Below are 56,132 nucleotides of genomic sequence, written 5' to 3' on the forward strand. Positions count from 1 at the left end.
TTTCAGGCTACTAAGCGATGCGTCAGTTTCCTGTTATCCTCATTCCTCCAGAAGTGCAGCGCATTGCCCAATCTAAGCCCGTTGCGCCCGAACTTAATATTCCCTTACCAAGCCCTCCGCCCAATCAACTACCTGCACCAATTCAGATCCAAGAAGCGATCGCCTTAAGTTTCGGGCTAATTGCGATCGTCGCGATCGTCACTCTTGTGGCAAAGGAGCTGGGAATCATTCTGCTGATCTTGGGTACAGTGGTAATCGTCCTCAGGATCAGATATCAATTTCTCACCTATAAGAGAAGATATCAAAGCCATCAAAATGTGCTGCAAAATTATTTTACAAAGCTAGAAGCCTATTCGCGGGAGGAGGTGAGCTATCAGCAAAAATTAGCGATCGCCCATGCCCCAGAACGTGTCCTTGAGTTTCGCCACCATCAATTTCAAAAGTTCTTTGCCAAACTGCCCCCCCTCGAAAATTTGCGCGTCCTTACCAATCCCGCAGGGCTAGAGCTACCGACTGGTCAAGATCAACAAGCGATCGCGGAGACAATTTACAATTTTGGCGTTACGCTGCAAAAACACCTATCGGGAACCCTTTATCAAGGATGTCAACAATATATACCTAGCATTGATTATCATTGGGCTCCTGCCCTCACCTATGTCAATCCCGAACTAAATGCGCGGATAGCGATCGAAATCGCGAATTCCTCAGAAAGTGCCGCTAGTCTCACGCAAAACGATCTCGCTGATCGCTCTTTAGTCGGTTCAGGGTGGATCATTATCAAATTTGCACAGGAGCAAATCCGCCAAAGTCCAGCATCTTGCGGTAAGGAATTTGCGAAGCTTCTCGATCGCTTAAGTTTTGAGCCCTCTGTCTTAGAAGATTTTAGGGATATTCCCGATTTAGTACCCCTCAAAAGGTAGATTACGGCGTAATCTACCTTTTTTATAACAACTGCTACAGCGATCGCTAGTTAATTCGATTTATGGTGAGCAGATGCTAGAATCGGCTACTAAAAGCTGATTAGGCTATGTTTTATCAGTAATTTTTTATTTACCTTTATAGGTTTTAGCGTGAGGGTCTTGCCAGTGAATGCTGCCGAACAAGCTAAAAATGTCGAAGTCGCAACCAAAATCGCGACTATTGTCAATTTGTTTAAGGCTATTTATCCTGCTGCGCGATCGGATCTCAAACCTTGGCTAAATAATTCGGATACGCGGAAACTTCTCGATCCCGATTCGATTGATGTGGGCTTTCATTTTCCAGGGGTAAGTTGGCGGCTCAAGGTTCGTTGTATTCTCTTCCAAATTCGTCTATATGAAGATCCTGTCGATGGCGATCTGCGTGCGATCGGTATTGAGGCGAGCGGACATGACTATAAGGGAGAAAGGTGGCGCTTTTCTACGGTGGACAATTGGCAATTTTTAGGCGATAACATCCCCATGGAAGACGGGATCGCTAACTTGCGCGATTTTAGCCGTCAAACCTTAGAAGTTTTCAATCGCAAGTAAAAGACAAGTTAAGAAATGGCTACGCCATTTCTTAACTTGAAAACCCTTACTAGGTTTAGTTTTTACAGCAATTACCGATCAAACGAACCACAAGGAAATTCATGAAAGCGTTGCAAAGCAACGCTTTCATGAATTTCCTTGGTTTGGGTTTGAGCGCAAAGTGCTGCAATTTCCAAAAGTGTAGCCACACTTTTGGAAATTGGTATTACCAGCTATTACTAATCAGCACAAAAGACGACCAAAAATAGGGATGACTATAATTAACACCTCCCTTAGCACTTGGCTTAACCATGCTCAACTGTGCTTCCCGCAAAGCTATAGATGTATCACTGTTTGCCCTTCGCAAATTATTATAAAAAGCAGACATCAGTATTTGCGTACCACCATCCGAGACCTTCCACAGCGAAGCGATCGATGCTCTTGCGCCTGCTCGATGGACTTGATAGCCAAAGCCTAAAATCTCCGTACCAGTTCCCAAACTACCCAATCCTGTCTGACAAGCACTCAAAACAACGAGCTGGGTATCTTGCAGCTTTAAATCATTCACTTCGGCTAAGGTGAGCTTACTACCATCACCAAACAACAGATAGGATTCAAAAGGACTGCCATTTTTAAATTCCGCATGGGTTGCCAAATGAATGATGGCATTACCAGCCGCTTTATCCCGAATCATCTGACTCGTAAAATTCTGTTCAATGTATTTATTCGCTTTAGGAAAAGTTGAGGCAATGTTCTCTACTTCGGTAATAGAAGATGGCAGCCCACTTAATCCAAATTTGCTCTCTCCCGCTTTACCGCCAAATGCTCCCGCTAAGATCGTTAAGTCAGGCAATGATTGGCGATCGCGATCCAGCAAACTGTAGGAAATGAGATTATTGATGCGATATCGTTCCACTAACCAATGCTTGCCATCGTAGAGGGTGGCGAGGGGAATATAACGCAAGATCCCATCAGGGGCATAGAGAATGGTCTTAGCCTTTGCTTGCTTGAGATCGGATTCAATCGGTTTGATGAGGATCTCGTATAGCTTCTTTGCCGAGGTCTTGATGTCGTAGGAGCTAGGATCTTGCAAGTCATTACGAAAATCGGCGATCATCTCTTCTAGTTGAGGTTTAGCGATCGCCACCGTACGCGCCGTAGGAATAGAATTAGCCGCAAAAATTACTATTTCCAGACGATCTAGCAGCACTAATGGATAGATGAGCACCACCCCTTGCGGTAGTTTTTGTAAGTATGCTGGAGCCTTATTAAGTTCCGATGGCGCAATCTGCTGGATCTGTTGAGCTAGTTCGCGGTTCAGCAAGGGAATTTGGGCAAAGCTCACCGTGGATAGGCGACTAATTTTTGACTCAGGCTCTAAAATTCGCATTCCCTGAGCTGTACGCTCATTCCCTTTGACATTTTGGAGGTAGTCTTCCAGTTCTTGGATTTTTAATAGATCGATGATTTGCAGCGCTTCCATCACCCGTCCTTGTTTGAGCAATAGATCCGCAAGGCTACGGTATGTGCCTGCCACCGTTCCCAAAAAAGATCGCTGTTCCTCTTTGCTCAATCCGCGAATATCTCTGCGAATCGATTCTTGAATGTTGACCGATTGTTTGTAATAAAGGATCGCCAGTTCGGGCTGTTTTAATTCCCCAAGCAATACGCCCAAATTATTTAGCGCTCTCCCTTCACCATTACGATCCTTAAGTTGACGGGCGATCGCTAAATCTTGTTGATAAAAGTCCAAGGCTTTTTCATACTTTCTTAACCGATTGTAGGCAATGCCCAGCCCAGCCGCAGCTTTGCCTTCTGCGGCGGTGTCGTTAATGTTACGGGCGATGGTTAATTGTTGCTCCAGAAAAGCGATCGCCTGCTCGTATTGTCCTAACTGCCGATAACCATTGCCGATATTGCCGAGGGTTCTACCTTCTCCACTGCGATCCTTCAGACTGCGCGATATTTCTAAGCCTTGTTTATACAAAACAATTGCTTGGGGATATTGCTCCAAGTCGCTATAGACCGTGCCCAGATTATTGAGCGCCCTAGCCTGTCCGCTCAGATCTTTCAATTCGCGGGCGATCGCTAAATCCTGTCGATTGAGATCGATCGCCTTTTCATATCGCCCCAATTCACGATAAACAATGGCAAGTCCCCCTAGGGCTCTTCCTTCCCCTGCGCGATCGCTAATCTCGCGGGTAATTGCCAATTGTTGCTGATGGCAAGCGATCGCTTTGGCATATTGCCCCAATTCACGATAGGCAATGCCCAGATTTCCGAGCGCATTACCTGCATTTTTACGGTCATTGAGTTGGCTCAAAATTTCTATAGCAGGCTGATACATAGCGATCGCTTGCTCGTACTGCCCTAACTGAATATAGTTCAGCCCCAAACTATCAAGGGCATAGGCTTCAGCCCGCCGATCGTTTAATTCCCGCGAGAGGGTCAACCGTTGCTGAAAGAAAGGAACTGCCTTCGCAAATTGTCCAAGACTATAGTAAGCAAGCCCCAAATTATTCCATACCTTGCTTTCCCCAACGCGGTCTTTGATTTCTTGGTAAATCTGTAAAGCGCTTTGCCATGACTGAAAGGCGGACTCGTACTGACGTGCGCGATATTGCTGAAGCCCTTGGTTTAGTAATTGCCCTGATTGGATCTGGCGATCGCTCTGCTCTTGTGCGCCCAGATCACAGACCAAGGCTTGCATAGGCAGCCCCGACAACATCGTGATTAAGGCGATCGTGACTAACTTTTTATCCATAGCCTTTTATGCATAGCCTTATACCAAATTACAAAATGGCTACGCCATTTTGTAATTTTAAAACCCTTATACTAATTCACTGAAGTGAGCCAACACTTCAATGAATTAAAAAGCAAACCCTGTAAAGTTTTGAGATTCCCAAAAGTGTTGCCACACTTTCGTGAATTGGTATTACCCCTAACGAAAAAGCACTGTCTTGAGGCAGTGCTTTTTCCGATTGAACGATTTAAGAAATACGTAGTAACTCGACATCAAAGATCAGAGTGGCATTAGGAGGAATGACTCCACCTGCCCCACGAACGCCATAACCGAGTTCGGGAGGAATAATCAAGTTATAGCGATCGCCAACGCGCATAAGAGATAAGCCTTCGTCCCAGCCCTTAATTACTTGACCAACGCCCAGCTTGAACGAAAAAGGACTATTGCGATCGCGAGAACTATCGAACTTAGTGCCATCTTCTAACCTCCCCGTGTAATGTACAGTTACGGTATCTCCTTGCTTAGGGGTTGCACCTGTGCCTGCATTGAGCACTTGGTATTTTAGCCCAGTGCCAGTTGCTTTGATTTCGGGATCGCTCATATTTATTAAAGGTGCGTCTGCTATTTTTACTGTTGTTTGATTTGGTACACCTGTAGAGGGTGCACCAGTACTAGCAACTGCTGTCTGTCCGCCTGTAATTTGCGCAACTACAATGACCAGCACAGCAACCGCCATAATGCCAAAGCTAATCAAAATTCCTTTCAAGGTTCTACTCTCCAATCAATTACGTGATGACTTAGCTTTTGGAATCTTATACCAATTAAGTAAAGTGTGACTACACCTCAATCAAAAACAAAAAAAGAGTTCGCTGAGCGAACTCTTTTTTTATAAATATGCCAGGAACGAGATTTGAACTCGTGACACGTGGATTTTCAGTCCACTGCTCTACCAACTGAGCTATCCCGGCTTGTTGCGTTTTTTAGCGCTTTATTAAGATAACACCGAAAGTGAATTTCGATCAATATTATTGAAAAAATATTTCTAGAAATTGCAATCCAAGTGCTTTTAATACCAATTCCAAAAAGTGTGGCTACACTTTTTGGAATTGAAAACCAAACCCAGTAAGGGTTTTAAAAACACAAAATGGCTACGCCATTTTGTGTTTTGGTATAAGTAGCTAAGCATAAGTAAACTTAAAACCTAGAAGAGCGTACCGCCCGCTAAGCGGGCGGTACGCTCTCTGGTTTTGTTTTTTAATTTGGGATAAAACCCAAAATGCTAAGAGCCCGTTACTAACCAAAAAACCGAACGCAGACCGTCACGTAGCGACTTAGTGGGATTTTCAGATTTTATTTGCGACGGAATTGCCACAGGATGCATCTCGATGCCGCGACTACCTAAAACGATTTTGCCAATCACAAGGGCACGGGGCATATGAAACTCCGAGGTAATTACATATACATCAGTAATTTTGCGCTGCTGAAACTCCGTCACCATCACCGTGAAATTGGTAACCGTATCTACAGCCCGATAGTCTAAGTGGATGCGATCGCGTTTCACCCCAGCTTGATCGAATACATACTGAGCATATTCCTCTGGACTGCCAGAGGATACAAAGATCGGCAGTTGAGGGTGTTCTAAAGCAAATTGAGCAGCAAATTTTTCACGGGTAGGCGAGCCTCCTAATACTAGGATTGCCTGAGGCTCTCTAGCCGTAGGGCTGGCACTGATAGTTGGTAAACATGGAACGCCAAAGATCATGCACCCAGAACCAATTAACCCTGATAAAGCTGTCATAGAACTCATTTTAGGGAACGGGTCAATCATGGTCATTATCATGGTCATTATTGAGTTGCAAACCAGCAAAATATTATCTGCATGATGGAACAATATGCAACATGATATTTCTAGCAGTTGGAAATATTTCCAACTAATTTCAAACTAATTCAAAACTAAAAATCTAATTCGCGTCTGCCCTCGATCGCTTTGGCAAGTGTTACCTCATCTGCATATTCTAAGTCACCGCCCATCGGAATACCAAAGGCAATTCGCGTAACTTTGGTAAAAGGTTTCAATAAACCACCTACGTATAGGGTAGTAGTCTCTCCTTCGACACTAGGAGCGATCGCCATGATCACCTCCGAGACTCGGTTCCCACTGACGCGCCGTACTAGGCTCTGAATATTTAATTGATCGGGACTGATCCCATCCATCGGCGAAATCAAACCGCCCAAAACGTGATATTTCCCGCGATATTCACGGGTTTTTTCGAGGGCAATTAGATCGCGGGAGTCAGCAACAACACAAATCACTGAATTATCGCGACTGGGATGGGCACAAATTTCACAGATTGGTTCCGCCGATAGATGTCCGCATAGGGTGCAGCTACCGACCTGCTGCTTTGCCTGAACTAATGCTTGAGCGAGGGCTTCTACCTCTTCGGTGGGACGCTTGAGGATATGGAGAGATAAGCGTTGTGCAGTTTTAGCGCCCACCCCAGGGAGACGCTGCAACTGTTCGATGAGATTAGCGAGAGGGCGAGTATACAAGACAGGCAAGGCATGAGTTAACGTTAACAATCTTAACGCTAACTCATGCCTTTGCAGTTTTACAAAATTTTTAAAATATGTATAGCAGTCCTAAATCATTTGTAGATTTTTTGGTTTGTGGAAGCGCCCCCCGAAAGGGGGGCGCTTCCACAAACCATTTAGGATTGCTATAGCTGTAATACCAATTCCCAAAATGGCGTTGCCATTTTGGGAATCTCAAAACCTTAACTGTGTTTGGTGTTTAATTCACAAAAGTGTTGTCACACTTTCGTGAATTGGTATAAACCCAAGAATTAATTGGCGGCGCGAAGCGCCGCCAATTAATTCTTGGGTTTTGATTTGTCCTAATTCAAGTGACTGTAGCTATAGCAACGTTAGGTAAGAGCAAAGGATGAGTGGCGGCGCTTCGCGCCGCCACTCATCCTTTGCTCTTTAGTTATTGATTAGTTTGCACAAAACGATTTTGCAAGTCGTAAGCTTCCCGCTCCATGAGGTTGTTCTCGTACTTTTGCTTAGCTCGTTTATATTCAACAAAATATTGGTAGCCAAACTGGTCTAAGCCACCGTTTTTAGAGCATTGACGGACATGCACCATCTCATGGGCAATTACCGATAACTGTTTGAGATCTTCAGGTTTGTAATCGTCGCGGAGATAAATCCGATCGCAATAGGTTTGGGCGATCGTCTCAACCCTACCAAAATGCACGGCGACATTACCCAGTACCCAACGATCCATCATTTGGGCATTATAAATAACCTGCACATGATCGATATAGTCAATGAAATAACGCCTGAGGTAGCGTTTTTGGACATTATCTAGCGGTACTCCTTCACCATTCTTAGAATGCATCGTTTTTGAGGCTGCTTGATAGGCGATCGAGCCCGCTTGCCCCCAAGCCTCCTCAGCGAAGCTAGACTTTGTTTCCGAGTCAGCCCAAAAGCCTACATCAGACATCCCAATGGCGGTAACCAGTGAGAGGGTCAACAGAATTAAAAAAATGATTCTCCGAATGCTATTCATAGGCTTTACAGAGATGGCTTGACCAATGGCTAGGAGAAGATCTCAAACATCAGCTCAATTGCCTTTTGATTGCTGCTTAATTTTTAGCTGTTGGCATTTAATTCGTTAGAAACAATTACCACGGTGATATTATCTCGCCCACCACGCAATTTCGCCGACTCGATCAAGGCTTGAGCAGCCTGCTGACAGTTGCGAATACTCTTGAGATGATGGGCGATGCGATCGTCAGTTAGTTCCTCTGTTAACCCATCACTACAGATCAAAAAGCGATCGCCAGGTTGCCATTCAATTTCACGGGCAGAAATCGACTTTACATCTTCACGCCCCAAACATTGCAAAAGCATATGCCGCCAAGGATGGCTTTTGGCATCTTCAGGATTGACTACCCCCGTCTGAATGGCTCGCGCAATCCATGTATGATCGTCGCTGATCTGCTCTAGTTTTGGCCCGCGCAAACGATACAACCGCGAATCACCAATATGACAATACCAAGGCTGTTCGTCCCGAAATAGCAATATCACGATGGTGGTTCCCATATCCGATCGCACGGGATGATCTGCTTGATCATTGATAATTGCTTGATTTGCCTTAGAGATTGCATCCTGCATCAACTGCTGTGGTGTCGTTTCGTCATCCCAAAGAGCTTCTAAACATGCACGAATAGAATCGACGGCAATTTGACTTGCCACTTCTCCGCCTGCGTGCCCTCCCATCCCATCGGCAACTACAAAGAATCGTCCCTCAGGATCGATATAGTAAGAATCTTGGTTGGCTGATCTGACGCAGCCAGTATCGGTTGCTCCCGCAAATAGACGCTTCATGTTAGGTGGTTCGGCTCGACGTATTTATTGACCAGTTCTGCTATAGCAATCTTTAGTTTAGCGCTCACAGGCAAAAACTATAGCAATATCTACAAACTGTCAGTCATTATCAATAAGTGCTTGTGCAAAATAAATTGCTAAAACCAGTGAAGTTGCGCCCGGTAGGGGCACAACTTCACTGGTTTTGGTTTGTAATTAATTATGCCTAGCTACTTATTGCTGTTTGAGTAATGCTATCCAATCATCGTTCAGGGCGGTCAATTTTTGATAACAATCGCAATAGTATTAGGACAAAAATTCCCGCAAGGATGGCTGTAATCAGGGCAGGGATCTGGAGCCCATTAATAAATAAGAGGGTGGCACATAAAAAACAGGTCGCACCGAGTAGTGCGTAAATTGCGCCGATACCAACATTACTCAGTCTTCGTAAGAGGCGATCGGTTTCTTGCGATTTGACCCGCACACGGATATCGCCACGATCTAGTTTCGAGAGGGTTTCATCGATACGCCGAGGTAAAGCGATCGCGGTGCTACTCACCTGAGTAGCCTGCCTACCTAGTTCCCCGAAAAAAGCCGTGGATAAATTTCCCGATTCTTTAGCGCTACCATTTTCCATAAGATTAGTTGCGTAGGGTTTTGCGACTTCCATAAAGTTAAAGCTGGGATCAAGTCCTTTGCCCAGTCCCTCTAATGTAGAGAGAGCCCGCATGACAAAGGTAAATGTGGCGGGGAATCGAAATGGTTGGTCATAGGCAATGTCGTACAGATCGTCACTAATAGCCGCAACGGATTGCTTATCCATGGACTGTCCCATGAAGTTATCAAGCATATATTGCACCGATCGCCGCAAGGGACCTGTATCGCCAGTAACCTCTAATGCACCGAGATCGATCAAAGAATTAATTACGACTTCGGCATCTTTTTGAGCAATCCCAAAGAAGGTTCGCAATAATTTCTCGCGAGTGATCGATTGGATCTGTCCCATCATGCCGAAATCGTAGAAAATCAATTCGCCTTTTGCCGTAACCGCTAAGTTGCCAGGATGGGGATCGGCATGAAAAAATCCGTGATTGAGTAACTGCTCTAAATAAGACTCTGCCCCAATGCGGGCGATCGCCTTGCGATCGATTCCTGCGGCTTCTAGGGCTTCATAGTTACTAACTTTAATCCCTGGCATATACTCAAGGGTCAGTACCCGTTTTGAGGCATAGCGCCAATACACTCTTGGAACCATAATGCGGCGATCGCCTCGAAAATTACGGCGAAAAATGTCAGCATTCCTACCTTCGTTTAAATAATCTGCTTCCTGATAGAGGATCTTGCTGCATTCTTCATAAATACCAACCCAATCGCGCCCCCTGCCGTACTTGGGATGATTTTGAAAATATTGGGCAATCCGCTTGAGAATACCTAAATCGATCGCAAATAGCTTCAATAGCCCTGGACGTTGCACCTTAACAACAATTTCTTCGCCCGTATGCAATTGAGCCTTATGGACTTGCCCGAGACTCGCCGCTGCAAGAGGAATGGGATCGAAATATCCAAACATGTGATCAATCGGCTTAGCCAAATCAGACTCAATGATTTGCTTTGCCTTCGCCACCGTAAAAGCAGGGACTTTATCCTGTAATTTTGATAGTTCCTCTACGGATTCCGCAGGCAAAATATCGGCACGGGTTGATAAAAGTTGTCCCACCTTAATAAAGGTTGGACCAAGTTGCAGCATGGACTCGCGCAACCAAATCGCTCTTTTTCGAGTACGTTTTTTAACCTTGGCTTCAGTCTTGCCCCCGACATAGCTCCATTTTTTGTTGTCAAGCCAAATCATCCAAGAGAATGTGAGGACTGTGCGCCAAATATCAATGGTGCGGGCAAGTTCAGAGTAGTTGTCACGACTCCAACGATAATTGGGTTCAGAGGATAAAACTGACACGATTCACTAACGGCAGAAGGACTATCAAGAAATCTGTAACAAACCTTTACATCTTAGCGTGAATATTTATAGTTGTTAATATTTGGGAGGTTGCTTTACTACTGCATTTAGAATTTCAAACTAAAGCCGCTCCATAATTCCCCTTCAGCATGTTGGATTATTGGGTAAGTAGCTGGGCATAATTAAAATCCAGAATCAAAAACTGTAGCGCACGCAGCGTGTGCGCTACAGTTTTTGGGGTTTTATATTTAATTTCGCCTAGCTACTTAATGTGGAAAAAGACGCTTTCCCGATCATAAAGATGCGTCAGGTCGTGATTTACCTGAAAGAGACAAGTTCAGATTCTGTCTTTCAGCACTATTTTTGGCAATTCCCTTGGCATCATAGACATTACTATTTGCTGTTATTATGCTTTGCATAAGTAGCTAGGCATAATTAAAAGCCAGAGTCAAAAACCAGAGTCAAAAGCTGTAGCGCACGCGGCGCGTGCGCTACAGCTTTTGGGATTTTAGTTTTATATTTAATTGCGCCTAGATACTTAAGAATAGACCCAGAATAATTTTCCTTCTAATTTTATGGAAGCTTTCAATCCAATTCCTCCAGAGTGGGTCGAAAAGGCAACACATGCAGATGGTTTTTGCTGCCCTCGTTGCGGACAAGCCCCAAGCAGTGCTAAGGCTGTGTGGGTTAACCGTCGATCGCCTGTTTACACCGAAAATCATCAACGCAAGTGGCAGGAATTTTATCAATGTGAATGCCAATCGGTATGGTGGGCTTGGAGTAACGATCGCCCCCCATCAGAATTTAGCGATCGGGCGATTCGGAATAGTTATGGCGATGATTTAAGTTGAGCCAATGAAGTCGCAAGTTGCCCTAGTTCTGTCCTTATTCTTTATTGCAGGAGCCTACGCCAGTTTCTTACCAGATTGGACGGGGTTTTATGTAGTTTTTGGTATTGGCTTTGGTTTATCGATGCTAGTTCCCGCGATTTGGCGCTTGGGACCTAAGCGATGGGTTTATCTCTTAGCAACAATCGTGGCAATTTTTGCTTGTTTTTATTTAAAAATTCGCACGCCGCAGCCATCGGCTGATGATATCTCTAAGTATGCCCCACTCTCCAATGCGATCGTGCGGGGAAAGGTCATTGAATCGCCTAGCTTAACCCGTAGTGAGAGAGCCAAGTTTTTGTTAGCCGTGCAGGAGGTTAACCTTTCTGGCAAAGTCAATATTAAAGATCTCAAGGATCGCACTTCTAATGATCCGAGCAGTAATGCGGCTAATACGGATAATGACAAGAAGTTTATGGCAACATCGGGCAAGCTATATGTAACAGTGCCCCTAATCGAAGTAACGGGTTTGCGGGTCGGTCAAGAGATCGAGCTATCGGGCAGGCTTTATTTGCCGAGTCGTGCGGATAATTTTGGAGCCTTTGATTTTAAGTCCTATCTGGCGCGTCAGGGAGTATTTGCGGGGTTAAGCGGGCGATCGCTAGTCATGCAGGGCAATCCTGTGAGTTTTGGGGAATGGTGGTTTATCAGTCGTATCGTTCGCGCCCATGTAATGGGCGCAGGCGTGCCAGAGGGTTCTTTACTTAGCTCTTTGGTATTAGGCAGTCGCGCTGTGGACTTACCCAGCGATCTGAAGGATGCTTTTATTCAAGCAGGATTGGCAGCGGTGCTAGCGGCTTCGGGCTTTCAGGTTACTTTGGTACTCGGAGCGGCGATCGCTTTAACCAACAATAGTTCGCTCAAGATCAAGTTTGCGGTTGGCTGTTGTTGCTTGGGTGGATATTTACTGCTAACAGGTGCTAGTCCATCGATCCTGCGAGCCGTACTGATGGGTTTTGGGAGTTTGATCGGTTTAGTGGTGCAGCGCCGTAGCCGTCCTGTGATCGGTTTACTAATTACGGCAGTATTACTATTGCTCTATCAGCCCCAATGGATCTGGGATTTAGGCTTCCAGTTTAGTTTTTTGGCAACCTTTGGGTTACTGACTACCGCACGATCGATCGCCGAACGTCTGGAATGGCTACCCCCTGCGATCGCCGAATTGCTATCCGTCCCCATTGCCGCCTATATCTGGACTTTGCCCCTGCAACTATTGGTATTTGGCAAGCTCTCTCCCTATAGCTTAATTGCGAATGTATTGACCACACCTTTAGTCTCGATCGCAACCTATGGGGGCATCATTAGCGGACTGTTGGCAATTATTTTTGTACCCCTAGGGGCGGCGATCGCTTGGCTACTATACCCCCTATTACATTGGACAATCGATATCGCCCAATGGATTAATAATTTACCGAATACCAGCATCAGCGTGGGCGCGATTAGTATCTGGCAGATGTTAATCGCCTATATGTTATTTGTGGCGATCTGGCTCTTGCCTTGGTTTGCCAAGATGCAGCGTTGGACGATCGCCTTTGTTCTGGCCTGTGTGGTCTTATTTGTCCCCAATACGCTTGCTCAGCAAAATTCTTTTCAAGTCACCATCCCAGCCTTTAATGATGTGCCGATTATGCTAATTAGAAATCAAAATCAAACGGTTTTGATTAATAGCGGCGATCGTCAATTTGCCAACTTTACCTTAATTCCATTCTTACAAAAACTAGGCATTAATCGCCTCGATTGGGGCGTTTCTACGGATACACAGCCCGATGTCAGCGATGGCTGGAATGCGCTGACTAGTTCCGTAGCGATCAGCCAATTTCGCGATATCAGTCTTGGGGTCACCCCAAAGCCCTACCAAGATCTCCAACAGACCCTTGCTAATGCCAAAACTCCTCTAGCCTCGCTCAAGGTTGGCGAAAGCTTAACTATTAACAATCAAGTCCAGATTCAATTACTCAATCAATCACCTGACATTTTAAAGCTGAAAACGGGCGACCTATCATGGTTGTTGCTTGCTAATACCGATCCCAAATCCCAACAAGCGATCGCTGCTAAAAAAGAATTACTGCCCCAGCTAACGGCTAATGTGCTTTGGTGGACAGGCATTCAGATCGATCCCGTGATTTTACAGGCGATCAAACCGACAATTGCGATCGCTTCAGCAACTAGTGTTGTCGAAGAGATGGTTAATCAACTTTACGATGCCAAAGTTAGAGTGTTTTGGACAGGGCGCGATGGCTCCATTCAATGGAATCCTGAAAAAGACTTTCATACTCTACGCGATCAGCAAGATTCGCAATCACCTATTTAATGCCAAAGCTCAAAATGGCGTAGCCATTTTTTTCGTGAATTGGTTAAAGCCTCAAAGAGGGTTGTCGCGCTCCGCGCGGTAATCCTCTTTGGGGCTAGTTATATCAATTTCCAAAAGTGTGGCTACACTTTTGGAAATTGAAAACCAAACCCAGTGAGGGTTTTCAATTCCCAAAATGGCATAGCCATTTTGTGATTTGGTATTAACGGCAGCTATATAGCCGTAGCCAATGATTTGAGGACAAAATCAAACCCCAAGAAGAGAAGGTTGGCGCTTCGCGCCAACCTTCTCTTCTTGGGGTTTGATGCTTATAGCAATGCCTTCATTGCTCTGATTTCTGAGATTTTTGTCTGCGGCTAATTTCTTTTTTAGCCAAGAAAGCACCAGCCAAACCAATACCTATAAAAGCCGCAGGAACGGGAACGGATTGAGGATCGGAAGGATCGATCACAGAAATTGCACTGTCTGTATCGGCAATGAAACTCAGGTTACTCCCCGTGGAGAAGCCACTATCCCAATTAATGGTTAGAGCCGCATAAAGATCACCAACCGCAGGCTGACCGACAAGGTTAACAATATTGCTATAGGTAAAGGAGGTCGGCGACGATCCAATTACTGGCGTGAAATCCCATCCTGCGGCAGAACCAGTCGTACCAGGATTGGGATTAGTTTGGTCAAATAAGGTAGAACCAGCGATCGCATTAATAAATAAGGAGGAAATAGTTTTGGACGAGTTGTTGCTAAAAGTCCAAGGATTTCCAAAGGTATCGCCCGACTGAAACAAAGTCCAGCCATCAGCCGAAGCTACACCGCTGTAGAAATTAATTGCAGACCATACCCCCGTACTGGTTGTATTATCGGCAAAGGTAACCCTTACTTGCATACCCGTAGAGGCTCCGCCCATAGTTGAGTAACCTGTCAAAGCAGAAATAGTTGCTGCTTGGGCATTCCCCACCATCCCCAGAAGCGATGCAGCAGTCAAAAATGCAGAAGCAGTCAATAACTTTTTCATAGGTTTTACTCGCTAAAATTCTTAAATTAACCAACGTTTAGTAGATTTCTATCCCTTTACCCTAGTATTCCCCTATCGAACTTGCGTTTTATCACAAGTCTAAAACTTAGTTGAGACTTACAATCCTACAAATTTATCTAAAATAAGTTTTTCCTAAATGACAGAAAGGCACAAAAATCACGATAATATCATTAAACAATGATAAAACTAATGAAAAAAAGTTTTTTAGTCAGTTGCATTCTGCTTTTAAATGTCCTCTCAGCGCCTGTTTCTGTCCAAGCTCAATATTCAGGCTTAGGAAAGGATAGTCTCGATCCTGCCACAATCAAACGTTATGCCCCAACCGCTTTACCCGCCAATGTCACTCGCCCGATCGAGGCTATCCTCGATGTGCGATCGCCAGGGCTCGGAATGGTAACTCCCGATGGCAAGCAGATGTTTTTTAATTGGAGCATTACGGGTACGGTTCAGGTTTGGAGACTGGATGGGGCGCAAAGATTTCCGATACAGGTAACGGGCGGACAGGATGCCACGACGATCGCAGGGATGACTCCCGATGGCAAATACCTACTGCTATCACGCGATCGCCAAGGGGAGGAAAATCCCGGGCTTTATTTACAATCAACTAACGGCGGAGCATTAGAGTTAATTCAGCACCAAGCAGGTGTACGCACTTTACTGCAATATGTCGGTAATGACTCCCGCACGATTTATTTCAGTGCCAATGACATCAAGCCTGACGCATCGGTCATATATCGCTACGATTTGCAAACCAAAAAAAAGGTGCAAATTTCTGGCGGTGAGGGGATTTGGTGGATTGCCGATGTCTACGTAAACCCTCAAACTGGCGATCGCGAAAAATTTCTCTTTGCTAAAGCCACAGGTAGCCAATCCCGCGAATATTACGAATATGATGTCAAGACTCGTCAGACAACACCTCTGATCGGTCAGAACGAAGAGCAAGAATACAGCATCAAGTATGGAGCCAATAAAGGCGAATATTTAGTCTTAACTCCCAAGTTTGGCGAGTTTCGTCGTCTTTATCGCTACCAAAATCAACAATTCACCCCGATTACGCCCGAAATTAAAGCGGATATCGCCAGCTTTAATATTGATGACCAACGCCAACGTATTCTCTACTCAATTAATGATGGTGGCTACAACCGCTTGCAGGCGATCGCAGCGACAACCTTTGAGGCGATCACCCTTCCCAAATTTCCTAACGCCGATCATGTTTACGCAGGACAAACGACAAGGAACGGAAGGTTTACGACTCTGGGCGTGGAAACGGCAAAATCCCCAAGGCTTAGCTATATTTATGATTGGCAAACCGAGCAACTCACCCAATGGCTATTACCGAGTACGCCCGAAATCGACACAAACAAGTTCGCGGTAGCTAAGCTAGAAAGCTATCCCACAAGAGATGGCACAACAATTCCCATGTTTGTCTATCGATCGCCGCAATGCGAAAATTCGCCTCAAAATCCTCTGCCAAAGCCCTGCCCCGTAATTGTGCATTTTCATGGAGGGCCTGAAGGACAAAGTATCCCTGGATTTAATCGTTACGCTCAAATATTTGTCAATGCAGGATTTGTATTCGTCGAGCCCAATGTGCGCGGTAGCGAGGGCTATGGCAAAGCTTGGCTCAATGCCGACAATGGAAGCGATCGCCTCAAGGTAATCACCGATATCGAAGATGCATCGATTTACCTTCGCAAAAATTGGCAAATCAATGGCATCATCCCCAAAATCGGTATTCTCGGTGGGAGCTATGGAGGCTACGCTGCCCTCATGGGCATGTCCAAATTTGCAGGTAGCTATGATGCAGGCGTATCGATCGTGGGCATTAGTAATCTGATTACATTTTTAAATAACACCGCTCCCTATCGCCGCATCCTGCGGATCAGTAAATATGGCGATCCCGTCAAAGACCGTCAAGCTCTGATCGATTTATCGCCTGTCACCTATAGCGATCGCATCAAATCGCCCCTACTGATCATTCAAGGAGCAAACGATCCCCGCGTCCCCGTTGGGGAAGCTGTCCAAATTCAAAAAATCCTCGAACAGAAAAAAATCCCCTCACAACTGGTCATCTTTCCCGACGAAGGTCACGGCTCCAGCAAACGCAGCAATCAAGTCTTAGAGATTGGTTACACTCTAGACTTCTTTAAAAAACATTTGCAAAATTAATCATACCAAAACCCAAAATGGCTACGCCATTTTGGGTTTTTAAAAACCTTACTAGGTTTGGTTTTTAATTTCCGAAAGTGTAGCCACACTTTTGGAAATTGGTATCAAACGTGAATTCGGGATCATTTGAAAAGGCTTTGAGAGAGGGTTTGCGTGGCAAACTCTCTCTCAAAGCCCAAAAGTAAAAGCCTTGCTAAGCAAGGCTTTTACTTTTGGGCTTTAAAAATTTACCAGCTTCACCCGAACTGACGTTAATCAATGCCCCCGCCTGTGGCGGGATCATTGATTAATTCTTCAATACTTCTTTATGCGAATTATAGGCTTGCACGATTCGCGTTTCGGGATCGATTCCCTCAAAGGTGGGGGGGATCCAGACCCTCACCAACAGCAGCACGGCTAAAACCAATAGAAATCCCCCCGTCGCCAAGATCTGAATCCAAGGGGTTTCTAAGACACCGCGCACAATTACTTCCCTCAATACGGAAACAATGGAAACCTCTACCGCTACGCCGATCGAAACCCGATGTTCTTGCAAGTAAATAATCAACAATCGAAACAACTCAACCAAAATCAAGACAAATAAAATATCCGCAGTTATGGCATGAAAGTTGAAATTTGATGGTGACAATAGCGAAGTAAACATAGCCTTGAGCTGAAATACCATCACCCCAAACAATCCGAGACATAAGGAGATCACGATCAAGTCTTGAATGGATTCTAAAGCCCGAACGATAAAATTGCGTTCGATCCATGTAATTGATTGACTTGATAGCTGACTAGGTGACTTTTGCATCAATTTCTCCTATTTTGCTTATTTTGGCGAAGCCCAATTCCTAAGTTCGTAAGTAATTCAGTATAGGCAAATCCTAAAGTAAGAACCTAAGCTGCTTACTAAATGAGCGATACAGGCTTTTAGGCTTTAAATTTATCTATGCTTAGCTACTCAATTAAGTTTATATTATATTTACAAGAAATATATATCAGAATTTCCTATATAAGTGATTACTTAAATGGTTTCAGTCTCAAAACCTAAGGTTTGCTTAGGGCATAAACCCCAAGAATTGACTGGTGGCGCTTCGCGCCGCCAGTCAATTCTTGGGGTTTGATCTGTCCTAAGTCATACCAATTCACGAAAGTGCGACAACACTTTTGTGAATTAAAAATCAAATCCAGTAAGGGTTTGAGATTCACAAAATGGCATTGCCATTTTGTGAATTGGTATGACTTGGATAGCGATCGCTACAAAATCCGAGAAAGAAAGAAACAGCAAGAAAAAAGAAGACATGACTAAGCAATGTCTTCTTTTTTCTTGCTGTTTAAAAATTAAGGCAAGGATTTATAAGTAGCTAGGCTTAATTAATTAAAGATCCAAACCTATAAAGTTGCGCCCCTGCGGGGCGCAACTTTATAGGTTTCCGATAGACATCCTTAACTATTTAGCACTACCAAAATTAAGAGTTAACTTTTCCGTAAAATACGCCGCGAATGAGGACTTCTTTAGGTTCAACACCACCAAGGTCATTGTCAGAGGTTTGCTCGGTCTCAAAAGTACCAGCGATTTCGCCAGTATCAGCATTGAGCTTAGCGATTTGTAAAGACATCGTACCTTTGGAGGTGGAGTCATCCTTAACACTTCTGTTATCAAAGGAGTTACGCTTTGCAGGTAATGCTTCCGCAGAGTCATATCCGATCGCTAAACCACGTCCCTTAGGATCGATAAAGCCCGAACCGCGATAGGTGGGAACATCAGTAGATCCAATGAAATCAACCGATGTCGTGATGCCATTGACTCCAGGCGCAGTGGTAGCCTTGAAACCTTTGATAGTGAATAGAATCGCTACCAGTTCGCCACCAGGCATTTTAACGGTGATGGGCTGATAGTCTAGACCATCGGTTTCGATTAAGTTAAGACTGCCATCGGCATTACCTGTAACCTTTGCCTTTACAAAGTCGAGACTCGAAGTCGAGCGTGTCATCAACTTGCTAGCTACAAACTCAGGTTTTTTCCGCTTGTTAGAGGATTCCTCTTTAACAAAAAATGAGGTTGGTTCTAAGCAAAGGTCGGTAATTTCTACAGATTGACCAACTCCAACAGGGATAAAGTTACGACCACCGCGAGAAGAACCCAGAATGTCCGAACATTTATTGGCTAAGCCAGTATTTACAATTTGGTCGTAGGTCAAGCCTGGCTCAACTGCGGCGATCGCATTGATTGCAAACAGACCGCTTGCCGCTAACATACATAAACTGATACACAATGTAAAAATTGCTTTCGTAAAACTACGAAATTTCATAAATAACCTCTTCTTAATTTAACGGGATTTAACAGGATTTAACGGGTAGTATCTTAGAGTTAGGACAGATAGCGCAAAGCACAGACTATGATAACTCTGTTAAAAATACGATCTAGTTTGGGATTTTAAATTGAGATCGTTAAGGAGTTGGTGGTGCTTTAGACTAGCCATAGAAATAAGCTCGCCAAAGACACTTACATTTGTAAAATTCCAATCATCATATTATCGCGCACGAGGGTACTTAGCTTGGCACAAACTGAAATCCAATCACAGAAACAATCACAACAGGGGCAAACTGATGATTTGTCTGAACTGGAGCAGCTTACCGATCGCCTATGGCAGACTGCTCAAGCACAGGAGAGTAGTTCAGCCAATCTTTTGCAAATTTTGCGAGTCCTCGAAGCGCTCCATAAGCGGATTCGTGACGATTTGTTTCAACCATCTCTGCCAACTAGTCGGCATGAGCTTTTTAATCTTCTACGCGATATCGAGACAAATGGTGGCTGGCCGCATATCTATCGGATGAAAATCAATGAGATCTGTCGATATTTAGAGCAACCCGAAGAGACTGAAGAAGAAACCAAGAGTGATGACTAAAAGAAATTTTTGAGCTATTTTTAAGGTGATTTTCGAGGCAAATTCCAAGTTTGTACCAAAAAACAGAAGAGGTTTTTTACACCTCTTCTGTTTTTTATTTTTGAGATAAGTAATACCAATTCCCAAAAGTGTGGCTACACTTTTGAGAATTGAAAACCAAACCCAGTAAGGTTTTTAAAATCACAAAATGGCATAGCCATTTTGTGAATTGGTATAATACCAATTCACGAAAGTGTGACAACACTTTCGTGAATTAAAAAGCAAACCCAGTAAGGTTTTGAGATTCCCAAAATGGCGTTGCCATTTTGGGAATTGGTATAAGTGGGCTTAATTAAATATAAAACCCTAAAGCCTGCGGCGCACGCTGCGCGTGCGCCGCAGGCTTTACTGAGGTACTTATTCGGACTAGACGCGACGGTATTGCTGATAAGCAGCAAAAAATAGTCCGCCAAGGGTAATGAAAATAAGACCGAGGCAAATGCCCGACAAAATTGGTTCTACCATAAATATTTATTAAACTCACTAATCCTATTTAGTTTAACGTCAGTTCGGGTTAAGCGATCTACAATTTTCCAATGTGAGCAAATCTCGCATCGCCATGCCAAAATCATACCAAAGCTCAAAATGGCGTAGCCATTTTGAGCTTGGAAAACCCTTACTGGGTTTGGTTTCTAATCCACAAAAGTGTTGTCACACTTTCGTGAATTGGTATTACAGTCCTTTAAGGTTTTTTAGGCTCTCAGGTAAAATATTAGTCCTATTGATCGGCGTAGTGGGCGCTTCTGGGACTACCACTGGTGGCTTTGGCGTATCTCCTTCTCCAGTTGGTGTATTGGATTGAGGCTGCACTAGAAATAGTTGCTCAGTACTTTCATAGAGTTTTTGGGCCAACAGATCGTTTGCCGCTTCAGTTAAATGGATCGGATCGATGAAAGCCTGTTGATTTGTATCTTGAAAGACCTGATAGAAATTAACAAATTTGGGCTTTAGCGAACTACTGTTAAGGGTTTGTTCTGCCAGTTTGTAAGCATTAGCAGCGCGATCGCTATATTCTTTGCCCAAGGATTTGAGAATGCCTTCTTCCTCCTTAGTTAAAGATTTTTGCTTGCCAGTGATCTCGGGCTGAAGCACGATCAAAGAAGGGATACCATTAGCCAGCTTGATCATTTGCTGCGTATTGTAAAGATAGCGGTCAATCCTTTTTTGGAGTTCCTTGGGATCTTTAGCCAGTTGTTCGGCATTAAAGGTTTGGTATTCAGAACTAAATACGGTGATATCGGCAGGAGCGACCCATTTTTGCCAAGCCTTGACTAGATACAGCGAATTTAACCAATTATTAAATTGCTGGGTTTGATGCTGTCGATATTGAGCGATCGGATCGCGTAACATTTGCTCGACGTTCCCGATTTCGCGAGCAGGTTGATTGCTAGGCGATCGCATGTCTTCGTAACCATCCAAAATCAGCAATGCGTTGGGATTATAGGCAAGCGCTCGATGGGCTAGTAAGGCAAGTTCATTGCCAGAACTATATCCAGGAGCGGCGGCAGCAATCACACGGTAACTACCATCACGGATCCTTGGGGGCAAAGCTCGCATTGCCTCAATTTGATCGGCAAAGTAGGGTATTTCCTTAGGTTTAAACTTTTCAGGGCTGCTATTTTGAGCGCGAACGCGATCGTTCAGTAATTTCTCAATTTTAAATGCCAAAGCCTTTTGATTCTTTTCCGCCATGTTTGTAAAGGCGGTAGAGCCACCCACTAGAAATATGCGGATTTCATTAGCAGGCTTTTCGATCGGAACGGATGAATCTTGGCGAAAGCCCTGATCGTTGATTTGCCAATAGTCGCTACTCTGACTGGGTAATATTTCGTAGCCCAACAGAGGACTACGTTTTATATGCAACAACCCTGCATCGGGCAGCCCAGGATAGTTATTACCATTGGAATCTTGCAACTTAAATGCATAGGACTGGGCGATCGCTACAGTTTTATTGGGGACGAGTTGGTTAGTACTGCCAGTTGCTAAAACGGCTCCTCGTGCGATCAGTTCCGCCAATATCAACAGTAAAGGCAAACCAATAAAAATAAGGAGTAGGGTGTTCCGCAACCAAGATTTGCGCTTGGATTGCCAAGAGGAAGTATATCGGGGTCTACGCATGACTAGGCTACTGGTGTGCAGCTTTAAAGCTTATAACAATTTTTATATCAATCTTCAGAAACTTACATAGCCAATTGCCAAGAAAGGCAAAACAAGTTTTTTTATTGATGTAAGTAGCTAAACCTAGAAGAGCGTACCGCCCGCGTAGCAGGCGGTACGCTCTCTGGTTTTGGTTTTGAATTATGCCTAGCTGCTTACATTATTTCAATTGAATTAGTTCGATCTTATAGCCATCGGGATCTTCAACAAAGGCTATTACGGTAGTCCCATGCTTCATCGGTCCTGGTTCCCGCGTGATCTTGCCACCTTTTTCCCGAATTGCATCGCAGGCTGTATAGATATTTTCCATACCCAAAGCAATATGCCCGTAGCCCGTACCAATGTCATAGGCATTGGTATCCCAATTGTGGGTTAGCTCGATTACGGCATTGCTAGATTCATCGCCATAGCCAACAAAAGCGAGGGTAAACCGCCCATCGGGATAATCTTTGCGGCGTAAGATCTTCATGCCGAGGATATTGCTATAGAAATCCAGCGATCGCTCTAAATCACCAACCCGAATCATCGTATGTAAAACACGCATTTTGGTTTTCCTCTAAACTTAAGTAGTTATACCAATCTTATAGCGACAGTCCCTTGACTTAGGACAAATCAACCCGCAAGAATTGAGTGGCGGTGTGAAGCGCCGCCACTCAATTCTTGCGGGTTGATTTGTCCTGCTCCAGCAATTTTCGATCAAAAAACCATCAGAAGATTTTTACCATTGTTGCGAAGCAACAATGGTAAAAATCTTCTGGGTTTGGATTTGGTCGCAAAGCGCTGTAATTTAGCGATAATTTAGCGATAATTTAGCGATAATTTAGCGATCGTAGTCTTCGTCGTCTAAGCTTTTAGGCTCGACCAACCAGTCAGAATTTTGACCGCCAATAATAACTTCCTCGATCGCTACATATTCCTTGTCAAACTGGCGCAAGGCATTAACTAAGATATCGATCGCGATCGCATCGGTTGTTCCTAGGTCAACCCAACAACGCGCCCATTCATTTTCGTATTCGAGATCGGTCATATTATGCATGACTGACATCATCTCGTCCTCGGCAGCTTGGTTGTCATAGTCGAAGTAACTGACATCCACACCCGTTTCCTGTACCTGCATATTACAAGCATTGAAACCACCTAATTTGCCCAGTAAAAACCAAGAATTAAATACTTCGTCTAAGAGTTGCTTCTCTGACTGAGAAGGAACCTCATTAAATTTTATCCAGATCCATAAATCAAACCAGTCGCATTCTCGAAATCTAACTTCCATAATCAACTTGCAGCCCTTGCAACAATCTCAATACAAACAAAAAGGACATACCCAACTTATACTAATTCGCTTGCCAAGTAGCTGGGTGCAATTAAATATAAAACCCCAAAAGCTGTAGCGCACGCTGCGCGTGCGCTACAGCTTTTGGGGTTTTATTTATGCCCAACCACTTATTGTCACACTTTCGTGAATTGGTATAACTCAGTTAATTTTAGGTTCACTTCACAATTTTTGCCCCGATTGGATAATCCCTAAATTGGCAAATATGTAGTATTATCCGACCAAATATCCTGCATAATCTGTCAAATTAATTTGATTCCGCACAATAGACTACATTGCCGTTTGTAATAATAATTTACGTTACAATGCTAAAGTTGGATGAAAATTAGTCTGCGAAGCTTAAGAACCCTGTGGCAAACTCTTAAGTGAGAATTAATAAGTGAAAGTTAAGTAAGAGTTAAGTGAAAGGGGCAAATCACCAAAAGCCCTAAAATCACAACTCTTGTTGAGTACCATCCCCGCTCATGGATGGGCGATCGCTGAAGTCAACGTTCAGTCGTGAGGAGTATTCCCTACCTGTGGCAACAAATCCCATCAATTTAGGTAAATCTGATTTGTCAAACAAGTCACCGAAGCCCAAAGTGGCTTCAATCAAACATAAATGGACACTTTTTGTAGTGTTATTTGTGGCGCTGTTGTCAGGGGGACTAGGTGCAGGCTTAGCATTTGTCTTAAGTAGCAGACCTTTTCAGCAGCACCAACTATCCGCAGATGAAGCCGCAGTATTTAATCGTAACTCCGAAGGCATGACCTCGGCGATCGCAGGAGTACCAACGCTAAACCGTCCAGTTAACATCTTGGTGTTAGGGACGATCATGCTTACCTCTGACCTACCTGATGCCCAATCTCGACCTAAAGGTAAATATTTAGCCGAGCTAGACGACAATCTCAACGGCATGAGTGACGCAATGTTACTGATCCGTTTCGACCCCTCTACCAAAAAGGTTGCCGTTCTATCAATTCCCCGCGACAGTCGTGTGAATATTCAAGGAGTCGGCAAAACAAAGATTAATTTTGCCAACTATGCAGGTGGGGCAGCTCTATCAGCCCAAACCGTCAGCCAAGTACTTGGTGATATTCCGATCGATCGCTACATTCGTTTTAACGTCAATGGCTTTGGCAAATTAATTGATGCCCTAGATGGGATTGATGTGTATGTGCCGAAAAAGATGAAATATCAAGATGACAGCCAGCATCTATATATTAATCTCAATCCAGGACAGCAAAAATTAAACGGGAATAAAGCGATTCAGTATATGCGCTATCGCCATGACGATCTGGGCGATATTGGGCGCGTCCAGCGTCAACAGGCTTTTTTCCGTGCCTTTATCGATCAAAAGCTTAAGCCTGAAACCATCACTAAATTACCCGAAGTACTAGCGATCGTAAAGGACAATATTGACACCAATCTATCGGTAGAAGAATTTCTAGCGATCGCAGGCTATACCTCGAAAATCGATCGCAAAAACATTCAAATGCATATGGCTCCAGGGAGATTTAGTAATCCTGGAGAATTTGATAATCTGAGCTACTGGATTTTAGATAATCGCCTGCTTGCCAAGATCATGAACCAGAGTTTTGGAGTCATGAAACAAGCTGATGTGAGTGCATCCGATGATTCTCCCCAAAGTCTGCGGGTGGCGATCCAAGATAGTATGTCCCAGCCTGAAGGCTCCAAGAAGGCAACCACGGTTTTATCCAAAGCGGGCTATGCCCAAGTATTTCCTGCCAGCGATCGCTGGACAAAATCCATCGCTAAAACTCAGATTATTGCTCAAAATGGCGATCGCGAAACTGCCGAGAAACTTCGCGATGCCTTGGGTATTGGGGAAGTAGTTGTTGAGTCAACGGGTGATATTGAGTCAGACATTACGGTGAGGATTGGCAAAGACTGGTTACTGTCCAATAATATTCCTCTCAAACCAGTTTCCACCGCCAAACCAAAACCAATAACTTCAGGAAATTAAGCATAAATAAGTAGTGGGCGGTGCTCCGCACCGCCCACTACTTATACCAAATCACAAAATGGCGTAGCCATTTTGTGATTTGGTATTATCTAGACTTTTGTTGACTGGCGCACGATTTTAGTAAATAGAAAATCAGGCAAAATCTTCCGTAAAAATAATAACTGCTTAGCTAGGGGATCGGCTGGATAACGCAGCTTCCATGATTTATCCGTACTTGCTAGATAGATCGTTTTAGCAACCACTTCAGGAGGGGCTCCTGTTGTACCAATGCGATCAAGGTTGCTTAACACCCGATCGCTAAAGGGCTGATATTCTGGAAAACCAGCATTGCTAGTGCGATCGGACGATCGCTCGTAGAAATCCGTTTTGATCGGACCAGGCTCAATGATTTTGACACGAATATTAAAGGATAGGAGTTCATGCTGCAAAGACTCAGAGAATCCTTCCACAGCCCATTTCGTAGCATGATAGAGACTATAAAGGGGAAAGGCGACGCGTCCACCAATAGAAGCCACATTAACGATTACTCCTTGCTGGCGATCGCGAAAATGGGGAAGGATAGCCCGCGTAACCGCCATTAAGCCAAAAACATTCGTATCGAACTGACGCTGGATTTGCTCAGGCGTAGAAGCTTCAAAAACTCCTAACGTGGCATAGCCTGCATTATTTACCAACACATCGATCGTGCCAAACCTAGCGATCGCCGCCGCAATTGCCTCAGCAATCGAAGTCTGGTTAGTTACATCTAGCGGAATACAAACTATCCGATCAAGCTTGGCTAAGCTATCGGTTCTATTTATTTCTCGGTCAGGCGATCGCATGGTGGCAGCGACATTCCAGCCTTGTTTCTGGAAATACAAAGCCGTTGCCCGGCCAATTCCCGATGAGGCTCCAGTAATCAATACAGTTTTAGCCATTTTTGCTTGGTTTGATTGTACGGTTTGCGTGCGTGGCTCTTATCAATTCCGAAAACAATTCCGAAAACAATTCCGAAAATTCAGACTGATTCCATCCTATAACCGTTATACCAAGTTAAGAAATGGCTACGCCATTTCTGATAGCTGCCGCCAATCTTGTTACGACAAAAGTAAAGCCCAAAATAGTGTTGCCGCGCTCCGCGCGGCAACACTATTTTGGGCTTTATGTCCTGATTCAGTTGACGAGTGTGAGAACACTTTCACGAATTGGTATTAAACCATCGCAAACAATTCTGCGATCGGACGCTCTTGGATTGCCTCCTGAGTAACAATTTCGACAATCTTATTCTGGGCTGCTTCTACCCATAAAGCATCCACGGCAACCTGCGCTACCTTAGTACGCGAGATACTCCCCTCAAATAAAGTATCCGCACCAGACAAGACCAACCCACCCTGCTTCTCATAGTTAAGCAATCCCCCAGGACGGACGATCGTATATTTCAAACCACTATCTTGTAAATATTGCTCCCCTTGCCTTTTCCAAAATAGAACTAACCAGAAGAGGTTTAAAGGATGCAAAAATTTCGATACGCAAAGGGAAGAAATTAGCACAAAACATTTGATATCCTTTGACTTCGCAGCCTTCACTAAATTTTTGGTGCCGATATAATCCACCAAATAGGGCTCCATGAAGTTAAGACTCGGCTTTGCCCCCGTCGCACAAATCAGCAGATCACAATCAGCGATCGCTTCAATCAAGCCTTCGGCAAACATAACATTTCCTAACACTATTTCCGTCTCTGGGGGCAGAAGTTTTTTCGCCAGTTCTACATCGCGAACTAGGGCTCTTACAGGAATATGCCGCCTTACTAATTCAGCTACGATATGTCGTCCTGTTTGCCCTGTGGCTCCAGCTACAAATACTTTCATTATCATCCTTCCAATTTTTAGGGCAGTGCTAAGCATACATAAACTTACAGCAATTATCGATCAAACGAACCACAAGAAAAATTTTGAAAGCGTTGCTTCGCAACGCTTTCAAAATTTTTCTTGGTTTGGGTTTGAGCGCAAAGCGCTGTGTGTTTGCCAATCTGGTATAATTGCAGTTTAAAAACAAGCGTTTTAAGCATTTTGATTTGATATCTTTGCGCCAAATCTATTAAGAAAAATTAAGAAACATCAATGCAACTCACTCACCGCCCTCGTCGCCTCCGCCGCAATCCTTCTATTCGCAGTCTCGTGAGAGAGAACCATCTCTCCGTTGATGATTTTATTTATCCAATGTTTGTAATGGAAGGAGAGAATAATCGCGTTGAAATTCCTTCCATGCCCGAAGCCTATCGCTTTACCCTCGATTTACTAGTTAAGGAAGTAGAAGAGATTTTCGCTCTGGGAATTAAGGCGATCGCTCTTTTTCCTGCGGTTCCTGAAGAGAAAAAGGATCTCACGGGTACAGAAAGTTTTAATCCTGAAGGTTTGGCGCAGCGGTCAGTCAGAGCGATTAAAGCAGCGGTTCCCGAAGTTATTATCTTCACTGATGTTGCCCTCGACCCTTTCACTACCCACGGGCATGATGGCATCATTGATGAAAATGGCGTAATCCTCAATGATGAGACGGTAGAAGTTCTCGTCAAAATGTCTATTTCTCAAGCAGCCGCTGGTGCTGACTTTGTTTCTCCCTCCGATATGATGGATGGACGCATTGGCGCAATTCGGCAAGGACTAGATGCCAATGGCTTTGAGAATGTGGGTATTCTCGCCTATGCTGCCAAATATGCTTCCGCCTACTATGGTCCTTTCCGCGATGCCCTCGGATCTGCTCCCAAATCTGGGGACAAGAAGACCTATCAAATGGATCCAGCCAATTCTCGCGAAGCAATTAAGGAGGTATATCTGGATATTGCGGAAGGAGCAGATATCGTCATGGTCAAGCCTGCCCTCGCCTATTTAGATATCATCGCTAAGGTAAAAGATGCGACTAATGTACCTGTAGCTGCCTACAATGTGAGCGGTGAATATGCCATGGTCAAAGCTGCTGCCCAGCTTGGCTGGATCGACGAAAAGAAGGTCATGTTTGAGACTCTGCTGAGCATGAAGCGGGCGGGGGCAGATATTATCTTGTCGTATCATGCCAAATCGGTTGCACAATTGATTGCTTCGGGTTACCGTCCCTAATCATCTCCCCACCAACCATGAATGCCAAAGAACTTCTTGACAGCTACGCTTCAGGCGATCGCGATTTTAGCAAGCGATCGCTTGTGGGATTAATTCTAACTGGAGCCAATTTATCTGGAGCAAATTTTATCGAGGCAGATCTCGAAGAGATCACCCTCGATATAGCGAATTTAGAAGATGTAGAATTGAATCTTGCCAATTTGAACCGCGCTAATTTGAGTGGCTCGATTTTAATTCAAGCCAACTTGAACGGCACGATTCTGGAACAAGCTTCATTAATTGGGGCGAACCTATCGGAAGCCTTTCTCATCGAAGCCGATCTCAGCGATGCCATTTTAGTTGAGACTAACTTTAGTAATTCGTTTTTGACCAGTGCCAATCTCACGCGATCGCGCCTATGTCGCGCCAATCTATCCAATGCCTTTTTGACTGGGGCTTGCTTAAATGGAGCCGATCTGCGGGGTGCAAATCTCACGGAAGCCGATCTGACGCGGGCAAATTTAACGGGAGCAAATCTGGCTGGAGCCGATCTCAGTCGGGCGAATCTGACTAATGCCAAGCTAAATTGGGCGAATCTTGCGAATGCCAAATTAATCGGGGCGGACTTGACAGGAACCTATCTGTCAACCCTAAGGAGCATTGAGGGAACCGACTTTACTGATGCACGTAACGCACCGAATTCTGTCGATCTGGTTAATCTTGTTAATATAGAAGAGTTAAAACCAGAAGAATAGAATTTTTATCGGCAAAGGTTCTATACCTAAGGATAAAATTCGTTAACGCAAATTAAAAGCTTATGCGCTTGTTTCGTTCATTCCCCAGACTAACTCTCGCTCTAGCCATCGCCTGCGCAGGAGCAATCTCTCTCCCAACTAATGATCGCGCTGATCGCGCCTATGCCCAATCCCCAAAGGATGCGACGGAATGGATCAAGCAAGGAAAGCTCCTTTGGCAAAGAAATGACATATCAGGAGCTGCCGCCGCCTATCAACAAGCAGCCAACCTCGAACCCAAAAACTCTAAAATTCTGACGAGTTTGGGCTTTTTATTAACCCAACAAAATAACTACTCGGCGGCGATCGCAGCTTTGGAAAAAGCGACAAAACTGGACGCAACCAATGCTAAAGCCTTTAATGCACTCGGTTTTGTCTATGTCCGCATCAAGGATTATCCCAATGCTTTGACCGCCTATCGTCGCGCCATCAATTTAGATCGGCAAAATATTGATGCCTATAACAGTGTGGGTTTTCTGCTGACCGAGCAAAAAAACTACCCTGAAGCGATCAAGATTTATCGCCAAGCGATCGCCGCCGTTCCCAATGAAACCAAGAGCTACCTGAACTTAGGCTATGTTTTGCAGCTTAAGGGCGATCGCAAGGGTGCTTTTGATATTTACAACCAAGCGGATAAAATTGCCCCTTTCAATGCCGATGTTTTAGTGGCGATCGGGGGATTGTTCGCCGACCAAAATCAAACGGAAGAAGCGATCGCAAAATACAAACGCGCCTTAGAAATCAATCCTCGCCATTTCTCGGCAAATCTCGCTATTTCTAGAGTATTCCAGAGTCAAGGTAATTACGTTGACGCGATCACGGCGCTGCGGACTGCTGCCGCCGCCAAGAATATTACTTCTAGCAATGCCATCGAATTACAAAAGGCGATCGCTGCTCTCTATATTCAGCAGGGTTCGCTATCGGGGGCGATCGTTGCCTATCGTCAAATTCTCGACATCGATACGGAAGATGCGCCGACTTACTTAGCCCTAGGTCAGTTACTAGCATCACAACAACGAACGAGTGAGGCGCGGCAGATGCTCGAAAATGCGGAGCGTTTCTTTAATCGACAGGGGAATATCGAGGGCTTAGCCCAAGCGCGTAAAGCCCTATCGGAACTCAAGTAATTTTGATAATGGTCGGCGTGCTGCCGACCATTATAAGAAACGATTTTGGAGAAAGGGTTTGCTACGCAAACCCTTTCTCCAAAATCAATTAGGTATAGTCGCTGGCTCTAGTCCCGTTGCCTTGCCAGCTTTACGCAGGCGATCGCTTTCGGGTTCAAACCATGCGTAGACAAAGTGACTGAAGCAACTAATTTTTGGCTCGATGGCAAGAATAGCTTGCATTTGCTTTTCAAAGCTGGGATGCCCGTCAAAACCTTGCCCCCAAGTGCCCGCTAAGACTGGACAGACGAGGGTTTCAGGAGGACTTTGGCGCACGACTTCGGCAACTTGCTCGGCAACGCATTTACCATCGCTACAAAGCGCGTAGGTCATCGGATGACGTTCCATATAGGCAGGAAAACGATCCCAAGGCTGCATCCTTGCCTCATATTTACCATCCTCCACCCGATTGCCATTGGGAAAAAAGACCGTACCGATCGGAATATTATTTTGCTTGAGCGGAGCCGAAATTGTAGAGACAAAATTAATTACTCCCTGATAGGCATGGTTCGTAGCGATATTCCACAGTAAACCTTCAGCGATCGCGGCTGTTTCCGCAGGATTTTTGATATTAGTGGGCTTGACCTTGAGGGATTCCGTCAGCTTCTTCTCGGTCTGCACGACATCATCCGCTGTCAAATCCCCTTTTTTGAGATAGATTGCCATCAATTCCCGCACGTTGCGATTATCGATGCTATTGAGCAAAGCCGATCGCGAAGCTGCCCCATGAATCCATAATTGCTTGACGTTATCGATTAAATTCCCCGTGGTATTGGTGGGATAGCGCACATAGTCAAATACCATGCCATCGGGCTGCCGCAGCATCAGCGCCTTAACCGCCGCAGTCAGATCGGCTTTAGCGATCGGGTTATAGGGATCGATAAACAGGTGATCGGCTTCATAGGCATCTTCATAAAAAGCTCGACCATTACTCACCAGCTTGCGATCAAAATTAGTATTGGCAATACTGTTATCCCCATCGCCATTAATTGCCACAACCCCCGATCGCCCCTTAATTTCGCTATAGCCATAGCCAAAGTTCATCGTAAATGACCAACCATAGACCTTAATGCCTCGCTCCTTGCCGATCGCGATCGCTTTTTTCCAGAGATCGTAATCCGCAGGCACTTCACCCGCATTTACCGCCTCTTCCATCACCGATCGCCAAGGGGTCGGATTGTCGGCGACGGGTAGCAAGACCCGTCCATCATAAAAAACTTCGACGAATACTTGGTTATAACCGCGATTCGCCATTCTATCAAATACATCCTCTAACACCCCTGCTTTCGCATCATTAGGATAGAGTCGGATCCAAGTCGCTTGGGTTTGCGGTGCGGTGCGATCGCGACAGGCTTGGAGGTCGGCTTTATGTTTTTGAATAATTCCTTGATATTGGGCTTGATATTGGGCTTGAGCATTCGGATTATTGGTGTTAGCAATTAAAGCCGATTTTCGTAATTCATGTTTTCGCAAAACTTCCGCCCTACTCACATCACAAGTCGGTTTACCCCATAAAATTTGTTCAGGTAAAGCCCCTGCCATCGCTTTGCCCCCAAAACTATTACTTAAACCCAGACTCGCCAAAACAGCGATCGATAGAAAATTAAACCGATCTAGTTTTAGGCTTTTGCGGACTATTTGACATTTCATAAACTTCAGAAAAAATATAAAAAGATGCTGGTGTTGCAAAGTGTTGTGATTCCCACATTTTTATAGACGGACTAGACTTAACAATGTGGCACACTGACAAGTGTATTTCATGACTCGCTTAACCATGCTTCATAACCCCACCAGATTTAAGCCCAGTCCCATTGAAGATGATTCTGATAATGATGATGAATTGGAGTTTTATGACTTTAACGAGCCAGAACCAGGAAGTCCGCCAGGAACGTTAATCATTGATGCGGATGCTAGCATTCCCAATATTTTCTTGATTGATTACAATGCGGCGGAAGCTTTGGGGGTTCAGCTTGCCACACCCGAAGATTGTATTCCCTATCTCGATAGTCATTCAGTGTCATGGGTTGATGTCCAAGGTTTAGGCTCCGAAGATGTATTACAGCGTCTAGGTAAAGTATTTAGTCTCCACGATCTCGTACTGGAAGATATCGTCAATATTCCCCAACGTCCCAAAGTAGAAAGTTTTGACGATCAAGAACTAATCATTTTGCACATGGTCACTAGTCGCGAAGATGGTAGGGGCTTTTACGACGAGCAAGTCAGCTTAATTTTAGGTAAAAACTACGTCCTAACGGTGCAGGAGGAGCCCGAAAATGACGTATTTGAACCAATCCGCCAACGCATTCATCGTAATCGCGGCGTAATCCGATCGCAAAGGTCAGACTATCTCACCTATGCCCTAATCGATGCGATCGTCGATGGCTTCTTTCCCGTACTTGAGGACTATGGCGAAAGACTTGAAGATTTGCAAGATGAAGTGGTGGAGAAACCCACTCGCCAAACCCTCGATAAAATCCATAAAATCAAGCGCGAACTCTTACTGCTCAGACGGGCGATCTGGCCGCAGCGCGATGCCATTAATGCGTTGATTCGGGAAGAAAGCCCCTTAATCGATCGCGAAGTACGAGTTTTTCTGCGCGACTGCTATGACCACACAGTACAGGTCATCGATATGGTCGAAACCTACCGCGAATTAGCCGCCAACCTCATGGATATTTACCTATCCTCCCTGAGTAATAGCACCAACGAGGTTATGCGTTTTTTAACCGTAATTTCTACGGTATTTATCCCTTTAACATTTGTGGCGGGGGTATATGGCATGAATTTCGATACTGAAATTGGCAATATGCCTGAATTAAAACTGCCCTATGGCTATGCTCTATGCTGGCTGGGAATGTTGGGCATGTCGGGAGGGCTGTTGTTTTACTTTTGGAAAAAAGGATGGTTATTTAGCCCCAAATAATCGTCAAAATATGCTGAAGTACCTCAGCACAATTAAAATCCTGAGCTAAAACCTGCGGCGCAAGCTGCGCGTGCGTCACAGGTTTTATATCGGGATTCTTGAATTAGGACAAATCAAACCCCAAGAATTGACTGGCGGCGCTTCGCGCCGCCAGTCAATTCTTGGGGTTTATGTCCTAGTACAATTGGCGACAGCTATATTATTCACATTTTGCCAATTTAATTTTAATAATTACTCTAAAAAATCCTGTGTTATTGCCTCAACCTCAAAAACGGAGATTGCAAAGGGTGACCTTGCAACCCCATCAAGTCTCGTCAGATTTACAAATCGATAGCCAGATCTCGCTCACATCCGAACAAAGACATTATTTAAGTAATGTCCTCCGCTTAGAAGTTAACGCCGAATTTATTGCTCTGGATCGCCTCGGTGGATGGTGGTTAGCCCAATTAGGCAAAGATTTTAGCAAAGCCGATATTATTGCAAAACTAGAAAATAATTCGGAATTAGCGATTCCCATCAGTCTGGGGGTCGCCATGCCCAAGGGTAGTAATCTGGAATCAATCATTCGCCAAACGACGGAATTAGGCGTGCAACAAATTAGTCCATTATTTAGCGATCGCACTATTATCAAATCAGGGACTGAGATCGGCAACCAAAAGCGCGATCGCTGGCAGCGCATCGCCGAGGAAGCCGCCGAGCTATCCCTACGGAGCCATATACCTGAAATTAAGCCCCCACTAGCATTCTTGACATGGCTCGAATATTGCGCGACATTACCACCAACTCATGGCAAGTATATTTGTGTAACTACTGCCAATGGGCCGCACTTGCTTACTAGTTTACAAAATACTAATAGTATCGAGCAGGTGATCGTCGCCACTGGCTGTGAAGGTGGCTGGACAACTAGGGAAGAAGAAATGGCGATCGCCGCAGGATTTAGCCCCGTATCATTAGGCGATCGGGTATTGTCCGCCGTCACAGCCCCAGTGGTAGCATTATCCATAGTTGGCGCATTTTTCGATACCCAAACCCATCACAGATAAACGCCATGAACGCCATGAACGCAAATTCCCCAGAGACTCTGCAAATGCCGCTACGTATGGTACAGCAGACCATTAGCCTACGTACTAATGGCAAAAAATTACACAATATCACCCGTCAAGTGGAAGCAGTTTTAGCCCATTCAGGGATAAGGATGGGATTATGCAATGTCTTCTTGCGCCATACATCGGCAAGTCTGATCGTTCAAGAAAACGCTGATCCTGATGTACTAGCGGATTTAGAAACTTTTTTTAGCAAGTTAATCCCTGAAGATGAAAGTCAATATCGTCATATTTCTGAGGGAGTTGATGATATGCCATCCCATATTCGTAGCACCCTTACCAAAACCTCTGAGACAATCCCGATCGCTAATGCTAAACTTGCCCTCGGTACTTGGCAGGGAATCTTTGTTTGGGAACATCGCAATTTGGGACATACTCGCGAAGTGCTGGTACATATTACAGGATGCTAGATGAAGCCCATAAAAAAGCCTCCAGCTAATCGATATCGTCCAACCGCTAAAACTAGCAAGTGGCTGAGGGGATTTCAGTGGTTTTTACCAGGACTATTGGTTAAACGGTGGCTACTAGTTAGCATCCTCGGAATCTTATTAATCGTGCTGGGAATTGCCATTTCCGCCAGATTAACCCCAATATTATTTCTGTCGCGCCTAATCGGTAATACCCTTGACACCTTGGTCGCGATCCTGCCCCGACATATGAGTGGTCCCCTCGCCCTAGTCCTTGGGCTCGGGCTATTGTGGCTAGGGCAAAAACGCGCTCTCGGCTCGATCACCCAAGTTTTGATGCCCAACCAAGACAAAGAGCTTTTAGAGTTACTAGTCTCCCACCGCAAACTTCATCGAGGGCCCAAAATCGTTACCGTGGGGGGTGGTACGGGTTTATCAAATTTGTTGCGCGGGCTGAAACAATATAGCGCCAACATTACCGCGATCGTCACCGTTGCCGATGATGGGGGCTCCTCAGGGAGATTGCGCAGGGAATATGGAGTCTTGCCACCTGGAGATATTCGCAACTGTCTCGCCGCCCTTGCCGATGAAGAAAAGTTAGTTACCGAATTATTCCAATATCGCTTTCAAACAGGAGAAGGGCTCACAGGGCATAGCTTTGGCAATTTATTTCTGACGGCAATGAGTGAGGTTACGGGCGATCTCGAAAAGGCGATCGCCGCTAGTTCGCAGGTTTTAGCGGTGCGCGGTCGTGTCCTGCCCGCCACCCTCGATCACATGGTTCTTTGGGCGGAGTTTGAAGATGGACGCTATGTCGAGGGAGAATCCCATATCCCCGAAGCCAAGGGCAAAATCAAACATATTGGCTGTAAGCCAGATAATCCCAAGGGTTTGCCCCAAGCGATCGAAGATATTCGGGAAGCCGATCTGATCGTAATTGGTCCTGGAAGTTTATATACAAGCATCATTCCGAATCTACTGGTTCCAGAGATTCTCCAAGCATTAATCGATCGCAATGTGCCATCGATCTACCTTTGTAATATCATGAGTCAGGTGGGCGAAACCGACGGCTATGCTGTATCTGATTATGTGCGAGTTTTAGACGAATTAGCTGGGGTACGACTGTTTGATGTGGTTTTAGCTCAAAGACATCCCCCCTCTGAGCGATCGCTACAACACTATGCTTCCTGTGGTTCCCACTTTACGGAGCTAGATCGCGATAATCTTGCAAGTATGCGTTGTCCTGTCTTACTTGCGAATATCATGCGAGAAAAGAACAACGGTACCGTATGCCATGACTCAGACAAACTTGCAGGGGTATTAATGCGTTGGTATAACCGTCAGTAGCAATTTGCAGATTAATAGCCACTAATGCCAAAATTAAATAGTGGCATCTCATCTTAAAAACATCAGATAAAATCATCAGTGTTACAACAGTTTCATATACAAGTTAACAGTGATATTTATGCTCTTGCTAAACTGCAAGAGTGGTTTCAGTTGTTACAAAATTTACTGCCAAAACCAACTTGGATGCAATGCAATCTCGTCTTGGTTGAAGTATTTACCAATGTAGTTTCATACGCCCATGAGGGGCTGTCTGAGGAAACCCCCATTGATATCGAACTTACCCTTGACGAAACCGAAAAATTTTTAGAAATGCGAATTTGGGATTACGGGGAACCCTTTGATCTTCAGGCTGAAATTGAACGCGCTGCTAAGCAAGCCGAAAAGAACAAGGACTTTGAAAGCGTTGATGATATTCCTACGGGAGGAAGAGGCTTAATCATCGCGAAAACTGTCGCTGACAATCTTCGCTATGAAACGACCAACGATGGTCGCAATTGTTTTGTAATGCTCAAGCATTTCTAAATTTAATTTCTAAATTTCAATAACGTTGATTCGGGTTAAGCTGCCAAATTTTAAAATCCCAAAAGTAAAAGCCTTGCTAAGCAAGGCTTTTACTTTTGGCCCACATTCCGCTCTTATTTTACTGAAAAAATATTTAGAAAACAAATCCTTATACAGTAAGTGTTTTGGGCTTTTATTAGAAAGATATCGTTATCTTAATATTGTTAATAATGGCATACTAATAGAAATTATTATCATTAATTTTCTAGAAAATCGCTGAAACCCTCATTGTCTCGTTGTAAATATTTTTAGGCTTCCATTACGAGCGGAATGTGGGTTTTGGGATTTGAGAAAGGGTTTGCTAATACCAAAGCTCAAAATGGCGTAGCCATTTTGAGCTTTGAAAACCCTTACTGGATTTGTTTTTTAATTCACAAAAGTGTTGTCACACTTTCGTGAATTGGTATAACGTATAGAATTTCTCATAGAATTTCTCAAAACTAACGCTTTAACCACAAAACAAAGGCGAATAGCCCTACAGGTAAAGTAATCAATCCTAAGGACAACAAATTCATCACCTCTACATCTAAGCCGCTCAGTAATGACCAATCGGGTAAGGCATACTTAATTACCACAGAGATCATTGTCGAGTAGAACAACAACTGAATAACAAATAACGTCTGTGCCATAGCTTGTGAAAAATTCTGTAGAGGCATAATCAGAGGCATAATCTAAGCGAGAATCGAAAATAAACTAGCTAACTTAGTTTTTTTGTGGGGGCTTCTTGCTCCCTTCTTTATCTTGAATTTCGCTTGGCACGGGGAATTGCTCGATCGGTTGACCTGCTAGAGCCCTTTCCATAAATTTGCGCCAAATTGGAGTTACGTATACACCACCAGTGACACCATTTGCCATAGGCGTGTAATCATCATTACCGATCCAAATTGCTACAGCCAACTGCGGTACATAACCAACAAACCATGCATCGCGGAAATCTGAAGTAGTACCCGTTTTACCTGCAATGGGTCTGCCGTCGCTCATTTGCGCCTCAGTTGCCGTGCCATTGGTGACTACTCCGCGTAACGCATCGGTCAGATAGGAAACGGCGATCGGATCGAGGATTAATTCAGGCTTGGGAGTATTATCTAAAACTAGGTTGCCATTGCGATCGGTCACACGGGCTATCAATGTGGTTTTCGACTTGTAGCCACCACTGGCAAAGACGGCATAGGCTCCTGCAACCTCTAGAGGCGTGACATCAGCCGCACCAAGGGGCAAGGAGACAACTGGTTTGAGAGGGCTGGTAATACCTAATTTTCGACAAATAGCAATCACATTTTCAGCACCAACCTCGATTCCCAACTTCAGAGCGGGAATATTCCGAGAAACGGCGATCGCCTGACGAATCGTAATAGGTCCAGAGAACTTATTATCGTAGTTGCGGGGGATATAGGGTTCGTCACCATCGGGAATAGTCATGGGACTATCATCAATCACCGAGTCGGGAGTGTAGTTACCCGTAGCAAAGGCCGCGTAGTACACAAAAGGCTTGAAGGAAGAACCTAGCTGTCTTCTAGCGAGCACGGCTCGGTTAAATTGATTTTTGTCGAAGTCCCCAACCCCACCCACAAGAGCTTTGACAAAGCCCGTGCGCGGATCGACTGCCACTAGTGCCAATTGATCGGCATAGGCTCCGCGATCGACTAAATCTTTATGTCCCTCCGCCGCAACCTCTTCGGCGATGCGTTGAAGTTTTAGGTCAATCGTCGTCTGGACGCGCAGTCCACCTTGCAAGACCACGTCTTTACCGAATTTCTCTTCTAATTCCGCCGTTACCGCCTGTGAAACATAGGGAACACGACTGGCTTCATAGGAAATTCCTTGCTTACGGATGACAATTTTTTGTGCTTTTGCCGCTTTAACTTCCGCAGGAGTTGACCATCCCAATTCTAAAAGCCGATCTAATACTAATCCTTGGCGTTTCTTGGCTTCAGCAAAATTATCAACGGGATTAAATACTGAGGGGGCTTGGATCGTACCTGCGAGCATCGCAGCTTCCCCAAGGGTCAAGTCCGCCGCTGATTTGCCAAAATAATTTTGCGATGCGGTTTCTGCGCCATTCGTATTTTTTCCCCAAAATACTTGGTTGAGGTACATTTCAAGGATTTGTTCCTTAGTAAACACCTGTTCGACCCGCATTGCTAAAACAGCTTCAGCGACTTTTCGGTTCAGACTGCGTTCGTTCGATAGAAATAAATTTTTAACTAATTGCTGGGTTAGAGTGGATCCACCTTCCACGGTTCCACCTGCATTAAAGTTAGCTAAGATCGCGCGACCAATGCCGCTGGGATCGACACCCTTGTGGGTATAGAAATAGGCATCTTCCATTGCTAAAACCGATCGCTTTAGGTGTGGAGATATGCGATCAAGGGTAACAACTTCGCGGTTAACATCGCCATGTAGCCTAGCAATTAATCCACCATTAATATCGTAAATATAGGTGGTTTCGACGGGTACGTAACCTTTCAGAACTCTGACATCGGGCAGATCGCGGAAACTGAGAGCCAATCCCACTAGTCCACCAGCCACCGCCGCACCACCAATCATGATGATGCCTAGTAAAGTGCCACCAACTGCTTTGAGAGTGCCTTTTAAAATACTGCCCGTAAGAGACTGAGAACGCTCTACACTATTTGATGCCACAGCAATCTACCCTTCGATCAATTCATAGGTAATCTTACTTCATTAATAAGTATTTCGGGCAGTAGCATTAAAAAACTACCTCGTATTTTTTTAATGCTACTTTTGCAGTCATGCTTTCAGACTCTTTAGCGCCGCTGAGCCAGCTTATCGTATACCAATTGCAGATCGACATGGTGGTGGGCGATCGCCACAAGGGTGTGATAAAACAAATCGGCAACTTCCGAAGCGATCGCATCAGGATCGTCATCTTTACAAGCCATAACTACTTCGGCAGACTCTTCGCCAATTTTTTTTAAAATCTTGTTATCGCCACCCGCAAATAATTTGCAGGTATAAGAACTTTCTTGCGGATGCTCGCGGCGATCGACAATCACCGCAAATAATTCTGAGAGGGGATCGTTCATAAAACCCAAATACCTATACAAAATAATTGTGAGATGTCAAGCATCCCCCAACCTTAATAATAAAGGCACGCATAGCGTGCCTTTATTATTATTTTTTATGTTCCACAAAGCAGAACATTAGCAAAGTGAGCCCCAACAATTACTTGATGGAAACCTTACCACCAGCTTCTTCGATTTGCTTCTTAGCAGCTTCAGCATCAGCCTTAGGCAGACCTTCTTTAACGGTCTTAGGTGCAGATTCAACAAGATCCTTAGCATCCTTAAGCCCTAAGCCAGTGATTTCGCGAACGATCTTCAGAACGGCGATCTTCTTGTCAGCGGGAACTTCGTCAAGTACCAAGTCGAAGGAGGTCTTTTCTTCAACTTCTTCAACCGCAGCGCCACCACCAGCAGCAGCAACAACTACGCCACCAACAGGAGCAGCAGCCGAAACGCCGAAGGTTTCTTCGATCGCTTTAACCAATTCAGCAGCTTCAAGAAGGGTCAAAGTCTTTAGTTCTTCAATGATGCTATCGATTTTTGCAGACATAGTTTTTCTCTTTAGTTAATTAGATTGGGTTTTAGGTTTGGTTGCTTTTAGCTTTTGGCTTTTAGCTGTTAGCTGTTAGCTTTTGGCTTTTAGCCTTTAGCTTTTGGAGAGGTTGAGCTAATAGCTAAGCGCTAATAGCCAAGTGACTCCTTAAGCAGCTTCTTTTTCGGAAACAGCTTTGATGGCTCTGCCCAGAGATTGAGGAACCTCTTTGATGCCGATCGCGATCTTGGCAGTAACTGCGTTGATTGCCCCAGCAATTTGCGAGATAAGCACTTCCTTAGAAGGTAGATCGGCGATCGCTTGCAAATCCTTTGCAGTTAGCGCACGACCTTCTAATACACCGCCCCGAAGTTCGGTCTTCTTAGATTCCTTTTGGAAAGCTTGATAAGCCTTAACAGCACCACCAATGTCTTCTTTGACAAATAAACAAGCTGAAGGACCAACAAGAAAGCCTTCTAAGGACTTCCATTGAGGAGTTTCAGAAATAGCCTGTTTGAGCAAAGTATTTTTGGTAGTTCTGCACACCGTACCCGTGGGACGGAGTGAGCGGCGGAGTTTGGTAATTTCAGCTACTGTCAAAGTTGAATAATCGATCACCATAACCATCTGAGTTCCTTCAAACTCTTTGGTCATTTCTCCGACTAAAACTTTTTTTTGGTCTAGGGTCTTACCCATATGGTTCTCACCTCCTTATATTTGGAGTCACTTTAATGGTGTGATGAGCCGTTAAAGTGACTATGTGGATCTTTTAAGCCATTTAAAAAGCCTCGTCTTTTCACAGACCGAGGCTCAAAAAAGCATTCTTTGAAGAATCTTTTTAAAACACCTCGGCAGGAAATTAAGCCATTAGCACCTGCTGTCTATGGATATATTCAGTTAAAGAAATTTCTTTCTAGGCTTATGAACAAATTAAGAGTTGGCTTTAATTACTCTAAGAGATTTTTTCTACAAGGATTCTATGCGGATAGAAATCTCTTAGACAATGACTTTAAAAGGCTTTAGGCTTCTGCCAATTTGAGATCGCGTAGAGCAGCGACATCGACTTCGATCGCTGGCCCCATAGTTGCAGATACATAAAGCGATCTCCAGTATCTACCCTTTGCGCCAGAAGGACGATTGCGATCAATCGTTTCTTGCAAAGCTTTGAGATTAGTTAGCAAGTCTTCGGCGGGAAAAGCTGCCTTGCCAAACAGGATATGGACGATACCTGTACGATCGGCACGGAATTCTAGCTTACCAGCTTTGAACTCATTAATTGCACCACCGAGATCAGTAGTTACCGTACCACCTTTAGGTGAAGGCATCAATCCTCTTGGACCAAGCAATTTACCAAGCTTAGCCACTTGAGGCATCATATCAGGTGTAGCAATCAGCAGGTCAAAATCCATGCGTCCCTTGCTGATTTCATCAATTAGTTCCTCAGAACCAGCGATATCCGCACCTGCGGCAGTAGCCTCAGCGACCTTTTCACCGCGAGCGATAACTGCTACTCGAATTGTCTGTCCAGTTCCCTTAGGTAGGGTTACCGTCGTCCGCAATTGTTGGTCGGCGTACTTCGGATCGATACCCAATCTTACATGAGCTTCGACGGACTCAGGAAACTTAGCAGTTGCAGTGACCTTAACTAGTTCTAGAGCGTCGATAGGTGCGTAAGCCCGATCTTCGACTTTACTTTGCGCTTCTCTTAAGCGCTTTGATACTTTCTTTGCCATGGTTGATCCTTAGGGGTGCGATCGGAAAATTTAATTTCCTCCCCCGACTAAAATTTTTATTTTTGAATGGATGGGCGAGAAGACTGGTAAAACTTAAATAATTAAGCGTTTAAACAATTAAGCGTTAATGGTAACGCCCATGTTCTTAGCAGTGCCTTCAATAATCTTCATTGCCGCATCGATATCATTTGCATTGATATCAGGCATCTTGGTTTCAGCGATCTGACGCAATTGATCTCTAGTAATGGAACCAACTTTCTTACGGTTAGGCTCAGCAGAACCAGAGGAAATGCCAGCGGCTTTTTGAATGAGAACAGATGCTGGAGGAGTCTTCAGAACGAAGGTAAAGCTTCGGTCTTCATATACAGATATTTCTACAGGAATGACCATGCCTGCTTGATCGGCAGTACGGGCGTTATATTCCTTACAAAACATCATGATGTTGACACCATGCTGACCTAAAGCAGGACCAACTGGTGGAGTTGGGCTAGCCTTACCAGCATTAAGTGCTAACTTGATAATTGCTGTAACTTTCTTAGCCATTGATTTTAGCCGTTAAAAAATCTACAAACCTGCGTTTGAGTGAGTTAGTTTTGCTTTTGTACCTGATTGAACTCTAGTTCTACAGGGGTGTCTCTACCAAAGATTGAGAGAAGGGCTTTGAGTTTACTCCGCTCTGGGCTAACTTCCACCACTTCGCCTTCAAAGTCTTTGAAAGGTCCGTTAAGCACTTTAATCTTGTCGCCTTGAGCCATGTTGATTTTGAGAACTGGCTCTTGCTCGACGGTGACACGGAAGATTCTTTCGACTTCTTTCTCGGTCAATGGCCGAGGCTTAACATGTCCGCGACCGCGACCGTAGTGTCTTTTTTGTTCTGTGCCGACGAAGTTAATGACATGGGGGGTGCTTTTGACAGCAAGCCATGCATCATCATCAACTTCTAACTGCCCAATCTCATTTCTGACAGTTTTAATCTGAATCAGAACATACCCAGGAAAAATCTTTTCCTCAGAGGTCAATCGACTACCATCTTTTCTAAGTTTGACGGTCGGCGTTTGCGGAATTTCAATCTGCTTAATCCGATCCTCTACATCAAGGGTTTTGATGCGTTGTTCTAGGCTTGACTTGACCTTTTTTTCACAGCCCGAAGCAATCTGAACGGCGTACCATTGAAACAGTACGTCTCCATTGTCGAAGCTAGATGGGGGGTCGATGTCCTCGGTAAACATTATTGAAACACCTTCAATGCGATCGCCTTAAACAAGGCATCAACCAGATAAACAAAGGTTGCTACTGCAACGATCATCAAAAGAACGGATGCAGATTCACTAATTAACTGCTGGCGAGTCGGCCAAACAATCTTACCGAATTCGGCTTTAGATTCTGCAAAAAGATTAAATATGCCAGAAGAGCCAGATGGTACATCTGATTCATTCTTGGATACTTCTCTTGGTTGCTCTTTCAGTTCGTTTTTCGTCATAGCGGCAACTCTTGCGATTCCTTTGCAATCTTTGTAAATGCGATAGGTTTAAGTACTATCTTGAAAAAACTTGAGTAATTTAAAACTTGTGAAATTGGTGAAGCGCGCCCTGAGGGACTCGAACCCCCGACATCAGGTTTTGGAGACCTGCGTTCTACCAACTGAACTAAGGACGCACGTAATGTAAACAGGATTTTGACGCGCAACTAGCTATATCTAATGTATCGATTGCTATATCAAAATAGTGTTCGATAACTAGTATAACCATAGATGGTTCTATAGTGGGCGATCAAATCTTTGTTTAAGACGAGTTGCTTTACCAACAAGGTCGCGTAAGTAGTAGAGTTTAGCACGACGCACTTTACCACGACGAATCACTTTGATGCTTTCAATTTGAGGAGAATGCAGCAAGAAGGCTCGCTCGACTCCTACTCCTTGAAATACACGACGAACAGTAATGACAGAGTTAATGCCAGAACCACGCCTTGCAATGATCACGCCTTCGTATGGCTGAGTACGTTCTTTGCCGCCCTCTTTGATCCTAACTCCAACCTTGACAGTATCTCCCACATAAATTTTGGGGAGATCCGTTTTGATATATTCCGCTTCAATTGAGCGTATGATTTCAACAGCGTTCATGAGGAATGCCAAAAAAGTCGCGATCATCTATGTTAGAGCATGATCGATCCTATGTCTATATGTTTTGCAAGTTATTTTTGTTTTACTGTGATTGAGTTTGCCTATAGCTGCTTATTCCTTCCTTATAAACAGCTTTAATCGACAAAGTGATGCGTCATTCCAACGAAAATTTCACAATATTTTTAACTAACCCAAGGATTTACAATTGTAACTCCCGATCCTGAAAAGTCTTTTTCATTACGAGTAACGAGGGATTAGGTCTTTTTTGCGTTGAGATGCAGGGAGCTTAGTAATCCCTTTAGTAATTTCACCAATCGTGATCACACTTAGATAAAGCGAATTAGAGTCTTGAGCATCAAGCCAATCCATCACTCTTTGATTAGGTTGCTTGGAAACTAGTTCAGAAACTAAGCAGGTGTCGAGTAGGTAATTCATAAGATAAATCGATCAGGCGATAGACTGCGATCGCGGCTAAGATCTAACTCCCCATTAGCAGCAACTTCAGCAAGTGGTGATTGACGAAAGAAATCAGATAATTTAGCTTCACTGCTGTAATTAGAGGGCTGCTTGGCAAACTGCCAAACCTGCATAAATTTTATGACGTATGCTTCAGGTGCTTGCTCAATTTCGCGAATCAACTGCTCTTTGATGGTCATAATCTGCCCTCTTTTCCTTTTAATTCTAGTTTAGCTTTTCAAAGTTATGATTCTCCCAAGTAATACCAATTCACGAAAGTGTGACAACACTTTTGTGAATTAAACACCAAACCCAGTAAAGTTTTGAAATTTCTAAAATGGCGTTGCCATTTTGGAAATTGGTATTAATTGCTTATTTTTTATTGCGAAGACTGGAGCTAGGAGGAAGGTTACTATTTTTTTGTTCGTTTTGGCGGAGCGCAATAATTTCTGAGGCTGTGCCTTGTAAAGTCCGATCGCGATAGGGGATCGCGGCACGAGTTGTGAGAAATGCGGCTTCGGTGTCGGAGATAGGTGGTAGTGCTGTGGGGGCAAAGGCGGCGATCGTGCTGGGGGATTTGCGTCCGATGGGGGCGATCGCGCCAATTTGTAATCCTGCGGCAAGCATGGCAGCACGAACGGCGGCGGATGAAGAGTAGGTGACGAGATAGCCGTCGGGTTTGAGGCAGTTGGCTAAAAGTTGGATAAATTCGACTGTCCAAAGTTGGGGACAATGGGGCGGTGAGAAGGGATCGAGAAAAATGGCATCAGCCCATTTTGTAGGCACTTGACCGATGGTTTGACGGGCATCACCGATGAGGAGTTGTAAGGTGACATCTTTGGTTTCGACCGATCTCCGTTCGACAGCAATCTTGAGAATTTGCGCGATCGCTGGTTGCCAGATATTTACTAAGCCTGCGGCGATCGCCTGTTGGGGAACTTCGAGATTATTTTCGAGGGCGATGATATGTAGATGGGCAGAGGGTTTTGGTAAGGCGGAGACACTGGCGATCGCGGCTGCCGAGTTATAACCTAAGCCATAGCAAACATCGAGAATGTTGAGTTGCGTTTGAGATTTGGCTTTTTCGGCAATTTTGGCAGGAATGACAAACTTAGCTTCGGCTTCGTTCTTTGCGCCGTGGGAACTATGAAAGGTTTCTTGAAAGGTTTCTGACCAGAAGGTAACAGACCCATCTTCTGTGGGGAAAAGTGAGAGTTTATCCATAGTCTAAAAGCATACCCAATAGGCGATCGCCTTTCTAATCTCTGGTCAAGTAAGGGGCGATAGTAAGTAAAGATAGCCAAATCACCACTTGCGATCTCAAAGATTTCCCTAGAATTTGATAAATTTACATAAAGTCATATAACACCAACGAATCAGGGGTAGCCAATTCCTGTGCAAAGAGAAAGAAATCTGTTGGCTGCAATTAGTTCACGCGCATTGAAATGTTCGTTGATATTAGCTCCCTTCGAGTTTATGAAAGCTGATTTAAGAATTTTTCTATACTTGGACTCAACTATGTTGTACATATAATCGAGATGGAACACAGGGATTTTATAGCCATTCGGGAGTTCACCAGCCTCAAATAATTTATTCACCGCCAAATATTTTGCACGCCCTGATTCTATTAGTATTGCCGAGACAGGAGAATTTTCAACTCGATAAATATAACGGAAAGTAGTCAAGGGAAAACCCTGCCAACCTCTAAGGAGAATAAGTTCTTTATATAACTCAACAATAATGTCATCATCAGGAAAGGGATCGTCCCACACCCCAAAAGTCTCAAAAAAACTAGCAGGCTCTATCCAAAAAGATTTGGACATCATTTGTTGAATAGTCCATGATGCAAGTAAACCTTCTTCCCCCAAGCGGTTTTCAGATTTGCTTGATATACCTCCCCCTCGAAGAATTTCTGAGTCAAAAGTGAGCCAATCAAATGTACTTAGGCACTTACCGCTATCAAGTATTTTTTCCTCTATCCGTTTGCCGAGAAATTTCTCAATCACATGCTTAATCATTTATCTCTATCCTCTAAAAAATAGATAACTATAGATATTCCAAGGAAGTGTTTTAAGATTTTTGTCCTGTACTTAGGATGATTTTATTTACAGTAATACCATGCTCTAGCTAGCACTTTACCGTCTGCTGCTGTTAAATCACATTCTCTGAGAACGTTTAATGGTTCATATAAAGAACCAAAACTTGGATAAGTGTAAGTAGTTGGAATTGTTGAATCGCCTTCTTTTGTTCCTGCTCTGCCCGTGTAAGGGTTAATATTGCCGATAGTTGACCAATTATCATTTCTTGTCTGATTAGGAGCAGTCCGAATATATGGAGACACATAAGTACCATTTTGTCTGTAATAACTACCAACAGACACTTCTCTGGAATTAACAAAATTTATTGTCTTTTGCCCAGCCCAAGCAGTATCAAAACAAAATGTAGATAAAACTAAACTTGCAAATGCTGCGGCAGTAATATTCATGTGGGTTGCACTAAAAACATTATTAATTTTGATTTTACTTATCATAATTACATATTTGACGGTTTATATCGTCATTAGGAAACAATCAATTTTTGTATATAACCCAAGTTGCTACCTATCAAAAACCACCTCCAAACGGGTTGACAACAGCCTAGCTAAGTCCTAAATATTGCCATTGTCATATAAATATCTAGTTTTTTTTGCTTTAAATTATGTTTTGAGCGAATAGGTAGCAACTGGGGTTATATAGTATTTCTAAAATCTCATAAACCAAACATCTGTTTAACATCATTTAAAGCGATCATCATTGATCGTTTATGGCATACAGCTTGGATAGGCGATCTCTAAATTTAATAAACCTCATCATGAGAGCCAATATTTAACAATAAAATCGCATCCAGCTCGGATTCAGCTTTTTGCACAAACTCAAACAAAATGCGATGGTTATAGTCTACAGAACAAGCCCAAATATCTGAGAGATCTCCAACCAGTTTATGAGTTCTCAAACTTGGATGATAAGGATCTTCCGCTAGTTGCCGCAACGTCTTTTCAATTAAAGGGCGTAGTTGTGGACTTTTGCGAATTAGACGTTTAAAAGCTCGCTGAGATTTAGCAGTCCAATCAATATTTCTCAACTATCCAACTCCGCCAAAAAATCATCAACAGAACCAGATTTGAATTTACCTTCTCGATACTCCTGCTGAACCTCTCGAACTTCTCTAATAACTTGCTGACGTTGACGCAACTTCAAACGATTATTCAACACGTCAATTAAAGCAGCTTGATCGTCTAAAGACAAAGCATCTATGGCAGTGAGAGCATCTTGAAATAGGGACGTTTTTAAGGCTTGACTCATAGGATTATTTATGAAAATTTACTCTGTAACCTCAGTTGTCATTATACTTCAGAAAAAAGCGATCGCCTTTACTGCACTTATTCAAATAGTAATTAGCTAAAATCTCATAAACCGAGCATTTGTTTAACATTATTTAAAGCGATCGTCTTTAACTCAAATCCAATAAATCCACCTGTAACAACAACTATATAACCTCTATAATAGGTAGATAGTCTTAGACTGAAAACCTATGCTAAAAGAACTTTTTGGTGGTAAAACACCTGAACAGGTTTTGCTATATCTCGAAAATTATGAAGAAGGCTACGGCAAAGCGATCGCCGATACCTTTGAGATATCCTTGAGTTCAGTACAAAAACAACTGCAAAAATTTGAAGACTCAGGATTATTAGTTAGTCGCTTAGTCGGCAAAACTCGCCTCTATACATGGAACCCGCGATCGCCCTTTGTAGCGACCGTTAGAAATCTACTAGCCCAACGCCTCAAAGTCACCCCACCCGAAGAAATCAAAGCTTACTACCGCCAACGCCGTCGCCCTCGCAAAGCTGATAAACCCCTTGGAAATACACGAAACCTCATCCCTAGCTAAAATTGCTGCGATCGTCTCAGATACGCTTACCAAAGCCAATATCATCGCCGTGCTAACAGGTGGTGGTGTCGTTACAGTGTACTCAGAAAACGAATATCAATCCGACGATCTCGATTTTATTTCTCCCGCTAGTTCTCAAAAGCTAGAAGAGGTAATGTGTCAGATAGGATTTAGCAAAGAAGGTAGATATTTCATCCATCCAAATACAAACTATTATGTTGAGTTCCCTCCATCACCCCTGATGATTGGGGAACAGTACATTGATTACAAAGAATGCACCGTGCAGAAAATTGGTGAATTAGAATTACACATTCTCACCCCGACTTTATGCGTCATGGATCGCCTTGCAGGTTTCTATCACTGGAACGATCGTCAAAGTCTCGATCAAGCAGTCATGGTTGCAAAACGTCATCCGATAGATTTTAAAAGAGTGAAGTTATGGTCAACGAAAGAAAATCAACAGAAAAAATATCAAGACTTTTTAGATAGGCTGCAAGATTAGCGATCGCCCTTACTGCACTTATTCAAATAGCGATTTAGCTAAAATCTAATAAACCAAGCATTTGTTTGACATCATTTAAAGCGATCGCGGTTTTACTTTTGGCAAATAGCGATCGCCTTGTGGTGATTTGAGTAAGCGATCGCATCTTACGTTTTATAAAATATTTTATAGAATCTCCCAAAAATCAACATTTAATATGTCATCAATATCGCGACTAAATTTCCAGTTATTTGGGAAATCAACATTTTTATACCCTTGATTTTTTCTTACCGTACGCAAAGCAAGAGCAAAAGCTTCTTCAAATAATTCATCACTATTTACATAGTTTCTAAGGCTAGGCGACTGACTCAAAATACCGATTATTTCAAATCGAGTACGATCAATAGTGATTTCCCATCCCGCATAGTCATACTCGCTTTCAACATAGCAACGTTTGAGTAAATGTTCCAGAAGTGTCGATAGCCTTCTTCTTAACTCACGCCGATCTCTACCTGCTAAGCCTTCCAACTCCTCTACCAGATTTTCAATATCGAGGTTTTCTAAACTACCACTCTTTAATTGCGCGATCACTGTTTCTAGCCACAGATTTAGATCTTGGTCGTAAAGTGATATTTTTTTTGCAATTGTTTGAGTCATTAGAGATTCTCCTGCGATCGCTCATCTCAAATTATTCTAATCTAGATGTTAACTGTAGAAGATCGCCTTGACTGCAATTATTCACATGGCGATTTAGTTTCAACCTCATAAACCAAGCATTTGTTTAACATCATTTAATGCGATCGCTATTTTACTATCATGCAAAAAATGTAGAGAGAGGCTTGCATTTGCAAGCCTCTCTCTACTTGTAATCAATTAGAACAGGTCTAGATCGGTTACAGCACCTTTACTACTAGTTGCCACTAGTTTGGCATATTTCGCCAAAACGCCCTTGGTGTAGCGAGGGGCAGGCGCTTTCCAATTAGCACGACGGACAGCAAGTTCCTCTTCGCTTACGTTGAGTTGGATCAAGCGCTGATGGGCATCAATTGTGATCGAGTCACCTTCATTTACTAAGGCGATCGTACCACCCACAAAAGCCTCAGGAGCGACATGACCAACTACCATGCCATAGGTTCCGCCCGAAAAACGTCCATCGGTAATCAAGCCGACAGAATCACCCAAACCAGCCCCAATAATGGCACTAGTGGGCGCTAGCATTTCGCGCATTCCCGGACCACCCTTAGGACCTTCATAGCGAATCACCAAAATATCGCCTGCATTGATCTTGTTGTCGAGGATCGCCGCAAGAGAGGCTTCTTCTGATTCAAAGACGCGAGCGGGACCAGTAATGATTGGATTTTTAACGCCAGAGATTTTGGCAACTGCTCCTTCTTCCGCCAGATTGCCTCTCAGAATTGCAAGGTGTCCCTGTTTGTACATAGGACGATCCCAAGGACGAATGACATCTTGATCGGAACGGGGTTCCACAGGAATGTCTTTGAGAACTTCTTCAACGGTTTGACCCGTAATCGTGATGCAGTCGCCATGTAGTAGCCCTTGAGCTAAAAGCATCTTCATAACTTGAGGAATCCCACCTGCCTTATGGAGATCGGTCGCAACATAACGTCCCGATGGTTTGAGGTCACAGAGAACGGGAACGCGCTCGCGAATACGCTCAAAATCATCAAGATTCCATTCCACACCTGCGGAATGAGCGATCGCCAAAAAGTGTAAAACCGCATTCGTCGATCCACCGACAGCCATAACTACGGAAATCGCATTTTCGATCGATTTGCGAGTGATGATGTCACGGGGGCAAAGGTTATTGCGAATCGCATTGACTAAAACCGTGCCCGCCAGTTCAGTGTTAGCCGCTTTCTCAGGTGCAACCGCCGACATGGTGGAGGAATACATCAAACTCATCCCCATAGCTTCAAAAGCCGAAGACATCGTATTAGCCGTATACATGCCACCGCAGGAACCCGCTCCAGGGCAGGCATTACGTTCGACCGAGTTAAGCCTTACTTCGTCAATTCTGCCCGCACTATATTGACCGACAGCTTCAAAGGAGCTGACTACCGTTAAATCTTCCCCATCCAAATGTCCAGGCTCGATCGTGCCCCCATAGACAAATAAGGCGGGAATGTTCATTCTTGCCATAGCGATCATCGCCCCTGGCATATTTTTATCACAGCCACCGATCGCTAAAACGCCATCCATGCTCTGACCTGTACAAGCGGTTTCGATCGAGTCAGCAATGACATCACGGGATACGAGGGAATACTTCATGCCTTCAGTGCCCATGGAGATGCCATCGCTGATCGTGATCGTGCCGAACACTTGAGGCATCCCGTTAGCGGCGCGAATCCCTGCTTCAGCACGAATGGCAAGGGGAGCAATGCCCATGTTACATGGTGTAATGGTACTGTGGGCGCTGGCTACACCGACAATAGGTTTAGTAAAATCCGAATCTTGAAAACCAACAGCGCGTAACATAGCGCGGTTTGGCGATCGCTGAACGCCTTCGGTAATTGCACGACTTCGGCGATTATCGGTGCTATCGGACATAGTTCAAATCTCTGTTATTAGCTTAATCAACTAAAACATTTTAGAATTTTTGGACACGCGAACCATAACTTTGGACTATTGCTCCCAAACCAATGCAACTTCACCCGCTCTTATCTAATCCCATGACTCAGTCTTTGAAACGTTATGCAGTCATCAGTACAATTACCTTAACCCTCGGACTTAGTTTGTATGGCTGTGGCGAAAGTCGAGTTGCTCAATGTAACAAAGTTGTTACTATCGCCAATAAAACCAAAAATCTTGCCGCTCCTAAAGATATGTCAGGGTTGGGGGCTTTAGCCGACAATATCGAACAAATTCGCACAGAAGTACAAAGCGTGAACGTACAAGACTCGAAGCTGAAGGAGCTACAAGGGCAGTTATTAGCAATGTATGGCGATGTTTCCCAGTCCCTAAAAACGCAGGTTAAAGCAACTGAAGCCAAGGACAAGAATGCCTTAGAAAAAGCTAAGGGAGATTTAAGCGCTGCCGTCAGTAAGGAAAGCGATATTGTCGATCGCTTGAATGCTCTATGCACCAAATAAAGCTATCCAGCCCAAAAAGCTGTAGCGCACGCTGCGCGTGCGCTACAGCTTTTTGGGCTTTAATTTCTAATAATTTCTAAGATGTTGAAACCAAGTTTGCAATAATTCCTGACATTCCCGTTCGCGGATTCCTGCGATCGCCTCAAGTCGATGAAAAGAGACAGGACTATCGGGCAAATTTGCTACAGTACGGATTGATCCTGTCTTGGGATCATCCGCACCATAGATTAAAGTGCTAATCCTTGCTTGCAAAATCGCTCCCGCACACATCGGACAGGGTTCTAGAGTCACGTAGAGACTACAGCCCGTGAGATGCCAGTCTTGCAAAACCCTTGTCGCCTCACGGATCGCCACTATCTCAGCATGGGCGGTAGGATCGCGATCGCGTTCTTTGCGATTAACCCCAGTGGCGATCTCCTCACCCCATTTATTAACAATGACAGCCCCCACAGGAATTTCCCCCAAGCTTCCCGCCTCCTGAGCTAAGGCGATCGCCCGATCCATCCAAAATTGATGCATTATTAAATTTTTCATCGCGGGTTCCAGCAGCAAAATTGGAGAATGATTCCCATACATTCGATAATTTTGGGATTTAATGTTACATTTACCGCCATTTTTTTGCAAAATGGTATTAGTCCTGAATTGAGTCTTCTATGCCCCTAGAACCGATCGCTTTAACTACTCCACTTTTCTATGTCAACGATCGCCCCCATATTGGTAGCGCGTACCCCACGATTGCCGCCGATGCTTTGGCGCGGTTCTATCGACTCAAAGGACATCCTGTCATGTTTGTGACTGGCACGGACGAGCATGGACAAAAAATTCAACGCACCGCCGAAAAAAATCATTTATCGCCCCAAGAACATTGCGATCGCACCGTAGCCGAGTTTTATAGCCTTTGGGAAAAATTTAATATTCGCTTCGATCGCTTTACGCGCACAACAGCTCCGAAACATCAAGCGATCGTTAACGAATTTTTTCAACGGGTTTACAATGCAGGAGATATTTACTTAAACCAACAAAAGGGCTGGTACTGTGTCGCCTGTGAAGAATTTAAAGAAGAGCGCGAACTTCCCCCTAGCCATCACTGCCCCATTCATACCAACGTCGTATGCGAATGGCGCGACGAGCCCAACTATTTCTTTCGCCTATCCAAATATCAAGCAGCTCTCGACAAATTCCACGAAGACAACCCCAACTTTATCCAACCCGAAAGCAGGCGCAATGAGGTCTTGGGCTTCATGAAACAGGGACTCGAAGATTTCTCGATCTCCCGCATTAATCTCGATTGGGGCTTTCCGATCCCCACCGATCCCACCCATACAATTTACGTATGGTTTGATGCATTACTTGGATATATCACCGCACTACTCGATCCCGACGACGAACCAACCCTAGAAAATGCCCTTAAGAAGTGGTATCCCTTCAACCTGCATATTATCGGCAAGGACATTTTAAGATTCCATGCAATTTATTGGCCAGCCATGCTCATGTCTGCGGGCTTAGCCCTGCCAAAGCGCGTATTTGGTCATGGTTTGCTGACAAAAGACGGTTTAAAAATGGGTAAAACTTTAGGTAACACCATCGATCCCTACGACCTAGTCGATCGCTTTGGAGCCGATCCCATTCGTTATTACTTTCTCAAGGAAATCGAGTTTGGACGCGATGGCGACTTTAACGAAGAAAGATTCGTCGCCATTGTCAATGCCGATCTCGCCAATAGCCTCGGCAATTTGCTCAATCGCAGCCTAGGAATGGTAAATAAATATTGTCAGCAAACAATTCCTGTCAGCGATCCCCGCGATCGCACTGAGGTATCAGAGTTAACCACCCCCATCATCGAACAAGCCACAAACCTAGGCGATCGGGTTGCGCTTGACTATCAAAATCTCAACTTTCGAGCAGCTAGCGAGAAGATCTTAGAATTAATCTGGAACTGCAACAAACTAATTGATGAAACTACGCCTTGGAAGCTATTCAAAGCAGGAAAACAGCCAGAGGTAAACGAAACCTTATATACCTTGCTTGAAGCAGTTCGGATTGCTGTGTATTTAATATCACCAATCACCCCCAGACTCAGCATGGCAGCATATCAGCAATTGGGCTTAAGTTTTGATGAAACATCTCCACCTGATTGGAGTCACACAAATTGGGGAATACTTCAAGCAAGTAAATCCCCAACCACACCAACGCCAATCTTTCAACGTATTGAAATTATGTAAACGACAATACACTTTAAGTTGGAATTAGTGTAATTTATTAACTTTCCCCCTTATCAAAATCTATGCCTCTGAGTATATTTACTTATGGTGTATAGTTAAAGATAAGTTATAACTACAAACCCCTTGTTTTTATATTCTTATTTATAAAAACTTGTATTAATACCAGTCTCAATATTTTAAATCTATTTCAAAACCATCTGGAATTTACTTTAAAATCCTCCAAAAATTTTAATTCTCAAACAGTCTTGGGATAAAGCAAATTTCTCTATTATAAAAGTTACTTTTAACGTCCGACGCTGGCTCTATATTGGGCTACGTGTGAGTTTATTAAAAAGTTTTAAGAGGTTCTTCTAAATCAGGTAAACACTTAGGACGGTTTTAAGTATCAATGCTAATACCAAAGCTTCATCCCTCAGCACTGGATAACAAACGTTCTATAGGCAAAAACATGTTACCTTTTGAGCAAGATACTGGCTTCAAGCCAGACCAGATTTTAGAAAATCGAGGGCGCGTCGCCATCTTTATCGATGGCTCCAACCTTTTTTACGCAGCTTTACAATTGGGGATCGAGATCGACTATACCAAATTGCTACTGTGTCTCACCGATGGTTCGCGCCTCCTCAGAGCCTTCTTCTATACAGGGGTCGATCGCACCAATGAAAAGCAACAGGGTTTTTTACTATGGATGCGGCGCAACGGCTATCGAGTTATCTCTAAAGAACTCGTTCAACTGCCTGACGGCTCCAAAAAGGCAAACCTTGATGTCGAAATTGCGGTAGACATGATGGCTCTAATCGGTTCCTATGACACAGCCGTATTAGTCAGCGGCGATGGGGATCTCGCCTACGCAGTAGATGCTGCCAGCTATCGGGGTGTCCGCGTTGAAGTTGTGAGTTTGCGATCGATGACCAGCGACCACTTAATTAATGTCGCCGATCGCTATGTTGACCTTGAAGCCATCAAGGAAGACATCATGAAGATCTCGCGATCTCAAGCACCTAGCAGTCCTCCATCGATCGCTAACTACACATACCGTCCAATCTCTGGAGTTGCATCCATAGATATCGACCGCGACATCTAAATTAGTATTGAGATTAGTATTGAATTAGTATTGATTAATATTGCTTTAATATTGGTTTAATAAAACTAATCCTAGAAAATATTGACAGAAGTTGCCATTGTCAATATATTATAGAGTTCGCTGTAAAATATTACGTCTTCGTAATTTGCTTCTGCCAATTGTAGCTAACCCACTGCATAGAACGCACGCTCTCGCGAAGATAGTGTTGTACAGCTCCCCAACCCTACAAGTCCTGTAATAAAGGCTCTTTAGGGCAAATATAACCTTAAAAACTGACAACAAATTGGGAGACTTATAGTGGCTCGCATTGCAGGAGTTGACCTTCCTCGTGACAAGCGCATCGAAATAGGACTAACGTATATATACGGAATCGGTCTAACTAGCGCCAAAAAAATCTTAGCAGCTACCAAAATAAACCCTGATACAAGGGTAAAAGAGCTTACTGATCCTGAAGTAACAACTTTGCGCCAAGAGGTAGAATCCAACTTTCAAGTAGAAGGCGATCTGCGTCGTCTCGAAGGTTTAAGTATCAAACGCCTAGTAGACATCGGTTGCTACCGAGGTCGGAGACACCGTATGGGGCTTCCTGTGCGCGGACAACGTACTCGCACCAATGCTCGTACCCGTCGTGGTGGTCGTCGTACTGTCGCAGGTAAGAAGAAGGCTCCAGGTAAGAAGTAAGTAAGGATTAACACGAAACAATGGCTCGTCAAACAACCCGTAGAACTGGCGCA

60 protein-coding genes, 2 tRNA genes, 1 pseudogene and 1 other annotated feature (1 of these 64 only partly in view) are annotated in these 56,132 nt (G+C 44.2%); of the genes and pseudogenes, 22 read left to right on the plus strand and 41 right to left on the minus strand.

Annotated elements, in window-relative coordinates; all coding sequences use genetic code 11:
• Positions 1–17: 17 nt before the first annotated feature.
• Together PseudUWO310_RS00490 and PseudUWO310_RS00495 are read left to right on the plus strand one after the other, a co-directional pair.
• Positions 18–920: a hypothetical protein gene (locus PseudUWO310_RS00490; protein ID WP_142598139.1), complete on the plus strand. Its 903-nt coding sequence runs from the start codon at positions 18–20 to the stop codon at positions 918–920.
• Positions 921–1,085: 165 nt separating this feature from the next.
• Positions 1,086–1,508 carry a hypothetical protein gene (locus PseudUWO310_RS00495; RefSeq protein WP_055075756.1) on the plus strand — a complete coding sequence of 141 codons (423 nt, stop codon included), beginning with the start codon at positions 1,086–1,088 and terminating at the stop codon, positions 1,506–1,508.
• Positions 1,509–1,713: 205 nt separating this feature from the next.
• Here PseudUWO310_RS00495 and PseudUWO310_RS00500 read toward each other — a convergent pair whose 3' ends face one another.
• The 9 genes from PseudUWO310_RS00500 to PseudUWO310_RS23480 form a co-directional block, all read right to left on the minus strand.
• A complete protein-coding gene (locus tag PseudUWO310_RS00500) occupies positions 1,714–4,251 on the minus strand; it encodes a CHAT domain-containing protein (protein WP_142598141.1) in 2,538 nt (845 codons plus the stop codon).
• A 226-nt stretch (positions 4,252–4,477) separates the two neighbouring features.
• The gene (locus tag PseudUWO310_RS00505) at positions 4,478–4,996 is read right to left on the minus strand and encodes an FKBP-type peptidyl-prolyl cis-trans isomerase (protein ID WP_142598143.1); all 519 of its coding nucleotides are present in this window, start codon (positions 4,994–4,996) and stop codon (positions 4,478–4,480) included.
• A gap of 129 nt (positions 4,997–5,125) precedes the next feature.
• Positions 5,126–5,198 (minus strand) — tRNA-Phe (locus tag PseudUWO310_RS00510).
• A gap of 311 nt (positions 5,199–5,509) precedes the next feature.
• Positions 5,510–6,037, minus strand: coding sequence for a YdcF family protein (locus tag PseudUWO310_RS00515; protein ID WP_411729009.1), 528 nt, complete (start codon positions 6,035–6,037; stop codon positions 5,510–5,512).
• A gap of 146 nt (positions 6,038–6,183) precedes the next feature.
• A complete protein-coding gene (gene recR, locus PseudUWO310_RS00520) occupies positions 6,184–6,789 on the minus strand; it encodes a recombination mediator RecR (protein ID WP_173400652.1) in 606 nt (201 codons plus the stop codon).
• A 427-nt stretch (positions 6,790–7,216) separates the two neighbouring features.
• A complete protein-coding gene (locus tag PseudUWO310_RS00525) occupies positions 7,217–7,801 on the minus strand; it encodes a DUF4157 domain-containing protein (protein ID WP_142598145.1) in 585 nt (194 codons plus the stop codon).
• Between the two features lie 83 nt (positions 7,802–7,884).
• Complete coding sequence (locus PseudUWO310_RS00530; protein WP_009626347.1) at positions 7,885–8,622, minus strand: Stp1/IreP family PP2C-type Ser/Thr phosphatase; 738 nt, start codon at positions 8,620–8,622, stop codon at positions 7,885–7,887.
• Positions 8,623–8,863: 241 nt separating this feature from the next.
• Positions 8,864–10,555, minus strand: a complete 1,692-nt coding sequence (locus PseudUWO310_RS00535; protein ID WP_223805477.1) for an ABC1 kinase family protein — start codon at positions 10,553–10,555, stop codon at positions 8,864–8,866.
• A 293-nt stretch (positions 10,556–10,848) separates the two neighbouring features.
• Positions 10,849–10,974, minus strand: coding sequence for a hypothetical protein (locus tag PseudUWO310_RS23480; RefSeq protein WP_263363361.1), 126 nt, complete (start codon positions 10,972–10,974; stop codon positions 10,849–10,851).
• 156 nt (positions 10,975–11,130) lie between these two features.
• On the opposite strand from PseudUWO310_RS23480, the gene PseudUWO310_RS00540 reads away from it, so the two are divergent.
• Both PseudUWO310_RS00540 and PseudUWO310_RS00545 read left to right on the plus strand, forming a co-directional pair.
• Positions 11,131–11,406, plus strand: a complete 276-nt coding sequence (locus PseudUWO310_RS00540; protein ID WP_009626350.1) for a hypothetical protein — start codon at positions 11,131–11,133, stop codon at positions 11,404–11,406.
• A 4-nt stretch (positions 11,407–11,410) separates the two neighbouring features.
• Complete coding sequence (locus PseudUWO310_RS00545) at positions 11,411–13,753, plus strand: ComEC/Rec2 family competence protein (protein WP_142598149.1); 2,343 nt, start codon at positions 11,411–11,413, stop codon at positions 13,751–13,753.
• A gap of 322 nt (positions 13,754–14,075) precedes the next feature.
• Here the strand turns inward: PseudUWO310_RS00545 and PseudUWO310_RS00550 are convergent, their stop codons facing one another.
• Positions 14,076–14,765, minus strand: a complete 690-nt coding sequence (locus PseudUWO310_RS00550; protein WP_142598151.1) for a hypothetical protein — start codon at positions 14,763–14,765, stop codon at positions 14,076–14,078.
• A gap of 210 nt (positions 14,766–14,975) precedes the next feature.
• Here PseudUWO310_RS00550 and PseudUWO310_RS00555 point away from each other — a divergent pair, with 210 nt between their 5' ends.
• Entirely contained in the window at positions 14,976–16,955 is a 1,980-nt protein-coding gene (locus PseudUWO310_RS00555) for a S9 family peptidase (RefSeq protein WP_142598153.1), read from the plus strand.
• Between the two features lie 286 nt (positions 16,956–17,241).
• Here the strand turns inward: PseudUWO310_RS00555 and PseudUWO310_RS00560 are convergent, their stop codons facing one another.
• From PseudUWO310_RS00560 to psbO, 3 genes are all read right to left on the minus strand, one after another.
• On the minus strand, positions 17,242–17,748 hold the full coding sequence (locus tag PseudUWO310_RS00560; RefSeq protein ID WP_009626354.1) for a phosphate-starvation-inducible PsiE family protein: 507 nt from the start codon (positions 17,746–17,748) through the stop codon (positions 17,242–17,244).
• Positions 17,749–18,111: 363 nt separating this feature from the next.
• Positions 18,112–18,240, minus strand: a complete 129-nt coding sequence (locus tag PseudUWO310_RS23485) for a hypothetical protein (protein WP_263363362.1) — start codon at positions 18,238–18,240, stop codon at positions 18,112–18,114.
• Positions 18,241–18,406: 166 nt separating this feature from the next.
• On the minus strand, positions 18,407–19,249 hold the full coding sequence (psbO, locus tag PseudUWO310_RS00565; protein ID WP_009628648.1) for a photosystem II manganese-stabilizing polypeptide: 843 nt from the start codon (positions 19,247–19,249) through the stop codon (positions 18,407–18,409).
• A gap of 246 nt (positions 19,250–19,495) precedes the next feature.
• On the opposite strand from psbO, the gene PseudUWO310_RS00570 reads away from it, so the two are divergent.
• The gene (locus PseudUWO310_RS00570) at positions 19,496–19,846 is read left to right on the plus strand and encodes a hypothetical protein (protein WP_142598155.1); all 351 of its coding nucleotides are present in this window, start codon (positions 19,496–19,498) and stop codon (positions 19,844–19,846) included.
• 405 nt (positions 19,847–20,251) lie between these two features.
• On the opposite strand, the gene petG is transcribed toward PseudUWO310_RS00570, so the two are convergent.
• From petG to PseudUWO310_RS00590, 4 genes are all read right to left on the minus strand, one after another.
• The gene (petG, locus tag PseudUWO310_RS00575; protein WP_071590170.1) at positions 20,252–20,350 is read right to left on the minus strand and encodes a cytochrome b6-f complex subunit V; all 99 of its coding nucleotides are present in this window, start codon (positions 20,348–20,350) and stop codon (positions 20,252–20,254) included.
• A gap of 207 nt (positions 20,351–20,557) precedes the next feature.
• Positions 20,558–22,003: an SGNH/GDSL hydrolase family protein gene (locus PseudUWO310_RS00580; protein WP_142598157.1), complete on the minus strand. Its 1,446-nt coding sequence runs from the start codon at positions 22,001–22,003 to the stop codon at positions 20,558–20,560.
• A 199-nt stretch (positions 22,004–22,202) separates the two neighbouring features.
• Positions 22,203–22,586, minus strand: coding sequence for a lactoylglutathione lyase (gloA, locus tag PseudUWO310_RS00585; protein ID WP_142598159.1), 384 nt, complete (start codon positions 22,584–22,586; stop codon positions 22,203–22,205).
• 276 nt (positions 22,587–22,862) lie between these two features.
• A complete protein-coding gene (locus tag PseudUWO310_RS00590) occupies positions 22,863–23,312 on the minus strand; it encodes a DUF3531 family protein (RefSeq protein ID WP_009626896.1) in 450 nt (149 codons plus the stop codon).
• 524 nt (positions 23,313–23,836) lie between these two features.
• Here PseudUWO310_RS00590 and PseudUWO310_RS00595 point away from each other — a divergent pair.
• Complete coding sequence (locus PseudUWO310_RS00595; protein WP_142598161.1) at positions 23,837–25,339, plus strand: LCP family protein; 1,503 nt, start codon at positions 23,837–23,839, stop codon at positions 25,337–25,339.
• An 89-nt stretch (positions 25,340–25,428) separates the two neighbouring features.
• On the opposite strand, the gene PseudUWO310_RS00600 is transcribed toward PseudUWO310_RS00595, so the two are convergent.
• Together PseudUWO310_RS00600 and PseudUWO310_RS00605 are read right to left on the minus strand one after the other, a co-directional pair.
• The gene (locus PseudUWO310_RS00600) at positions 25,429–26,256 is read right to left on the minus strand and encodes an SDR family oxidoreductase (RefSeq protein WP_142598163.1); all 828 of its coding nucleotides are present in this window, start codon (positions 26,254–26,256) and stop codon (positions 25,429–25,431) included.
• 273 nt (positions 26,257–26,529) lie between these two features.
• Entirely contained in the window at positions 26,530–27,186 is a 657-nt protein-coding gene (locus tag PseudUWO310_RS00605; RefSeq protein WP_055074080.1) for an SDR family oxidoreductase, read from the minus strand.
• 252 nt (positions 27,187–27,438) lie between these two features.
• Between PseudUWO310_RS00605 and hemB the strand changes: the two genes are divergently transcribed.
• The 3 genes from hemB to PseudUWO310_RS00620 all read left to right on the plus strand — a co-directional run bounded on the left by hemB (position 27,439) and on the right by PseudUWO310_RS00620 (position 30,331).
• Positions 27,439–28,431 carry a porphobilinogen synthase gene (hemB, locus tag PseudUWO310_RS00610; RefSeq protein WP_055074079.1) on the plus strand — a complete coding sequence of 331 codons (993 nt, stop codon included), beginning with the start codon at positions 27,439–27,441 and terminating at the stop codon, positions 28,429–28,431.
• Positions 28,432–28,448: 17 nt separating this feature from the next.
• On the plus strand, positions 28,449–29,165 hold the full coding sequence (locus PseudUWO310_RS00615) for a pentapeptide repeat-containing protein (RefSeq protein ID WP_009626891.1): 717 nt from the start codon (positions 28,449–28,451) through the stop codon (positions 29,163–29,165).
• A 62-nt stretch (positions 29,166–29,227) separates the two neighbouring features.
• Complete coding sequence (locus PseudUWO310_RS00620) at positions 29,228–30,331, plus strand: tetratricopeptide repeat protein (protein ID WP_142598165.1); 1,104 nt, start codon at positions 29,228–29,230, stop codon at positions 30,329–30,331.
• 84 nt (positions 30,332–30,415) lie between these two features.
• On the opposite strand, the gene PseudUWO310_RS00625 is transcribed toward PseudUWO310_RS00620, so the two are convergent.
• The gene (locus tag PseudUWO310_RS00625; protein ID WP_142598167.1) at positions 30,416–32,020 is read right to left on the minus strand and encodes a hypothetical protein; all 1,605 of its coding nucleotides are present in this window, start codon (positions 32,018–32,020) and stop codon (positions 30,416–30,418) included.
• Positions 32,021–32,129: 109 nt separating this feature from the next.
• Between PseudUWO310_RS00625 and corA the strand changes: the two genes are divergently transcribed.
• From corA to PseudUWO310_RS00655, 5 genes are all read left to right on the plus strand, one after another.
• Positions 32,130–33,293, plus strand: a complete 1,164-nt coding sequence (corA, locus tag PseudUWO310_RS00630) for a magnesium/cobalt transporter CorA (protein WP_142598169.1) — start codon at positions 32,130–32,132, stop codon at positions 33,291–33,293.
• Positions 33,294–33,541: 248 nt separating this feature from the next.
• On the plus strand, positions 33,542–34,336 hold the full coding sequence (locus PseudUWO310_RS00640; RefSeq protein WP_223805478.1) for an RsmE family RNA methyltransferase: 795 nt from the start codon (positions 33,542–33,544) through the stop codon (positions 34,334–34,336).
• A gap of 44 nt (positions 34,337–34,380) precedes the next feature.
• Complete coding sequence (locus PseudUWO310_RS00645; protein ID WP_190315864.1) at positions 34,381–34,806, plus strand: secondary thiamine-phosphate synthase enzyme YjbQ; 426 nt, start codon at positions 34,381–34,383, stop codon at positions 34,804–34,806.
• Complete coding sequence (locus PseudUWO310_RS00650) at positions 34,807–36,150, plus strand: uridine diphosphate-N-acetylglucosamine-binding protein YvcK (RefSeq protein WP_142598177.1); 1,344 nt, start codon at positions 34,807–34,809, stop codon at positions 36,148–36,150. It abuts the gene before it with no gap.
• A gap of 78 nt (positions 36,151–36,228) precedes the next feature.
• A complete protein-coding gene (locus PseudUWO310_RS00655; RefSeq protein WP_142598179.1) occupies positions 36,229–36,672 on the plus strand; it encodes an ATP-binding protein in 444 nt (147 codons plus the stop codon).
• Positions 36,673–37,151: 479 nt separating this feature from the next.
• Here PseudUWO310_RS00655 and PseudUWO310_RS00660 read toward each other — a convergent pair whose 3' ends face one another.
• From PseudUWO310_RS00660 to PseudUWO310_RS00745, 18 genes and pseudogenes are all read right to left on the minus strand, one after another.
• Complete coding sequence (locus PseudUWO310_RS00660; protein ID WP_223805479.1) at positions 37,152–37,340, minus strand: hypothetical protein; 189 nt, start codon at positions 37,338–37,340, stop codon at positions 37,152–37,154.
• Between the two features lie 73 nt (positions 37,341–37,413).
• Entirely contained in the window at positions 37,414–39,354 is a 1,941-nt protein-coding gene (locus tag PseudUWO310_RS00665; RefSeq protein ID WP_142598183.1) for a transglycosylase domain-containing protein, read from the minus strand.
• Positions 39,355–39,479: 125 nt separating this feature from the next.
• A pseudogene (gene hisE / locus PseudUWO310_RS00670) lies at positions 39,480–39,752 on the minus strand (phosphoribosyl-ATP diphosphatase); the annotation flags it as partial.
• Between the two features lie 145 nt (positions 39,753–39,897).
• A complete protein-coding gene (rplL, locus tag PseudUWO310_RS00675) occupies positions 39,898–40,287 on the minus strand; it encodes a 50S ribosomal protein L7/L12 (RefSeq protein ID WP_142598185.1) in 390 nt (129 codons plus the stop codon).
• 150 nt (positions 40,288–40,437) lie between these two features.
• Positions 40,438–40,965, minus strand: a complete 528-nt coding sequence (rplJ, locus tag PseudUWO310_RS00680; protein ID WP_142598187.1) for a 50S ribosomal protein L10 — start codon at positions 40,963–40,965, stop codon at positions 40,438–40,440.
• A gap of 74 nt (positions 40,966–41,039) precedes the next feature.
• Positions 41,040–41,174 (minus strand) — a sequence feature (ribosomal protein L10 leader region).
• A 114-nt stretch (positions 41,175–41,288) separates the two neighbouring features.
• Complete coding sequence (gene rplA / locus PseudUWO310_RS00685) at positions 41,289–42,002, minus strand: 50S ribosomal protein L1 (RefSeq protein WP_009626878.1); 714 nt, start codon at positions 42,000–42,002, stop codon at positions 41,289–41,291.
• A gap of 117 nt (positions 42,003–42,119) precedes the next feature.
• Positions 42,120–42,545, minus strand: coding sequence for a 50S ribosomal protein L11 (gene rplK / locus PseudUWO310_RS00690; protein WP_009626877.1), 426 nt, complete (start codon positions 42,543–42,545; stop codon positions 42,120–42,122).
• 44 nt (positions 42,546–42,589) lie between these two features.
• Positions 42,590–43,231, minus strand: coding sequence for a transcription termination/antitermination protein NusG (gene nusG / locus PseudUWO310_RS00695; protein ID WP_009626876.1), 642 nt, complete (start codon positions 43,229–43,231; stop codon positions 42,590–42,592).
• Positions 43,231–43,482, minus strand: coding sequence for a preprotein translocase subunit SecE (secE, locus tag PseudUWO310_RS00700; RefSeq protein ID WP_009626875.1), 252 nt, complete (start codon positions 43,480–43,482; stop codon positions 43,231–43,233). The genes nusG and secE overlap by 1 nt, the downstream gene beginning before the upstream one ends.
• A 103-nt stretch (positions 43,483–43,585) precedes the next feature.
• A tRNA-Trp gene (locus PseudUWO310_RS00705) sits at positions 43,586–43,658 on the minus strand.
• A 100-nt stretch (positions 43,659–43,758) separates the two neighbouring features.
• Positions 43,759–44,121: a 50S ribosomal protein L19 gene (gene rplS, locus PseudUWO310_RS00710; RefSeq protein ID WP_040687955.1), complete on the minus strand. Its 363-nt coding sequence runs from the start codon at positions 44,119–44,121 to the stop codon at positions 43,759–43,761.
• Positions 44,122–44,358: 237 nt separating this feature from the next.
• The gene (locus tag PseudUWO310_RS00715; RefSeq protein WP_223805480.1) at positions 44,359–44,556 is read right to left on the minus strand and encodes a PIN domain-containing protein; all 198 of its coding nucleotides are present in this window, start codon (positions 44,554–44,556) and stop codon (positions 44,359–44,361) included.
• Positions 44,553–44,777, minus strand: a complete 225-nt coding sequence (locus PseudUWO310_RS00720; protein WP_142598189.1) for a hypothetical protein — start codon at positions 44,775–44,777, stop codon at positions 44,553–44,555. The genes PseudUWO310_RS00715 and PseudUWO310_RS00720 overlap by 4 nt, the downstream gene beginning before the upstream one ends.
• Positions 44,778–44,949: 172 nt before the next feature.
• Positions 44,950–45,801 (minus strand): tRNA (5-methylaminomethyl-2-thiouridine)(34)-methyltransferase MnmD, encoded by an 852-nt coding sequence (locus PseudUWO310_RS00725; RefSeq protein ID WP_142598191.1) that lies wholly within the window; start codon positions 45,799–45,801, stop codon positions 44,950–44,952.
• 152 nt (positions 45,802–45,953) lie between these two features.
• Positions 45,954–46,595 carry a hypothetical protein gene (locus PseudUWO310_RS00730; protein ID WP_142598193.1) on the minus strand — a complete coding sequence of 214 codons (642 nt, stop codon included), beginning with the start codon at positions 46,593–46,595 and terminating at the stop codon, positions 45,954–45,956.
• An 83-nt stretch (positions 46,596–46,678) separates the two neighbouring features.
• Entirely contained in the window at positions 46,679–47,107 is a 429-nt protein-coding gene (locus PseudUWO310_RS00735) for a hypothetical protein (protein WP_190315857.1), read from the minus strand.
• A gap of 305 nt (positions 47,108–47,412) precedes the next feature.
• Positions 47,413–47,697, minus strand: a complete 285-nt coding sequence (locus tag PseudUWO310_RS00740) for a type II toxin-antitoxin system YafQ family toxin (RefSeq protein WP_142598197.1) — start codon at positions 47,695–47,697, stop codon at positions 47,413–47,415.
• A complete protein-coding gene (locus PseudUWO310_RS00745; RefSeq protein ID WP_142598199.1) occupies positions 47,694–47,918 on the minus strand; it encodes a hypothetical protein in 225 nt (74 codons plus the stop codon). Before PseudUWO310_RS00745 ends, PseudUWO310_RS00740 begins: the two co-directional genes overlap by 4 nt.
• 229 nt (positions 47,919–48,147) lie before the next feature.
• On the opposite strand from PseudUWO310_RS00745, the gene PseudUWO310_RS00750 reads away from it, so the two are divergent.
• Both PseudUWO310_RS00750 and PseudUWO310_RS00755 read left to right on the plus strand, forming a co-directional pair.
• Positions 48,148–48,504 carry a DUF2250 domain-containing protein gene (locus PseudUWO310_RS00750; protein WP_142598201.1) on the plus strand — a complete coding sequence of 119 codons (357 nt, stop codon included), beginning with the start codon at positions 48,148–48,150 and terminating at the stop codon, positions 48,502–48,504.
• Positions 48,473–49,006 carry a hypothetical protein gene (locus PseudUWO310_RS00755; protein WP_142598203.1) on the plus strand — a complete coding sequence of 178 codons (534 nt, stop codon included), beginning with the start codon at positions 48,473–48,475 and terminating at the stop codon, positions 49,004–49,006. Before PseudUWO310_RS00750 ends, PseudUWO310_RS00755 begins: the two co-directional genes overlap by 32 nt.
• Positions 49,007–49,171: 165 nt before the next feature.
• Here PseudUWO310_RS00755 and PseudUWO310_RS00760 read toward each other — a convergent pair whose 3' ends face one another.
• On the minus strand, positions 49,172–49,642 hold the full coding sequence (locus PseudUWO310_RS00760; RefSeq protein ID WP_142598205.1) for a DUF29 domain-containing protein: 471 nt from the start codon (positions 49,640–49,642) through the stop codon (positions 49,172–49,174).
• 216 nt (positions 49,643–49,858) lie between these two features.
• Entirely contained in the window at positions 49,859–51,553 is a 1,695-nt protein-coding gene (gene ilvD, locus PseudUWO310_RS00765; protein ID WP_142598207.1) for a dihydroxy-acid dehydratase, read from the minus strand.
• 122 nt (positions 51,554–51,675) lie between these two features.
• On the opposite strand from ilvD, the gene PseudUWO310_RS00770 reads away from it, so the two are divergent.
• The gene (locus PseudUWO310_RS00770) at positions 51,676–52,095 is read left to right on the plus strand and encodes a hypothetical protein (protein WP_142598209.1); all 420 of its coding nucleotides are present in this window, start codon (positions 51,676–51,678) and stop codon (positions 52,093–52,095) included.
• A gap of 66 nt (positions 52,096–52,161) precedes the next feature.
• Here the strand turns inward: PseudUWO310_RS00770 and PseudUWO310_RS00775 are convergent, their stop codons facing one another.
• Complete coding sequence (locus tag PseudUWO310_RS00775) at positions 52,162–52,629, minus strand: nucleoside deaminase (RefSeq protein ID WP_190315858.1); 468 nt, start codon at positions 52,627–52,629, stop codon at positions 52,162–52,164.
• A 119-nt stretch (positions 52,630–52,748) separates the two neighbouring features.
• On the opposite strand from PseudUWO310_RS00775, the gene metG reads away from it, so the two are divergent.
• From metG to rpsK, 4 genes are all read left to right on the plus strand, one after another.
• Positions 52,749–54,317 (plus strand): methionine--tRNA ligase, encoded by a 1,569-nt coding sequence (gene metG, locus PseudUWO310_RS00780; RefSeq protein ID WP_142598211.1) that lies wholly within the window; start codon positions 52,749–52,751, stop codon positions 54,315–54,317.
• 448 nt (positions 54,318–54,765) lie between these two features.
• Positions 54,766–55,398, plus strand: a complete 633-nt coding sequence (locus PseudUWO310_RS00785) for an NYN domain-containing protein (RefSeq protein ID WP_142598306.1) — start codon at positions 54,766–54,768, stop codon at positions 55,396–55,398.
• A gap of 297 nt (positions 55,399–55,695) precedes the next feature.
• Entirely contained in the window at positions 55,696–56,079 is a 384-nt protein-coding gene (gene rpsM / locus PseudUWO310_RS00790; protein WP_009628987.1) for a 30S ribosomal protein S13, read from the plus strand.
• A gap of 20 nt (positions 56,080–56,099) precedes the next feature.
• Positions 56,100–56,132, plus strand: partial view of a 30S ribosomal protein S11 gene (rpsK, locus tag PseudUWO310_RS00795; protein WP_009628986.1) — the 5' portion only. The gene runs 363 nt beyond the window's last position; 33 of the gene's 396 nt are visible here — the first part of the coding sequence; the start codon lies at positions 56,100–56,102; the stop codon falls past the right edge of the window.

The organism is Pseudanabaena sp. UWO310 (assembly GCF_006861605.1).
Taxonomy (GTDB): Bacteria; Cyanobacteriota; Cyanobacteriia; order Pseudanabaenales; family Pseudanabaenaceae; genus Pseudanabaena.

Bases quoted from the DNA above. Each gene is read 5' to 3' on its own strand.
- PseudUWO310_RS00490 (WP_142598139.1), top strand. From the start codon at position 18: ATGCGTCAGTTTCCTGTTATCCTCATTCCTCCAGAAGTGCAGCGCATT.
- PseudUWO310_RS00500 (WP_142598141.1), bottom strand. From the start codon at position 4,251: ATGGATAAAAAGTTAGTCACGATCGCCTTAATCACGATGTTGTCGGGG.
- PseudUWO310_RS00515 (WP_411729009.1), bottom strand. From the start codon at position 6,037: ATGAGTTCTATGACAGCTTTATCAGGGTTAATTGGTTCTGGGTGCATG.
- PseudUWO310_RS00525 (WP_142598145.1), bottom strand. From the start codon at position 7,801: ATGAATAGCATTCGGAGAATCATTTTTTTAATTCTGTTGACCCTCTCA.
- PseudUWO310_RS00530 (WP_009626347.1), bottom strand. From the start codon at position 8,622: ATGAAGCGTCTATTTGCGGGAGCAACCGATACTGGCTGCGTCAGATCA.
- PseudUWO310_RS23480 (WP_263363361.1), bottom strand. From the start codon at position 10,974: ATGCAAAGCATAATAACAGCAAATAGTAATGTCTATGATGCCAAGGGA.
- PseudUWO310_RS00540 (WP_009626350.1), top strand. From the start codon at position 11,131: ATGGAAGCTTTCAATCCAATTCCTCCAGAGTGGGTCGAAAAGGCAACA.
- PseudUWO310_RS00545 (WP_142598149.1), top strand. From the start codon at position 11,411: ATGAAGTCGCAAGTTGCCCTAGTTCTGTCCTTATTCTTTATTGCAGGA.
- PseudUWO310_RS00550 (WP_142598151.1), bottom strand. From the start codon at position 14,765: ATGAAAAAGTTATTGACTGCTTCTGCATTTTTGACTGCTGCATCGCTT.
- PseudUWO310_RS00555 (WP_142598153.1), top strand. From the start codon at position 14,976: ATGAAAAAAAGTTTTTTAGTCAGTTGCATTCTGCTTTTAAATGTCCTC.
- PseudUWO310_RS00560 (WP_009626354.1), bottom strand. From the start codon at position 17,748: ATGCAAAAGTCACCTAGTCAGCTATCAAGTCAATCAATTACATGGATC.
- PseudUWO310_RS23485 (WP_263363362.1), bottom strand. From the start codon at position 18,240: ATGTCTTCTTTTTTCTTGCTGTTTCTTTCTTTCTCGGATTTTGTAGCG.
- psbO (WP_009628648.1), bottom strand. From the start codon at position 19,249: ATGAAATTTCGTAGTTTTACGAAAGCAATTTTTACATTGTGTATCAGT.
- petG (WP_071590170.1), bottom strand. From the start codon at position 20,350: ATGGTAGAACCAATTTTGTCGGGCATTTGCCTCGGTCTTATTTTCATT.
- PseudUWO310_RS00580 (WP_142598157.1), bottom strand. From the start codon at position 22,003: ATGCGTAGACCCCGATATACTTCCTCTTGGCAATCCAAGCGCAAATCT.
- gloA (WP_142598159.1), bottom strand. From the start codon at position 22,586: ATGCGTGTTTTACATACGATGATTCGGGTTGGTGATTTAGAGCGATCG.
- PseudUWO310_RS00590 (WP_009626896.1), bottom strand. From the start codon at position 23,312: ATGGAAGTTAGATTTCGAGAATGCGACTGGTTTGATTTATGGATCTGG.
- PseudUWO310_RS00595 (WP_142598161.1), top strand. From the start codon at position 23,837: ATGGATGGGCGATCGCTGAAGTCAACGTTCAGTCGTGAGGAGTATTCC.
- PseudUWO310_RS00600 (WP_142598163.1), bottom strand. From the start codon at position 26,256: ATGGCTAAAACTGTATTGATTACTGGAGCCTCATCGGGAATTGGCCGG.
- PseudUWO310_RS00605 (WP_055074080.1), bottom strand. From the start codon at position 27,186: ATGAAAGTATTTGTAGCTGGAGCCACAGGGCAAACAGGACGACATATC.
- hemB (WP_055074079.1), top strand. From the start codon at position 27,439: ATGCAACTCACTCACCGCCCTCGTCGCCTCCGCCGCAATCCTTCTATT.
- PseudUWO310_RS00615 (WP_009626891.1), top strand. From the start codon at position 28,449: ATGAATGCCAAAGAACTTCTTGACAGCTACGCTTCAGGCGATCGCGAT.
- PseudUWO310_RS00620 (WP_142598165.1), top strand. From the start codon at position 29,228: ATGCGCTTGTTTCGTTCATTCCCCAGACTAACTCTCGCTCTAGCCATC.
- PseudUWO310_RS00625 (WP_142598167.1), bottom strand. From the start codon at position 32,020: ATGAAATGTCAAATAGTCCGCAAAAGCCTAAAACTAGATCGGTTTAAT.
- corA (WP_142598169.1), top strand. From the start codon at position 32,130: ATGACTCGCTTAACCATGCTTCATAACCCCACCAGATTTAAGCCCAGT.
- PseudUWO310_RS00645 (WP_190315864.1), top strand. From the start codon at position 34,381: ATGCCGCTACGTATGGTACAGCAGACCATTAGCCTACGTACTAATGGC.
- PseudUWO310_RS00650 (WP_142598177.1), top strand. From the start codon at position 34,807: ATGAAGCCCATAAAAAAGCCTCCAGCTAATCGATATCGTCCAACCGCT.
- PseudUWO310_RS00660 (WP_223805479.1), bottom strand. From the start codon at position 37,340: ATGGCACAGACGTTATTTGTTATTCAGTTGTTGTTCTACTCGACAATG.
- rplL (WP_142598185.1), bottom strand. From the start codon at position 40,287: ATGTCTGCAAAAATCGATAGCATCATTGAAGAACTAAAGACTTTGACC.
- rplJ (WP_142598187.1), bottom strand. From the start codon at position 40,965: ATGGGTAAGACCCTAGACCAAAAAAAAGTTTTAGTCGGAGAAATGACC.
- rplA (WP_009626878.1), bottom strand. From the start codon at position 42,002: ATGGCAAAGAAAGTATCAAAGCGCTTAAGAGAAGCGCAAAGTAAAGTC.
- rplK (WP_009626877.1), bottom strand. From the start codon at position 42,545: ATGGCTAAGAAAGTTACAGCAATTATCAAGTTAGCACTTAATGCTGGT.
- nusG (WP_009626876.1), bottom strand. From the start codon at position 43,231: ATGTTTACCGAGGACATCGACCCCCCATCTAGCTTCGACAATGGAGAC.
- secE (WP_009626875.1), bottom strand. From the start codon at position 43,482: ATGACGAAAAACGAACTGAAAGAGCAACCAAGAGAAGTATCCAAGAAT.
- rplS (WP_040687955.1), bottom strand. From the start codon at position 44,121: ATGAACGCTGTTGAAATCATACGCTCAATTGAAGCGGAATATATCAAA.
- PseudUWO310_RS00715 (WP_223805480.1), bottom strand. From the start codon at position 44,556: ATGAATTACCTACTCGACACCTGCTTAGTTTCTGAACTAGTTTCCAAG.
- PseudUWO310_RS00720 (WP_142598189.1), bottom strand. From the start codon at position 44,777: ATGACCATCAAAGAGCAGTTGATTCGCGAAATTGAGCAAGCACCTGAA.
- PseudUWO310_RS00725 (WP_142598191.1), bottom strand. From the start codon at position 45,801: ATGGATAAACTCTCACTTTTCCCCACAGAAGATGGGTCTGTTACCTTC.
- PseudUWO310_RS00730 (WP_142598193.1), bottom strand. From the start codon at position 46,595: ATGATTAAGCATGTGATTGAGAAATTTCTCGGCAAACGGATAGAGGAA.
- PseudUWO310_RS00735 (WP_190315857.1), bottom strand. From the start codon at position 47,107: ATGATAAGTAAAATCAAAATTAATAATGTTTTTAGTGCAACCCACATG.
- PseudUWO310_RS00745 (WP_142598199.1), bottom strand. From the start codon at position 47,918: ATGAGTCAAGCCTTAAAAACGTCCCTATTTCAAGATGCTCTCACTGCC.
- PseudUWO310_RS00750 (WP_142598201.1), top strand. From the start codon at position 48,148: ATGCTAAAAGAACTTTTTGGTGGTAAAACACCTGAACAGGTTTTGCTA.
- PseudUWO310_RS00760 (WP_142598205.1), bottom strand. From the start codon at position 49,642: ATGACTCAAACAATTGCAAAAAAAATATCACTTTACGACCAAGATCTA.
- ilvD (WP_142598207.1), bottom strand. From the start codon at position 51,553: ATGTCCGATAGCACCGATAATCGCCGAAGTCGTGCAATTACCGAAGGC.
- PseudUWO310_RS00770 (WP_142598209.1), top strand. From the start codon at position 51,676: ATGACTCAGTCTTTGAAACGTTATGCAGTCATCAGTACAATTACCTTA.
- PseudUWO310_RS00775 (WP_190315858.1), bottom strand. From the start codon at position 52,629: ATGAAAAATTTAATAATGCATCAATTTTGGATGGATCGGGCGATCGCC.
- metG (WP_142598211.1), top strand. From the start codon at position 52,749: ATGCCCCTAGAACCGATCGCTTTAACTACTCCACTTTTCTATGTCAAC.
- PseudUWO310_RS00785 (WP_142598306.1), top strand. From the start codon at position 54,766: ATGTTACCTTTTGAGCAAGATACTGGCTTCAAGCCAGACCAGATTTTA.